Consider the following 57,250-nt stretch of genomic DNA (forward strand, 5'->3'; position numbering starts at 1 on the left):
ATCATCATGGACCACTTCGACCGCCGCCGAGGCGGTCTTTTTTGTGAGTTTGGCAGCTAGTTTTGCGTCTACCTCAACTGCCGTTATCGCCCTCCCCAAGTGGGCCATCGGGTGAGTGAGGGCACCGCTTCCTGGTCCGATCTCAATGATGGGGCCGGAGGTTTGTTTCACAAGGTCGATGATGGAGTTGATGATCTTGTGGTTGGTGAGAAAATTTTGGCCATGCTCGTGACGGCCGTGTCCGTATGCAGACATCAGGTGTGCTCCTTGGATTTGAAAGGGAGCCGGGCATGACAAATAGCCGCCCGGCTAAAGGACCGGAGCGGTTTTTGACCCGCGGGAGGGAGAAAACCGCCTTAGCGGTTGGTGAGCGGCCGCATGAAAACGGAACCTGAAATCAACATGGTTCTATCGTATCCAATTAATTTCGCAGGGTGCAATACGGTGAGAAAGAAGACAACCGCACCGCAACAGTGCAAGACCTCTCTGGATTGGAATTTGTCCTACCTTCGGGGCGTCATACAGACGCCACTGGCGTATTTTGTCTCTGGGCAACGAGGGGGAGTTACCCCCACCTCCGAATGTTTTTAAGGTGCACCCCTGATTACGCTGGGGTGCGGGAGTAATTCTGTCCGACCGATCGGACTGTCCAGCGAGGTCCCAGCAGATGATCGCGTCGATTTCGCCGCGTTCGAGGGATGCCACCATGGCGTCGTAGTTGGGGCGAGCCACATTCTTCTTTGACGCGGAAATGGACTGATCGACGTCGTTATGTCCTATGTCCAACGTGCAAGCCACGCTGCTTTGCAATGACTTCACAGTCCTGAGGCTGCAGGTCGATGGTGCGGCCATCCACGTCAGCGTCTCGTGAGATACGACGGCAAATAGGAGCGCGTGTTGTCAAACGCTATTAATAAGGCCTAGCTACACATTGAACTTAAATTCAACGCAGACGACATCCTCAGCCTGCTCGACCTCGCAGACCGCTAGCTCGCCAGCAGCCGCTTTGACACGAAGCTCCCACCGCCTACCGGGCGCGCAGTTCCACGGGCACAGCCTTAAAGTTTGCGGATACGCTCTGCATCAGCCACGAGGTTGTGCGTGAGCTTCTCAGCTTCAAGCCCACTCAAGTCACAGCTGTCAAAACGGGCCAGCCAGTCGGCCCGAACAGCGGGGGAGTCGAACCAGGTTGCGCGCTCAGTCTCAATATCCTCAATGCCGCTCAAGGTGCGGCCATCGCGGGTGCGGATCTCGAGGTCGTCGACAAGCGGCGCAATCGCTTGCAGCCCTGGCACGATGGCCTGAAAGCCCGACGTGTGGGAAACCTCATTGGTCCAGCGCGGGTAGCGGCTCACGCGCTGCGCCTCCAGGTAGCGCTGGACCACACCCAGTCGAGAAACCTCCTGAGCAACCGCCAGGCCCACGACCTTCACGCGGAAACCCGCAGACCGAAACTTGGCTATCTCACCCGCGATGAACTCCGGGTTGGACAGCGTGTTCTCAATGATGAGGGAGTGCCCGTGCTGACGGCCATACTCAATCAGCGAGGACATCCAATAGGGCACCGGCCCATTGGTGAGTACGTCCATGCGTAAGGGATCGCGCTCCACAATCTCGTCGAGGGCGGGGTGCAGCTTCCGAATCTCATCGGAATCAAGGACCGCGTGACCGTTCTTTACCGATTCAATGGCCGTTGATTTGCCTGACGCTGGCTGCCCCGCCACATAAATGACCTCTGGAACAGCCGGACCATGAGCATTCGATCGGCCGAAATAGCTGGCTTGCAGAGTCTTTAGCCGTTGCTCCATAACCTGCGGATCAACGGGGAAGTCAGCGGCAGAAAGCATAGGCTATGCCGCTTTGTGCTCGGAGGAGAGGGCTTCAAGCCGCTGCGCAAAGAGAGCCGCAGCGGATCGGATGGCTTCGATGTCAGTTGCATCAACCTCGCCAACCATGTCCTCTACCAGCCAGTTCTGGCGAATCCACCATTGCGATTCAACGTCGTTGCCTGCTTCAGCGGCCCTAGTGAGGTAGGCAGCTTTCAGCGAGGACGCAACCTCCTTCATGGCGTCGAAGGCTGCGTACTCGATCTCCGGGACTTTGGCGGTGCTCATGGCGCTAAGAATAGCAGCGCCACGGCGGTTTTAGCCGTTGATAATCTGCGGGTAGGCCAAGCCCTTGAGGCCCTCAGTGCCAAACTCCACGCCGTAGCCGGAGGACTTGATGCCGCCGAACGGCACGCGCGGATCTACGGCACCGTGGCTGTTGATCCACGTGGTGCCAGCCTCCAGCTGCGCGGCAACTTCCAGAGCGCGCTCACGGTTGGAGGACCACACGGAAGAGCCCAAGCCCACGTCAAGCTTGTTGGCCTGCTCGATGGCCCAATCCAGGTCTGTGTACTTCACAATCGGCAGTGCCGGGCCGAACTGCTCCTCGACGACCAGCGCGTTATCCGGGTCGATGTCCGCCACCAGGGTGGTGGGGTAGAAGTAGCCCGGCGCGTCGTAGTCCGGGTCACCGCCCAGCAGCACGCGGGCGCCGGAGTCCTTGGCGGCGTTGACGAGCTTGTCCACGATGTCGAACTGCTGCTTGTTCTGCAGCGGGCCGAGCACGTTCTCCTCTTCCAAGCCCACGCCCATCGGGGAGGCCTTGGCCACCTCGACGAGGGCCTCGCAAACGGCGTCGTACAGCGACTCCGGCACGTACACACGCTTCATCGCCGCACAGGTCTGGCCGGTGTTGATGAACGCGCCCCAGAAGAGGTCGCCGGCGATCTCCTTCGGGTCGGCATCATCCAGCACAATGCCCGCGTCATTGCCGCCGAGCTCCAGCGTGAGGCGGGTGAGGTTGTCGGCGCTGGCCTCCACGATCTTCTTGCCGGTGGCGGTGGACCCGGTGAACATGATCTTGTCGACGCCCTCGTGGGTGGTCAGCGCCGCGCCAACCTCACCGGCACCGCTGACGACCTGGAGAACACCCTCCGGCAGCACGGAGTTCACGACCTTAAGCAGGCCCAGTACGGAGAGCGGGGTGTACTCAGAGGGCTTGACGACGACCGCGTTGCCCATACGCAGCGCCGGCGCAATCTGCCAGATAGTAATCATCATCGGCCAGTTCCACGGACCAATAGCACCGACGACTCCGAGCGGGCGGTAGTTGACGGTGGCGGTGATGTCATCATCGACGGCGGTGTAGTTGGGGTGCTCGAAGGAGGCGGTAGCATTCAGCCAACCAGAGCAGGCACCGACCTCGAAGCGGGCGTTCGGGCCGTTGAGCGGCTTGCCCTGCTCACGGGAGAGCAGCTCAACGAGTGCCTCTGCATTAGCGTCGATGGCGGCGGCTGCCTTGGTGAGCAGCTCGCAACGTTCTTCGTCGCTGAGCTTGGCAAAGTCCTTCTGCGCTGCGCGTGCGGTCTCAACTGCAGCGTTGAGGTCCTCGACGGTGTTCTCTGGGGCGCGGCCAACAACCTCACCGGTGGCGGGATTGAGGATTTCACGGCCGTTTTCATCCGTGATGGCGTCGAGCAGATCAGCGTAGGTGGGGAACTGAGTCATGAGATCTCCTTGTGAAGCAGTCGAGGGCCCCGCGAACAAAGCCCAAAGAAACTTTTACCTAGGATGTTACCTGCACCACACCGACTCTATTGACTCTGAGTGCACACAATTTGTCCAAAAATGTGCCAGTTCTCACGATATGATGCCACTTATGTCTACTGCCGCTGTTGAGTACTTCGATATCGCGTCATGGCGCACCGCGTCATCCGAGTCTTTTGGACAACTCGACGTGGACACTGAGGACCCCTCTTCCTTTCACGCCACGCTGCGGTCAACGAAAGTGGGGGACATATCCCTCTTCGATATGTGCACCTCCCCGCACACCGTGAATCGCTTCAAGATAGCCGCCAGCGAGGCCCCCTTTTGCAAGCTCAGCCTGCAAATCACTGGATCCTCAACCATGAGCCAGGACGGGCGAACCTGTGAGCTACACCCTGGCGACCTAGCGCTGTATGTCACCCAACGGCCTTACACTCTGCGCTATCCGGAGGAGCAAAACACACTCATTGTGCATTTCCCGCAGAGCTTCCTCGATATTTCACCCGCACAGATCCAACGCCTCACCGCGAACCCCATCTCACGCTCGCATGGCCTGGGCGCGGTGGCGGTTCCCCTCTTTGAGCAGCTCGCGAAGAACCTCGATCTGCTCAAGGGCCCGCACGCCACGGCCTTGGTCCGCTCCGCGCTCACCATGTTGGTGTCGGTTCTCTCCTCCGACGTAGCCGGAGAACCCTCTGCAGGCACGCTCCTGTTCAACCAAGCCACCGCCTACATCGAGAAGAACTTGGGCGACCCCGACTTAGGCCCCAGCACCATCGCCCAAGCACTCTTTGTGTCCGTGCGCCACCTCCACGCCAAGTTCTCCGAACAGGGACTCTCCGTGAGTCACTACATCAGAACCCGACGTCTAGAACATATCCGCAGAGACCTCGTGGACCCGCGGTACTCCGAGGAATCAATCAGCCACATCAGCGCCCGCTATGGCCTGCACGATCCCTCGCACCTCTCGCGCATCTTTAAAGCGGAGTACCACAAGTCACCGAGTGCGTACCGCGCGGCGGCTAGCGGTTAACCACGCAGCTTGTTGATAACCTCGCGAGCGGTAGAGATTCCGGTTTCGATGGCTCCATCGACAACCACTCCACGCCAACCGGAAGCCCAATCTGCTCCAGCGAAGTGCAACGAGGAAGTCGAGCTGCGGAAGTGGTGCCAGCCCTCGGTGAACTGACCTCGACGCAACGTAGCCCAGGCCTGGCCTGAGTACTCATCTGCTACCCAGTCATGACCGGTGACACCAACAACCTCGAGATCTGGGCGCCACTGGTCGACAACCTTTTGAGCATCCTCAATGCTCTCCAAATCGATCTTCTCGTGATCGGAGCCAAAGACAACACAGATAGTCGTGTCATCGTCTTCGAAGTATTCAGAACGAAGCACGGATACGACTGCAGGCTGGGGCGCGTAACCGAAGATGTTGTGGTGGCCCTTGATCTTGATCCAAGCCTTGAAACCAGTCGAATTCCACTTCTGCTCGATAGTCTTCTGCGAGCCTTCAGGCAGACCCGGGGTGAATTTAATGTTCCCCAAAGCACCAACCGGAACCGTAACAATCACAGCATCCGCCGTCTCGGAGGTACCGTCCGCATACGTAACGGTGGCCGAATCTTCTCCGTGCTCAATCGCAGTCACCGCAGTATTCAAACGGATTTCTCCGGTTAGATCCTTTGCGATGTTGCCGTAGATACCCCGCATGCCATTGACAAGTTTAAATCGCAGCGTTTGCTCATCCACCAATGAAAGACGGTGATCACACAAGGCTGCCCACTGCTTGGCCATCAAAGAGGACCCCTGCTCTGGGTACCCGATGTATCCAGCCGACCAATACGCATTGCACAGATCCTTTTCTTCCTGGGTAAAGTCACCGTCCTCCAACGCATCGAGAACTCCAGCCTGATCTGCAGCCAGGAAAGCATCCTTCAATTCTTGAGATGCACCGAATTTCTCATCCAGCACAAGCAGCGGCTTGTGCGGTTCTGGGAAGAATTCGCGAGATTTCTCGAAGATCTTCTCCATCGGCCGCGCCAGTTTGGCATCCATTTCTGCTTCCGTTCCGGACTTCAGCTCACCACCGGCATACCAGTAGGCGGTATCTACAACGGGCGAAGCGATAATATCCTGGCCATAACGAGTGATTTCGGACCAGACATGCGGCTGATGCCAGTGCACCCATGTCGCGCCAATCTCCAGCGGGCGTCCGAGCCTATCGTCAGTCCAAGCACGGCCACCAATGCGGTCACGAGCCTCTACGATGTGATACCCAATTCCAGCGGTCTGCAACTCGCGTGCTGCCGTTAGACCTGCGAATCCCGCACCAACGACGATTACATGCTTCTTTTCCATGATTACCTTTCTGAGGTTTTAGATTCGATCAAGATTGTCTTGAAGACTTGCGTAAATATGCGGCCTAGCGTGCTTGAGGTATTCGCCCCACATCAGCCCAAGAATTCCGGAGGCGATAATGATCCCGGGCATGACCCACACGAGGGCATCCGAACCGGTGTCGCCAATCATGAGCGGGAAATTCATCAGCACCAAAATGAAGACAGCAACGAGTCCGCAAGCTGATACCAGCGGGGCAATGACCCGGCTGAAGAAGTTGTAGCCTTTTTCTTGCTTGTTGAGCCATACCATGATGGACACACTCACCACTGCGAGCAGGAAGACCAGGCCGAACGCCGCGGCGTTGGTCAACCACGTAAAGAGCGTCAGGACTGGGAATAATTCGCCCATGTCGCTGCCATTTCCCGCAATTGCAAAGCCACCTACTACTAGGAAAGCAATAGAAGTCTGAGTGAGCGACCCAGCTATAGGTGCTCCTTTGGACGATGACATCGCGAACTTCTCAGGAAGGACGCGTGAGCGCCCAAGGGAGAAGAAGTACCGCGCTGCGGCGTTATGGAACGCGACAAGGGCAGCAATAAGAGAAGTTACAAACAGGCAGTTCGCTATGTTGGCGGCAAACACTGAGTAATCGCCCAACCACACGAAGACCAGATCGGGACCAAGCTCAGTTGCCTTGTCGATGACGACGGACGGCCCCACTCCCTGCGCGAATGCCCACGCCGAAAAGGCGTAAAAAAGGGCAATCGTTCCCACGGCAATATAGGTAGCTTTCGGGACAGTCCGCTCTGGATCACGCGCTTCTTCTGAGTAGATTGCACCCGACTCAAACCCCATAAAGGCTGCAATTCCAAAGGCAAGGAGAACGCCTATACCATCAGTGAAGAATTGGCTCGGGCGTACCGTCTCCGCAGTAATGCCCTCTGGGGCAACGCCAAGAGAAAGAACTGAGACTGCAGCAACAACAACGAACTCGAGGGCTACCAATACGCCTAAGACTTTGGCGGAAAAATCAACATTGCTGACACCCATGACGGCCACCAAGAGCCAACCAGCCAAGGCGGCGACCCACCACGAGATAGTCGTTCCAAACCAACCGTTGATCAGATTGGCTAGAGAGAACCCGAAAATTCCATACAGCCCAACCTGCATCATATTGTAAGAAACCAAAGCCAGAATCGCGGCTGCGATTCCTTGGCGGTTTCCTAGTCCTTCGGACACGTAGGCATAGAACGCTCCAGAGTTCTGAATCTTTGAACTCATAATCCCGTAACCAACGGCGAAAAAGACAAGAATAATTCCAAGGACGAGGTATCCCCAGGGAACACCCAACAATCCAGATACTGCGAAGTTGGTCGGCACTCCTCCCGCAAGCACAGTAAGAGGTGCCGACGCCGCAATAATCATAAAGACTAGCGACGTTGTCCCTAGGCGCCCGGCGCCCAGGCCGCCCTTAAGTTCGGTGGGAGCCCGGTGCCCGGGCTGTACATTTCGAGCGGATAGCACAGGTGACTGCGTCGATGTGTCCACGCCAACTCCTCCTTACTAGCTATGTCGGCCCGACAATCCACCGGATAACCCCGGCAAATATCGGTGTGTAGCTAGTTATTGTGTCGTACCACACAGAGAGATGGTTGTTTGTGGGTGCTCACGATTTGACTATGAGTGCTGTCACACAACAGGGTTACGAATACTATGCAGAAAACAATAATGCTGACACCTCCCACCTAGGAGATGCCAGCATTGTCAGCGGCTAAATTAATGCACTAGTTATGCATTCGCGTACGGGTCACGCATAGCGATGTACTGCAGCGAGGTGTACTCGTCCAGGCCCTCAGCGCCGCCCTCGCGGCCCATGCCGGACTGCTTCACGCCACCGAATGGGGCAGCGGCGTTGGAGATGACACCAGCGTTGAAGCCCATGAGGCCGAACTCGAGGCCGTCACCGATGCGCCACATACGGTCGGAGTCCTCGGTGAACACATAGGAGGCCAGGCCGTACTCTGTGTCATTAGCAATCTCAATCGCTTCCTTCTCATCGGAAAAGGTCAGGATCGGAGCGATCGGGCCGAAGATCTCTTCCTGTGCCACGCGGGCATCACGAGGAACGTTGGTCAGAACGGTCGGGGCGTAGAAGTAGCCCTTGCCCTCACCCGGCTTGCCGCCGACGATGGCCTTGGCACCCTTCTCCACGGCGTCGTCGACAAGCGCGGTGATGTTATCCAGTGCCTTCTGCTCCACGAGCGGACCACAAGTGACACCCTCATCGAGGCCGTTGCCCACCTTGAGCTCACCGATGCGCTTAGCGAACTTCTCCGCGAACTCATCGGCGACGGACTCGTGGACGATGAAGCGGTTAGCCGCGGTGCAGGCCTCACCGATGTTGCGCATCTTGGCGCCCATTGCGCCCTCGACGGCCTGGTCGATGTCAGCGTCCTCAAAGACGATGAACGGAGCGTTGCCGCCCAGCTCCATCGAGGTGCGCAGGACGTTGTCGGCAGCGGCCTTGAGCAGGGTCTTGCCCACCGGGGTAGAGCCGGTGAAGGAAACCTTGCGCAGGCGGGAATCCGCCATGATCGGCTCGGAGATGGCCGAAGCAGACTTACCGGAGACCACGTTGACCACACCGGCAGGAACGCCGGCATCAATCATGGTCTGTGCGAAGTACTGAGTAGTCAGCGGCGTGAGCTTGGCGGGCTTGACCACCATGGTGCAACCAGCGGCAATGGCCGGGGCAATCTTGCGGGTAGCCATAGCTAGCGGGAAGTTCCACGGGGTGATGAGCAAGCACGGGCCCACCGGCTTGCGACGGGTCACCATGCGCAGGGTGCCCTCCGGCGCCGGCAGGGTACGGCCGTAGTCACGAACGGCCTCCTCGCTGAACCAGCGTAGGTACTCAGCGCCGTAAGTAACCTCACCATAGGACTCTGCCAGCGGCTTGCCCATCTCCAGGGTCATCAGCGCAGCGAACTCGTCCTTGCGCTCCTGCACCAGGTCAAAAGCACGGCGCAGCAGGTTGGAGCGCTCGCGGGTGGACGTGCGTGCCCACTCATCCTGCACGGCGCAGGCTGCATCCAAAGCCTTCTTCGCATCCTCAGAAGTAGCGGAAGCAAGGGTAGCGATAACCTCACCGGTTGCCGGGTTGTCCACGTCGAAAGTGGAGCCATCGGAGGCGTCTACCCACTCACCATTAATCAGCAAGCCAGTCGGAACCTTGGCCAGCAGCTCGTCAATATTGACCTTGTTGTTTTCACTCATGGTTCTTTTTTACCCTCCCAAATGGAATTTGTCTGCCAGTTGGCGTGCCGCACCCGAAAGAAGTTGAACATCCGCGCCAACCAGGGCAAATGATGCGCCAGAAGCCATGTATTTCTGGGCCTGCTCAAGGTTGAAGGCATTGACGCCTACCTTCTTTCCGGAAGCACGAACTGCTTCAAATGTGTGATTGACCGCCTCGAGCACATCCGGATGGGTCTGCTGACCCAACAGCCCCATCGAGGCCGCCAGGTCCGAGGGGCCGACGAAGATGTTGTCCACGCCTTCAACAGCCACGATCTCTTCCACGTTCTCCACCGCGGTCGCAGACTCAATCTGCACCGTGAGACTCACCGTGTCCGACGCGTTGGCGAGGTAGTTCTCCACGCCATTCCAGCGCGAAGAGCGGGCCAGAGCCGAGCCGACGCCGCGCACACCGCGGGGCGGGTAGTGCATGGCTGCAACGGCCGCTTCCGCTTCCTCGGCGTTATCAATCATGGGCACCATCAGATTCTGTACACCCAGGTCAAGGTACTGTTTGATCAGCGCCGTGTTATTCACAGGCACGCGAACCACACGCGTAAGACCATAGGCATCTGTGGCGCGGAGCAAGGAAAGAATGGTCTCCAGGCCATAAGGCGAATGCTCGCCGTCGATAAGCGTCCAGCTAAAACCAGCCGAGGCGATGATCTCCGCCGCGGCCTCCGAGCCGGAACAGATCCAGGCACCAACGAGCGGTTGCTCGGCCTTTTCTAGGACGTCTGCAAAGGTAGGCGGCAACTTTACTGGAATCGGCATGTGATGGACCCCAACTTTCCATAGTCTGCATGGACGGTATCGCCCGGTTCAACCCACATGGGCTTGGTGAAGGAACCGGCCAGAATAATGTCGCCGGCGGCAAGGTTATCGCCGTGCGCGTGAAGCTTGTTGGCAAGCCAAGCCACGCCCATTGCCGGGTGGTTCAGCACAGCCGCCGCCACACCCGTATCTTCGATGGACTCGTTGCGGTAGAGCAGTGCGGACACCCAGCGCAGATCGACGTCCGCGGGATCCACCGGGTTGCCGCCGTAGACCATGGCGCCGAGGGCTGCGTTATCCGAAATGGTGTCGACGATAGTGCGGCCTTCCATCTCGATGCGGGAGGAGAGGATCTCCAGAGCAGGGACGACGTACTCTGTTGCACGCAGCACGTCGAAGATGCTGCAATTCGGGCCCTTCAGCTCTTCCTTGAGCACGAAGGCCAGCTCGACCTCAATGCGAACATTGGAGAACTGCGCGTGCTCGATGGTGGAGCCGTTCTCATAGACCTGGTCTTCAAAGATGGCGCCGTAATCTGGCTCGGTGATTCCCGTGGCTTCCTGCATAACCTTGGAGGTCAGGCCAATCTTACGGCCGACGAGACGACGCCCGTCTTCAATGCCGCGGCGCACCCACTCGCGCTGCACTGCGTAGGAATCCTCGATGCTCATCTCCGGGAAACGGGCGGTCAGCAGCGGGACCATGGTGCGATCTTTTTCGGCTTGCGCCAGTTCATCTGCAATAGCGATGTGCTGTTTCTCATCCAGCATGTACTTCGCTCCTTAAGGGGTTGTAGAACGTATCTGTTCTGTTTAACAGGTTCGTTAAACCTGATGGTTTCACGTGAAACGACAACGCGGTCCCGCGATATGTGCGCTTTCTTCTCGACGCCGCGGGACCACGTTCATCAACCTGAGTGCTGAGGCCTGTTTAGAGCTGGTGTCCCAGCTTGTACTCGCCCTGCTTCCACTCCGGCATTTCTTCTGCATCTTCCTTACGGGTGTAGGAGAAGCCGTCTGCGCCAATGGTTGCCTCCAGCTCGGACTCGTCCTCGCGAGCCACCAGCGGCACTGGGTTGCCATCGAGGTCGAGGACGGTGGAGCCATCGCGGTACCAGGAAGGGACAACCGGGGTTCCCCACCAGTCACGGCGCTGGTTATCGTGGACATCCCAGGTCACGACCGGGTTATCCGGGTCGCCGGTGTAGTAATCCTGGGTGTAGATCTCCACGCGGTGGCCATCCGGATCACGCAGGTAGAGGTAGTAAGCGTTGGAGACACCGTGGCGGCCCGGGCCGCGCTCAATGCGGTCGGATTCGCGCAGTGCACCCAACTTGTCACAAATCGCGATGATGTTGTGCTTCTCGTGGGTAGCAAAAGCGATGTGGTGCATGCGCGGACCATCGCCACCGGTCATGGCGGTGTCGTGCACCGTCGGCTTGCGGCGCATCCATGCAGCGTAGACAGTTCCCTCCTCATCGCGAATGTCCTCGGTGGTACGGAATCCGAGCTCCTCCATGTACTTCACGGCGGCAGGAACGTCCGGGGTGATCTGGTTGAAGTGGTCGAGGCGAACAAGCGCGCCAGGGATGTGGGCATCGTATGCCCAAGCCAGACGCTCGACGTGCTCAACCTCGTAGAAGAACTCGTACGGGAATCCCAGCGGATCCTGCACACGCACGGAGTCACCGATGCCCTTAACGAAGCCATCCTTGTTACGGCGAACCTCGCAGCCACGTGCCTTGTAGAACTCCTCGGCGAGGTCCAGATCCTCCGGCGAACGAACCCGGAAGGAGAATGCAGCAACAGCAGCGACGGGGCCTTGGCGTAGCACGAGGTTGTGGTGGATGAACTCCTCGTAGGTGCGCAGGTAGATTTCGTTCTCGTTTTCCTCGGTCACGACGAGGCCGAGGGTGTCAACGTAGAACTTTCGAGATGCAGCGAGATCGGTAACGACGATCTCCATGTAGGCGCAACGCAGAATATCGGGGGCCTGAATGTCAGCCATGATGGCTCCTTAGATAGAAGTAGTGGTGGGGGAGAAGAGAGTGGACGTCTTAGTCCTGCTTGCCAAAGACCGGGTTGTGTACCTTGTCCAGGTTGATGTGGACGGCCTGCTGATCGGTGTAGAAGTCGATCGAACGGTAGCCGCCCTCGTGGCCCAGGCCGGAGGCCTTGACACCACCGAACGGGGTGCGCAGGTCACGGACGTTGTTCGAGTTGAGCCACACCATGCCGGCCTCAACGTTCTGGGCAAAGTTGTGGGCGCGCTTCAGATCCGAGGTCCAGACATAGGCGGCAAGGCCGTACTTCGTGTTGTTGGCCAGCTCGAGTGCTTCTTCGTCGGTATCGAACGGGGTGATAGCAACGACGGGGCCGAAAATCTCTTCCTGGAAGATTCGTGCATCCGGCTTGACGTCAACGAAGACGGTCGGCTGGACAAAGTTGCCTTCCTCGAAGCCTTCCGGGCGCTCACCGCCGGCGGCCAGGGTGGCCTCCTGCTTGCCGATCTCGATGTAGGAGGTGACCTTCTCGTAGTGCTCCGGGTGTACCAGGGCACCGACCTCGGTGGTCGGATCGGAGGGCAGGCCCACCTTCACGCGCTTAGCCTGGGCGGCGTAGCGCTCCACAAACTCATCGTAGATATCGCGCTGAACCAGGATGCGGGAGCCAGCGGTGCAACGCTCACCGTTGAGGGAAAAGACGCCGAAGATGCAGGCATCGATCGCGGTTTCGAGGTCGGCATCACTGAAGACGATGGCGGGGGACTTGCCGCCCAGCTCCATCGACAGGCCCTTGAGGTGAGGAGCTGCGTTGCCGAAAATGATCTGGCCGGTGCGAGACTCGCCGGTGAAGGAAATCAGAGGAACATCCGGGTGCTTAACCAGCGGGTCGCCTGCATAGCCTTCCTCACCGAAGCCGTTGACCAGGTTGAAGACACCCTTCGGCAGGCCGGCCTCCTCGAAGATGCCCGCCCACAGCTGTGCAGAGAGGGGAGTGAACTCAGCAGGCTTCAGGACGACGGAGTTACCGGTGGCGATGGCCGGGGCGAGCTTCCAGGACTCCAGCATGAACGGAGTGTTCCACGGGGTAATCAGGCCCGCCACGCCAATCGGCTTGCGGTTGACGTAGTTGATCTGGCGGCCCGGTACCTTGTAGGCGTCGTCAGCCTGGGCGACGATTAGGTCAGCAAAGAAGCGGAAGTTCTCCGCTGCACGCTTAGCCTGACCGTTGGCCTGAGTGATGGGCAGGCCGGAGTCGAAGGATTCCCACGCGGCAAGCTTGTCTGCGCGGCTCTCGACGATATCCGCAATCTTGTTGAGCACACGGGCGCGCTCACGCGGCAGTGCCTTGGACCACGGGCCGTTCTCGAAGGCCTCCTTCGCAGCAGCGACAGCCTTGTCAATGTCTTCCGGCTTGCCGGAGGCGGCCTTGATGTAGGTTTTATTGGTTACCGGATCCAAGACCTCGAATTCATCACCGTCGATCGACGGGACGAACTCGCCGTTGATGTAGTGAAGGATCTTCTCGGGGAGATCGGTGGGCTTAGCAGCATCGTTGTTGATAGCCATGGGTGATTTCGACTCCTTAGTCGTTTTTCTTGCGATAGGTGCTGAGAGTGGTCAGTCGGTGTTGCCTGGCCACTTTTTCTATGTAGGCGGGTTCCGCGCCAGCCTCGATGAGACTGAGCAATTGCTCGTGCTCGCGCGTTGACTCTTGAGCTCTTTCGGGCACATACCGAAAGGTAGAGACGCGGTGGTATTCCAATTGCTTCCACTGGTCCACCACCAAGTTCTTTAGCCTCTCGTTCGGGCACTTGGAGAAGAGAACGCTATGAAATTCTTTGTTGAGCTGGGTAAATTCTTCTGGATCGTGGTGGATATCGAGCTCCTGCATGCGCTGGTTGATCTCCTGCGCCCGGGCAATATCCTCCGCATCGAGATACGGTGCGGATTGGGCCGTGGCATTTGCTTCTAGCGTGGCCACGATGTCCATGGATTCGTAATAGGCCTCGCGATTGTAGGTGGTCACACTGGCACCGACGTTGCGCTCGTAGGTGACCATCCCTTCCGCTTCCAATTGCCGAATGGCTTCGCGGACGGGAACCACGCTGATACCCAGTTCCTCCGCGATTGTTGCTAACACGAGGCGATACCCGGGCTCATACTCGCGAGTACGAATCTTGTGACTTATCCAGTTATAGGCCTGTTGGGACTTGCTTTCCCCAGCTGATAGTGCAGGTTCCGTCATTGACCACCCGCCTTTCCATCACGGAACGCGATATAGGCTTCCTTATTCGCTCCGGTCGGCGGGAAGAGCCCATCCAAGCTGGCGCCTTCCTCCACTCGGGAAGCGACCCATTCGTCCTCGTGCTCCTTGGCCAGCGCAGCTTCGGCGACTTCCGCGGCGATGTCGCGAGGAATAACCACGACGCCATCGTCGTCACCAACGATGATGTCACCCGGAAGAACGGTGGCGTTGCCACAAGAAACAGCGATATCGCTGTCCCACGGGACATGCTTGCGGCCGAGCACGCAGGGGTGCGCGCCCTGGGTGAAGACGGGCAGGCCAATCTCCTTGACGGCCTCGTAGTCACGCACGCCGCCGTCGGTGACAACGCCGGCAGCACCGCGGACCTTCGCCCGCAGCGCCAAAATGTCACCGAGTGTTCCGGAACCGGATTCCTGGCGGGCCTCGATGACGATGACCTCACCCTCCTTGACGGTGTCGAAGACCTTCTTCTGCTCGTTGAGACCACCACCGTGGGACTTGAACAGGTCCTCGCGGCCGGCCACGAAGCGCAGGGTGCGGGCAACGCCCACCATCTTGGTTCCCTTCGCCTGCGGGTACACGCCTTCGATCACGGACTGGTTGATGCCGCGCTTGCGCAGCTGAGCGGACAAGCCGGCGGTCGGGGCCTTCTCCAGGGCCGCCTTGAGCTCTGGATCGAGGCCGACCTCACCCTTAGGAGGAAGGCCGGCGGATTCGCGGTCACCGTAGGCATCTTCGCGCTGCTTATCGTCCACGTAGGGCAGGTTGCCCAGCTGCGGATCGAAAGAGGCGGGGACCTCCTTCACGGTGGTCTTCAGCTTGCCGGAGCTCACGCCTCCTGGCACATCAACTTCGACCTCAACGACGTCACCAGGCTCGATGACGGAAGAGCCAGCAGGAGTGCCGGTGAGGATGATGTCACCGGTCTCCAGTGTCATGTGCTGGGAAAGGTCGGCCACAAACTGGGCGAGGGGGAAGATGAGGTCTTCGTCGGAGGACGTACCCTCTTGGACAACTTCTCCGTTGACCCACGTACGCAGGCGTAGGCCCTTGGGGTCGATCCCCTGGGCGTCGATAAGCTCCGGCCCAATGGGGGTGTATCCATCGCGGGACTTGGAACGGGTGTTGGAACCTTTGTCCTGCACCTTGTAGTCATACAGCCCAATGTCGTTCGACGCGGTCACGTAGGCAACGTGCTTCCACGCATCCTCAAGGGAGACATTGCGGGCCGGAGTGCCGATGATGAGTGCGATTTCGCCTTCGAAGGCCAGCAGTTCAGTTCCTTCGGGACGCTCGACAATCCCGTCCGACTCAGCCAGCGTGCTTGTCGCCTTGAGGAAGTAACTCGGGGTTTTGGGCCAGCGGCCGCGCTGTGCCGCGCGGGACTCAAAGGCCACATGGACGGCGATCATTTTGCCCGGTTTTACCGGCAAGAACTCAGGTACAGCCATGAAGAATCCTTAATTGTGAACAAATCCTTGCCCAGATCGTATATTATCCCTAGCACCACCGCAAGTGGTTCAACTCACACGCTTTTCCGTATATGGCACACCCCATGCCGAAAGGAATCACATCATGTCGCACACAGCTGTCACGCCGACAATTTCGACGGCCGAACGCCGCCGTGTCGTCGCCGCGACGACCATCGGTACCGCTATCGAGTGGTACGACTACTTCCTCTATGCAGCGGTGGCCGGACTCGTGTTCAACCACCTCATGTTCGGCCCGCTCGAAGGTGGCCTGGCCACCATCATCTCCTTCCTGACCGTTGGCTTGTCCTTCCTATTCCGCCCAGTTGGCGCGTTCCTAGCAGGGCACTTCGCCGACCGCTTCGGACGCCGCGTGGTCCTCATGGTCACGCTCATCGCCATGGGCGGTGCGACCACCCTGATTGGTGTTCTGCCAACCTATGAAACCGCCGGCATCTGGGCGCCGATTCTCCTCATCACCTTGCGCATCATCCAAGGCATCTCTGCTGGTGGCGAATGGGGTTCCGCGGTGCTCATGGCGGTGGAACACGCCCCGACTGACAAGCGCGGCCTTTACGGCGCAGGCCCCCAGATCGGCGTGCCCGCCGGCCTGCTGCTCTCCTCCGGCGTGCTGTCCATCATGAACACCATCGCGCCTGGCGACGCCTTCATGGACTGGGGCTGGCGCGTTCCCTTCCTCCTCTCCTTTGCCCTCGTCTTGGTGGGCTACCTCATCCGCATGGGCGTCGACGAGTCCCCAGTATTCGCGGAGATTGCGGAACGCGAAGAGGAAGAAGCCACCAACCCCATTGGCACGCTGTTTAAGAAGTTCACCCCGCTCGTCCTCGTCGCCGCCCTCGTCTTCGCGGGTAACGGCACCGTCGGATACATGACTACGGGCGGCTACATCCAGCGCTACGCCACCGACCCGGAGGGCCCCGTCGCACTCGACCGCGGTGATGTCCTCAACGCCGTGACCGTGTCTGCCTTCTCGTGGGCCTTGACCACCTTGTTCGCCGGCTTCATCTCGGACTACATCGGCCGCCGAAATACCTACCTCCTGGGATTCATCTTGCAGGGCATCGGCGCTGCCGCCCTCTTCCCGCTGGTCAATACCGGAAGCCTCGGTCTCCTCTACGGCGCACTCCTCTTCCTCACCGTGGGCCTGGGCCTGACCTACGGTGCGCAGTCCGCGATGTACGCCGAGCTTTTCCCCGCCTCTATTCGCGCCACCGGCGTCTCCATTACCTATGCCCTCGGCTCGGTCCTGGGCGGCGCCTTCGCCCCCATGATCGCCGCCGCGCTCGTCGAGGCAACTGGTACCACTTTTGCGGTGTCAGGCTACCTCGTATCCGCTTCGATCGTCGGCTTCATCTGCACCTTCATCCTGCGCGAACGCAAGGGGATAGCCCTCGGAGCAGAGCACGAGGCCGAGCAATCCCAGGGTCACTTCATCTTCAGCCCGCGCTAGACGACGCCCCTCCACCCATGCGCTCCCCTTTCTGCACAAGCCATTGTGCGCGGGGAACGCATCATATATGATTCTCATATACGACCCAGCTCACATCCTCTTGACGCCTTGAACTGAGTCACCAACTCAACGAGCGAAGCTCACATAGAAGTGGGGGAGCAGCCGCTACCCCCATCACTCTCTTTGTTCTCGTCAACTACAACCGCTAACTAAGGAGTCCACAGTGCAGTTCCACCACAACGGCTACGTTTCGGAAGATCCCCGCGTGCACGAGCCTGCCGGATACGGCATCGATCGCGTCGCTGAACTTCCGGATGAAATGGACGTTCTCATTGTGGGCTCCGGGCCAGCCGGCATGATCGCCGCAGCGCAGCTGGCCATGTTCCCGGACGTCAATACGCGGATCATCGAGCGCCGCCCACACCGCCTCGAGCTAGGCCAAGCCGATGGAATCCAGTCCCGTTCCGTGGAGACCTTCCAGGCCTTCGGCTTTGCCAAGGAAATTACAGAAGAGGCCTACGAGATCACGGAGATGTCTTTCTGGAACCCGGATCCGCAGGATCGGTCCAAGATCATCCGCGGCGCTCGCCCCATCGACGACGAGCAGGGCATCTCTGAATTCCCCCACCTCATTGTCAACCAGGCCCGCGTGCTGGACTACTTCGCTCGCTATGCGCACCGCGCCCCGGGCCGCATCACTCCGGACTACGGCTGGAACTTCGTCTCCCTTGAGGTAGGGGAGGGCGAATACCCGGTAACGGTCCACCTCGAGGATGTCGACGGCAACCCGCGCGACGTACGCGCCAAGTACGTCGTCGGCTGTGATGGTGCTAAGTCCCGCGTTCGCAAGTCCATCGGTCGCTCGCTCAAGGGCGACCAGGCTAACCACGCATGGGGTGTCATGGACGTTGTCGTTGACACCGACTTCCCGGACTGGCGCACCAAGTGCGCCATCCACTCCCAGGCCGGTTCTATCCTCCACATCCCGCGCGAGGGCGGCTACCTTTGCCGCGTGTACGTTGACCTCGGCGTGGTACCGGAGGACGATAACCACAAGGTTCGCAACACCCCGATTGAAAAGATCATCGAGAAGGCGAACGAAATCTACGCCCCCTATTTCGTTGACGTCAAAATGGTGGCGTGGCATTCCGTCTACGAAGTGGGCCACCGCCTCGTCGATGCCTTCGACGATAACGACGAGGACCCGCGTGTCTTCCTCACTGGCGACGCCTGCCACACCCACTCCGCCAAGGCCGGCCAAGGCATGAATGTCTCCATGCAGGATGGCTTCAATATCGGGTGGAAGCTCGGCCACGTTCTCGACGACCGCGCCCCGAAGGAACTCTTGACCACCTACCACGGCGAGCGTCAGCCAGCTGCTCAGAACCTCATCAACTTCGACCGCGAGTGGTCCACCCTCATGGCCACACCTACCGAAGAGCTCGATGATCCGGAGGCAGTGGAGAAGTACTACGTCGCCGCGGAGGAGTTCGCCGCTGGCATGATGACGCAGTACGAAGACAACCTGATTGTCGGTACAACACAGCACCAGGACCTTGCTACCGGCTTCCCGGTAGGCAAGCGCTTCAAGTCCTTTGAGGTCCTCCGCCGCTGCGATGCTTACCCTCAGCACCTGGGCCACCAGCACACCGCCGATGGCCGCTACCGCATCTACGCCTTTGCCGATGCCCCCAAGGCCGGCGAGAGCTCCACTCTGAGCGAGTGGGCCGAGAAGCTCGGTCCCATCCTGGCCGCGTTCACCCCGGAGGGAGCTGATGAAAATACCTACTTCGACGTGAAGGCTATCTACCAGCAGACCAACCATCACGACTATGAGATTCTTGACGCCCCACTGTTGTTCCGCCCGCGCAACGGCAAGTTCAACATTCCGAATTGGGAGAATGTCTTCAACGCTCTCCCTGGCGACAAGGACATCTTCGATGCCCGCGGAATTTCCCGCGACGGAGCGGTGGTCATCGTTCGCCCGGACCAGTACGTAGGCGCTGTTCTCCCTCTCGATGACCCATCAGCAGTCGAGGACTACTTCTCTTCCGCGCTCATCAAGCTCAAGTAAGCTCCACTCAAGTTCAACTAGCTTTACGCTTAGAGGGCCCAGCGTTGTGCTGGGCCCTCTTTTTATGTCACCGTCAAACCTTCACAAAGGTGCTAGACCCACGAACAGAAAGAAACCTAGGTGCTGCCAAACACAACACCTAGGTTTCACGTGAAACAACCACGGAGGATCGCTACTGCAAAAGGGTCCTATCGGACGTAGCGCCCTTAATCTTCGCAAACTCCGCCATGAGATCCTCCACCGTGAGCTTCGCCTTCTGCTCAGCGTCGGCGGAGTAAATGATCTCTCCCTCATGCATCATGATGAGGCGGTTTCCCACCTGCAGCGCCTGTGCCATATTGTGCGTCACCATCAGCGTGGTGAGCTGACCTTGTTCCACGATGCGCTGCGTCAAAGTGGTCACCAGCTCCGCGCGTTGCGGGTCGAGAGCAGCCGTGTGCTCATCAAGAAGCATCACCTTCGGGTTAGTAAAGCCGGCCATGAGCAATGACAGCGCCTGGCGTTGACCACCGGAGAGCAAGCCCACCTTCGTCCCAAGGCGCTCCTCCAAGCCCAGCTCGAGCGACTCTAGCTGATCCACAAAGACAGCCCGGCGCGCGGAATTGAGCCCCAGACCGAGTCCGCGCTTCTTGCCGCGCAGATAAGCGAGCGAGAGATTCTCCTCAATCGTCAGGTTCGGCGCTGTACCTGCCATAGGATCCTGAAAGACGCGCCCGACCTTCCTCGCACGCTTGTGCTCCGGCTGGCTGGTCACATCCTTGTTGTCGATCGAGATTTTCCCAGAATCCGGGGTGAGCCGGCCCGCAATCGAGTTCAGAAGAGTTGACTTTCCCGCACCGTTTGAACCGATAACCGTGACGAAGTCACCGGAGGCAAGCTCCAGGGAGACGTCGCGAAGCGCACGGCGTTCGTTGACTGTCCCCGGAAAGAAGGTCTTTGAGATCTTGTCTATGTTGAGCATGATTTAGGCCTTCCTTTTGCCGCGTACCCGCGTCATGCGAGGCACCAGGAGAGCAACAATAACCAGCAGCGCCGTGATGAGCTTCATGTCATTCGGGTTGAGGCCCACCTGGAGGGCGGCGAAAATAATGAGCCGGTAAATTACGGAGCCCAAGGCCACGGCCACCACGGCCAGCCACAGGCGCGACTGGGGGAGTACCGCCTGGCCCAGGATGACGGAAGCCAGACCAACCAGAATGAGTCCGATGCCCATCGAAATATCGGCGAAACCCTGGTACTGCGCGATGAGCGCACCGCACAGACCCACCAGGCCGTTGGACAGGGCCAAGGTCAGGATTTTGGTGAAATCGGTGGACACGCCAAAGGACGTGATCATCTGCTGATTGTCACCCGTCGCGCGCAACGAGAGTCCCAAGTCCGTGGACAGGAACCACACAATGAGCAAGCAGAGCAGCACCGAACCCACCGCAAGCAGACCCACTCCTGCCCAGGTTCCCATTACCGCGTCCAGAGGAGTAAATACCGAATCTTGCGAGAGCAACGGCACATTGGCGCTTCCCATGATGCGAAGGTTGATGGACCACAGGCCGATCATCGTGAGGATGCCAGCGAGCAGCCCGTCAATGCGGCCCTTCGTATGTAGAAGTCCTGTGATGCAACCCGCCACAAATCCCGTGGCGAAGCCAGCCAACGAGGCCACAAAGGGGTTGACCCCATTCGTAATGAGTACGCCTGCAGTGGCAGCGCCGGTAGTGAAGGAGCCGTCAACTGTCAGATCCGGGAAATCAAGCACACGGAACGTCAGGTAGACGCCCACGGCCATCACCGCATAAATGAGGCCTAGCTCGAGTGCACCAATCACAGCGTCTCAGCCTTATCGAGAATCTCCTTCGGCACCTCGACGCCCTGTGCCTTCACGGCATCCTCGTTAATGACGTAGGTGTACTCAGAGGCAGTTTCTACCGGGGTCTCGGCTGGGTCCTCGCCGTCCTGGAGGATGCGCAGCGCCATTTCACCGGTCTGGCGGCCCAGCTCCTTGTAGTCGATACCAATGGTGGCTGCAGCACCACCTTCGACGGCACCGGAGTCCGCAGCAATGACCGGGATGGTCTTGTCATTCGCCACCTTAATGAGCGAAGAGATACCAGAGACGACCATGTTGTCGGTCGGAATGTAGATGGCATCGACATCACCCAGTGCCTCCACGGCCTGGGGGATTTCCGTCACGGAGGTCACCGTCTGCGACTTCACTTCAATACCCTTCGGCTTGGCTGCTTCCGTCAGCTGCTCTACCTGCACCTTGGAATTCACCTCAGCGGAAGAGTAGACGACGCCCACAGATGTGGCGTCCGGCACCAGCTGGCTAATGAGCTCTACCTGCTCCTCGATGGGGGCGGCATCAGAAGTACCCGTGACGTTCTTGCCCGGCTTATCCAGCGCCTCCACGAGCTCCGCCTCGACGGGGTCCGTCACCGCGGTGAACAGAAGCGGCTTGTCCTTGATGGACTTGCTCATTGCCTGACCGGCTGGGGTAGCGATGGCCAGGTAGAGATCGTGGTTAGCGTTCGCCATCTGCTGAGAGATGGACACCGCGGTGCCTTGCTCGCCATTGGCGTTCTGAACATCCCAATCCACGTCCACGCCCGCCTCCTCGAAGGCTTCTTGGAAGCCTTCTGCGGCGGCGTCGAGGGAGGGGTGCTGAACCAGCTGATTAATTCCGATGGAGAAGGAGTCCCCACCTCCGGAATCCCCGCTGGCGCTTTCCGACGACGAGGAGCAGCCCACGAGGGCAACAGTGCTCAGAGCGATAGCTGAGAGAGCAGCAGCAGTTTTAGAGAACATAGTGGTCCTTTTCTACTCAAGAGTGACAGTAGTGACCGTTATTTAATCCTCTTTTCACCCTTTTAAGCAGCAGTTTTATGAATATTTTTCCCGCGCGGGGGTACTATTAGTCCTACAAAAGCTATAGGCCTACAGTTTTAGAGTGTTACATCACACTCTCTAGCTGCATGTTTCCTATATCACTTGCAGTTCCTTGGCCCCGTACCACCATGAGGCCACGGGGGTACCCGAATGACCTTTATCTGTACGGCAGAAGGTATCGGTGTTAGAGTCAATGATGTGAAGAACACATTTAACCTTTGGTGGTGGCGCGCGTAACCCGCGGGCCTCGTTCTTCTCCCATATTTAAGGCCCGCAGCTGCGGGCTTTTCGGCGTTTTGCTCTCTTGCGAAGCTCGCGGCAGCACTCACTATCGTTAAAGAAAGACACAGGATGCCGTATACAGCCCAACGCGAGGTCAGGTACATACCGGACGCCAGCGCGCTCTTTTATGCCCTCGCCACGCCGCAGGATTCCCTGCTCTTAGAATCCGCGGACATTGAATCCAAGAAGAACCTCACGTGCATTGCGATCACCAAGGCAGCGCTCAAGGTCGTATGCCGCGGCCAGGAAGTCACCGCAACGGCCTTAACTCCGTCCGGGCACCTACTCTTAGATGAACTTCGTCAGGACTTCCGCTCCAGGATGAGCCAGAACGGTGAGGGCAGCGCCACCTTTAGCTTCGAGCTCTCAACCGAGCACGATGAGCGCGCCCGCCTCCGCGCCACCTCAACTGCAGATATCCTGCGCACACTGCAGTTTAGCCAGCTCTATTCCGGCGAGTCGCTGCCTTTCCTTGGTGGGGGATTCGCCTTCGACTATGTCGATACCTTCGAGGCACTGCCGCCGGTTCCTGATGGCCCTAACGAATACCCCGACTATGAATTTCTGGTAGCCGAGCACGTCCTCACGGTGGACCACCTGACGCAGAAGGCAAGGATTGAGGGATGGGGCGTCGACAAGCACGCGCTCGAAGAAGAGCTGGACCGGGCCGTTGTCACCGTACCTATTACTCCAGAAGCCCCCGCGCCGCGTGAGAGCATCAGCGCACGCGCTTCCATTGATGACGCCGCTTTCCGCCGCCACGTCGAGCGCCTCCAAGACAACGTACATGCAGGCGATATCTATCAGGTCGTGCCCTCCCGCGCGTTCAGCCTCGACTGCCCGGATGCCTTTGCCGCCTACCGCACGCTGCGAGAGACCAACCCCTCGCCGTATATGTTCTACCTGCGCGGCACCGAGCACGAGCTCTTCGGCGCTTCCCCCGAATCCAACCTGAAGTACACGGCCGCTGACCGGCAGGTGCAGCTCTACCCGGTCGCCGGCACCCGCCCGCGCGGTGCGACCCACGAGCTGGACATCCGCAACGAACTCGAGATGCGCACCGACTCCAAAGAGGTCTCGGAGCACATCATGCTGGTTGACTTAGCCCGCAATGATCTCGCCCGCGTCGCTGTTCCCGGCACCCGACAGGTCGCTGATCTGCTCCAGGTGGACCGCTATTCCCGCGTGATGCACTTGGTCTCCCGCGTCGTCGCGACGCTGCACGAGGATTTCGACGCCCTCGACGCCTACCGAGCCTGCATGAACATGGGAACGCTGACCGGCGCACCGAAGCTGCGTGCCATGGAACTCATCCGTGAGACCGAAGGCACTCGCCGCGGATCCTTCGGGGGTGCTATCGGATACCTGCGCGGCGATGGATCCATGGACAACTGCATTGTCATCCGTTCCGCCTACGTCAAAGACGGCACGGCCGTTGTCCAGGCCGGCGCCGGAGTCGTGCGCGATTCCATCCCGCAATCCGAGGCCGACGAAACGGTCCACAAGGCCTACGCGGTGCTCAGTGCCATCGCCCAGGCACACAACGCTTCCCTGGAGGTCATCCGATGAACCCACACGTCGTCCTCATTGATAACCACGATTCCTTCGTCTACAACCTCGTCGACGCGCTCGCCGGCTACAACACCACCGTTTTCCGCAACACCGTACCGGTGGAGGAGGTCCTTGCCGCCCAGCCCGACATCATCATCCTTTCGCCCGGCCCCGGTCATCCCCGCGACGCCGGATCGATGATGCAGCTTGTCGACGCCTCCCTCGGCCGCATCCCCATCCTTGGCATCTGCCTGGGCTTCCAGGCGCTGCTCGAGCATTGCGGCGGCAGGGTTGAAGCCTGCGGTCCGGTGCACGGTTCCTCTGTTCCCATGACGCTGACCGACGCTGGCGCGAAGCACCCGCTCTTCCAAGGGCTCACTACTGATTCCGAGCCAGATAACCCGAACTACGTGGGCCGCCTGGTCCCCGTTGCGCGCTACCACTCCTTAGGCTGTGCGAACATTCCCGCCCAGATGCGCAGCCTCGCGGAGACCGAAACCAATATCGGCCCTGTCACCATGGCGGCGGAAACTCTCGACGGTATGGCCCTCGGCCTGCAGTTCCACCCAGAGTCTGTCCTCACGCCGACGGGACCCATCGTCATCGAACGCTGTATCAAACAACTTTCTTCTCTCCCCACTATGGAAGGAGCCAAGTAATGACTAATAACCACGCCCTCAAGACACTGCAGGAATTCCTCGACATTTCACATCCAACGCTCGAGCAAGCTATCGAGGTCTTTACCCCACTGACAGTAGGGGAGTACGACGACATTCATATCGCCGCTCTCCTTACCCACATCCGTACTCGCGGCGAAACCTTCGCCGATGTCGCCGGCGCGGCGCGCGCCTTCCTCAATGCCGGGCGTCCCTTCCCAGTCACCGGAAAGGGGCTCATGGACACCGCAGGGACCGGTGGCGATGGCGCTAACACCATCAACGTCACCACCGGCGCATCTCTCGTCGCCTCCGCCGGCGGGGTCAAGATGGTCAAGCACGGCAACCGTTCCGTATCTTCCAAGTCGGGTTCCGCCGACGTCCTTGAGGCCCTCGGCATCCCGCTCGACCTCGATCCGGACCGCGCGGTCCGCCAACTCGAAGCCTCGAATTTCACGTTCCTCTTCGCTCCTGCGTATAACCCGGCAGTTGCTCACGTGCAACCGGTACGCAAGGGACTCGGAATTTCAACCCTCTTCAACACCATGGGTCCGCTGCTCAGCCCGGGCCGCCCAGAGTTCCAGATCATGGGCATCGCCAATCCCGAGCAGGGCCAGCTCATCGCTGAAGTATTCAAGGATCTTGGCCGCACGCGCGCGCTCGTCGTCCACGGCGCGGGTACCGATGAGATTGCCGTCCACGGCACCACCCAGGTCTGGGAGCTTCGCGACGGCTCCATTAGCCACTACGAGCTCACCCCGGAGGACCTCGGCATCTCCCGCCACGAGCTCTCCGACCTCGCCGGCGGCAACGGTGAAGAAAACGCAAGGGCCCTCCGGGCGGTCTTCGCCGGTACCGGCAAGCCCGCCCACCACGACGCGATCGCCGCCACCGCCGGCGCAATGTTCTATCTCAATGGCACTACCGATTCCATCCACGAGGGCGTCGCGCATGCCGACCAACTCATTAAGGATGGAACCGTCGCCGCATGGCTGAAGAAGCACGAGGAGGCGAACTATGGCTCTGCCGACCGTGCTTGAAGGGATCGTCGCCAAGCGCCGCACGCATCTGCCCGCAATCCGTGAGCGCCTGGCACACGTTGATTTAGCTGCTCTCCCGCGCTCAGAACGTTCCTTCTACGATGCACTCAACGGCACTAACCGTTTCATCATGGAGTGCAAGTCCGCCTCGCCATCACTGGGGCTCATTCGGGAACACTATGAACCTGGGGCCATCGCTCGCGTGTATTCGCGCTACGCCTCAGCCATTTCGGTGCTGTGCGAACCGGATCGTTTTGGTGGCGACTACGACCATCTGCAGACTGTGGCGCTATCCACGCACCTGCCTGTCTTGTGCAAGGACTTCATCGTTGACCCCATTCAGGTCTACGCTGCGCGCTATTTTGGCGCCGACGCCATTTTGCTCATGATGTCGATCGTCGATGACGACACCTACGCAGAACTCAAGCAGCTCGCGGATTCCCTTGGGCTCGATGTCCTCACCGAGGCTATCACCGAGGAGGAAGTCGCCCGCGCCACTTCCTTTGGCATCGATGTCATCGGAATTAACAACCGCAACCTCCACGACCTCAGCATCGATCTCACACGCTCCGAGCGCCTTTCACACCACGTCCCGTCTGGCAAGGTCATCGTGTCGGAGTCCGGTATTCGCGATAACCAGACCGTTCGCCGCCTGGGTTCTCACGCCAATGCCTTCCTCGTTGGCTCCCAGCTCACCGGCACGCCCGATATCGACCGGGCCGCCCGTGAGCTGGTCTATGGCCAGAACAAGGTCTGCGGCCTCACGACATGGTCAGCGGCTCAGGCCGCCCGTGCCGCCGGTGCCGTCTACGGGGGATTCGTCTTCGAGGAGGCCTCCCCGCGCAATGTTTCACGTGAAACCGCGCTCGACATCATCGCCCACGAACCCGACCTAAGCTATGTCGCGGTCTCACGCCGCACTGCCGGTTGGGAGGAGTTGGCCATCGATGGCATCTCCGCCTTGCAGATCCACGCGCCTTACCAGGGGAGCACAGAGGCCGAGATCGAACTCATTGAGTCCGTCCGCGCAGTAGCAGGGGAGCGCCAGGTGTGGCGCGCCATCGACATGACCGCACCCCACGGCTCGGCCCTCGCCGCTGCGCTTGCCGACGCCGTCGACCTCCTCATTCTCGACTCCGGCACCGGCGGAACCGGTACCCCCTTCGACTGGACAACTGTCCCGGACGAGGTCAAAGCAAAGTCACTTCTTGCTGGGGGCCTGAATCCAGAGAACCTCACCCAGGCGCTTCGCGTCGGCACCGCCGGATTGGACATCAATTCAGGGGTCGAAGTGAACGGTCGAAAAGACAGTGCACTCATCGCTCAGGCCTTCCATATAATTCGTCACTTTACGTATTAATCCCCAACCCGAGCCCTAGCAACAGCCCGAGACAAAAGGACTATCATGACCAACGATCAGGACACCAGGGAGACCATTCTTCCCGCCTACTTCGGTGAGTTTGGCGGACAATTTGTTCCCGAATCACTCATCCCAGCACTCGACCAGCTCGAGCACGCCTTCGTCGACGCCCAGAATGACCCGGCCTTCCGCAAGGAACTTGCCGGCTACCTACGGGACTACCTGGGCCGCCCCACGCCGCTCACCGAAGCGACCAAACTTGGCGGAAAGGCACGCATCTTCCTCAAGCGTGAGGACCTCGTGCACGGTGGCGCTCACAAGACCAACCAGGTCATCGGCCAGGCGCTCCTAGCCAAGCGGATGGGAAAGACGCGCATCATTGCCGAAACCGGCGCGGGCCAACATGGCACCGCGACCGCTCTCGCCTGCGCTCTGCTCGACCTCGACTGTGTGATCTACATGGGTGCCAAGGACGTCGAGCGGCAGCAACCCAACGTCTACCGCATGGAACTCATGGGCGCCAAGGTGATTCCCGTGGATTCCGGCTCCGGAACCCTCAAGGATGCAGTCAACGAAGCTCTCCGCGACTGGACCGCCACCTTCCACGAATCCCATTACCTCCTCGGCACCGCAGCGGGACCGCATCCCTTCCCAACGATCGTCCGCGAGTTCCACAAAGTGATTTCCGAGGAAGCCAAGGCCCAGATGATCGAGCGCACCGGCGGGCTGCCAGATCTCGTCGTCGCGTGCGTCGGTGGCGGTTCCAACGCCATCGGCATGTTCGCGGACTTTATCGACGAAGAATCTGTCGAACTCGTCGGCGCTGAGCCTGGGGGAGAAGGACTCGATTCCGGGCACCATGGCGCCACTATCAATAACGGAACCATCGGAATTCTTCATGGCGCCCGCTCCTACCTCATGCGCAATGCCGACGGACAGGTAGAGGAATCCTATTCCATTTCGGCCGGACTCGACTACCCGGGCGTGGGCCCACAGCACGCCCACCTCGCACAGACCGGCCGAGCCACATATGTCGGCATCACCGACGCCGAAGCTCTCGAGGCCTTCCAGCTCCTCAGCCGCCGCGAGGGCATTATCCCCGCCCTCGAATCCTCGCACGCCCTGGCCTATGCGTTGAAACGCAAAGATGAAGACATCACCATTCTCGTTTCTCTTTCCGGGCGCGGTGACAAGGACATCGATCACGTCCGCCGCACCCTCGACGCGCACCCCGAATTCAAGATCACGGAGGACAAGTAATGAGCCGCTACGAGAAACTCTTCTCCAGTCTCGCTGCCCGCAATGAAGGGGCTTTTGTCCCTTTCATCATGCTGAGCGATCCCGGCCCAGAAACCGCCCTCACCATCGTTCGCGCGGCCGTCGCCGGTGGCGCTGACGCGCTCGAACTCGGCGTTCCCTTCTCAGATCCGGTCGCCGACGGTCCCACGATCCAGGCCTCACACATCCGCGCCCTCGCAGGCGGCGCGACGGTAGATTCTGCGATCGAGCAAATCCGCACAATTCGAAGCGAGTTCCCAGACCTGCCCATCGGCATGCTCATCTACGGCAACGTCCCCTTCACTCGGGGGCTAGAAACCTTCTATGCCGAGTTCCAAGAGGCCGGCGCCGATAGCATTTTGCTTCCCGACGTCCCCGTTCGCGAAGGCGCCCCCTTCGTCGACGCAGCCGACCGAGCAGGAATCGATCCCATCTTCATCGCACCCGCACAAGCCTCCGGGAAGACCCTCGAGGGCGTAGCGAAGTACTCCAAAGGCTACATCTACGCGATCTCGCGCGACGGCGTCACCGGCACCGAGAAGGAATCGGAGACGCGCGGGCTCGATGAAGTAGTGAGCAACGTGAAGCGTTTTGGTGGGGCACCGATTCTCCTCGGCTTCGGAATTTCGACTCCCCAACACGTCGCGGACGCTATCGACGCCGGTGCAGCCGGCGCGATTACAGGATCCGCGTTAACAAAGATCGTTGACGCACACCTTGACGAAGATAATCGACCCACCGAGATGCTCGCTGCTGCAGTTACCGACTTTGTCTCGAAGATGAAAGCTGCCACTAAGCCCACCGAGCCCTAGTCAGGCCTCATCTGCACTTTGCCGGGTAGCGTTTCGGGCAACGATAGCTAAAAGTGAGATGTCTAGCGACCTAGAGCAGTCCGCCTCCCGACGGCCTCTTTCATCACGCTGCGCGCCACCGCGCACCCCGATGGAAGGGGCCGTTTCACGTGAAACCGTGCCCTAACCGAGTGCACAGGCAGTGAGCCTATCGGTATCGAAATAAGCGACGGCCAATAAACCTCAGTCCACCTTCCCCATATGACTCCTTAATTCTCTGTGAGCTTCTCGATGCTTTCGCAGGCTAAGTGCTTAGAAGGGGATATCGTCGTACCCATTCGAGTAGCGTTCCGCAGGGTCCGTCTTGTCGAATATTTCGACCATCTCTCCGCCGTCCACCTCAACTTTCAAAGCTCGCGCCTCTTCGTGCATCTTGCGACGGTGCGCAACCACATCTTCCGCAATGGTCCGGGCCCACACCTTCGAGGCTGGTGCCAACGGGCCGGTTGCCTCAGTTACGGCCCAAGTTCCGTCCTCGTACAACCACACAACGTCACCAGTAACCGGGTCCAGGATGTAGAACGCCCGTCCATCTGTTTTCATGTTGTGGTGATGCTGGCAAAGAGCAACCAAGTTTGAGGCATGCGTTTGGCCGCCATCGGAATAGTTAATCCGGTGGTCCAGCTGACATGTCCATGCCGGACGATTACATCCGGGCGCACGACAGGTACCATCGCGCCCCTCGACATACTTTCGGGTAAATTCAGAAGGCTGATAGCCATCGCACGGTCCTGGAGCTTCACTAAAGTCCCGCGTCACTGTTTTCGACGCTGGAACCCCCTCGCCGGTCCACCCATGTCCCTGCACGTAGACTGGAGCCCCCTCCACGTCAGTAGCTTTGTATTCATGTACGACGACCTTTCCCGCCTCAGGCTGAATTTTGCCCGTAATGAGTAGAATCAAGGCATCCGCCATTGAAACGTCATGCTCTTTGGCGGCAAGCTTAATAGTCTCGTGGATTACGACGCCGACCTTGCTGTCCACCTCAAGCTCAATCGACGCACGCTCTCCCCGAGTAAGAAGCGAGTAGCGATTCTTTTTCCGCTTGTCCCGGAACTCGATTGAATCATCCAAGACTTTGGCGATGTCTCGCACTTTTCGCCGAATCTTTTCAGCACTGGGGAAGACCTGGTTCGGTTTAGTCGGCGTTAGCCACGCCGAAAGTTGACTGTCAATTTCGGCGACCACCGATGAGAGAGGGTTCCCGAGTTTTGTCATTACCTGATCGATAGCGACCAGGGCGTGCATATCGAGCAAGAACTCAGCATCTTGCAGAACCTTTACTCTCGGCAACTCACTGAGACGGATTAATCCCATGACATTCCGCGCCACATGCGCAGGAGACTTTCCTGTCTTTTGCCCTATACGCAAAAAGGCAGTATCTGAATCGGCATCGAGCGGCGGTTGGACACTAGACCAAAACTCGTACTCTATTCGCCGCATGAGTTGGCCCGCCATCCATTCTGGATCGTGCGGGTTTGAGTGAGAAAAGTACGCAGTAGGTACTGACGTTGAAGAGTTTGTTGTGGTTCCCACGGGTAGCTGCACCCCTAAACTAGCCGAACAATTACGTTCCCCACTCCCACCTATAGAATACATGTTCTATAGGTTTCCCGCAAGAGTTGCTTTACTTTTCACCGAGGCCTTTGATGGCAAAGTGCGCAATCGGTAGACCACGAAGTTTTCGCCAAAATAAACAAAATCCCCCTCCCAGAGCCAGAGTCCGAGTTAGCGATCTAGACCTATAGACCAGGGATAGAAAGCAGGCTAGGGAGGGGGAAACGTCCAGCGTTTCACGTGAAACTTATGCCGTTGCAGGCTCCTCGTCGGCAGCCGCAGCGTCTGACTCGGCCTCAAGGCCGTCAATCTTGTCCCGCGCGAAACGATCGACGATCATCGCAATGGCGCCATCACCAGTAACGTTTGCTGCAGTACCAACGGAGTCAATTGCAATATAGGCGGCAATCATCAATGCCACCATCGAATCATCAAAGCCCATATTGGCTTGCAACAACCCGACCGCGACCATAACGGCACCACCCGGAACGCCGGGGGCGGCGATCATCATGATGCCAAGCAACAGAATGAAGCCTAGGGCCTTACCCAAATCAGCCTCCATACCCTCAGCCATGAACACAATCGCGAATGCATACAGCGTCAACTTGATCATCGACCCGGAAAGGTGAATCGTCGCGCAAAGAGGAATAACAAAGCCCGCAACAGGCTTAGAAATGCCATTCTTCAAAGTCGCATCCAAGGAAACCGGGATCGTCGCCGCCGAAGAAGAGGTACCCAGCGCGGTGAAGTAGGCCGGTGCCATGTTCTTCAATGCGCTGAATGGATTCTTACCTGCAATGGCACCTGCAATGACGTACTGGAGCACAAGGTAAACCAAGGTCATAACGACTGCAAGCAGAAGAACCTTCGTGAAGGCGACCAACACCGTTCCGATATTCCCGTTCATACCTAGGGAAAGGAACATGCCAAAGATGTAGAACGGCAGAAGTGGGATAACGAAGCCCCAGATCACCTTGATGACAACGTGCTCGAATTCTTTGGCAAGCGCGTAGAGGTTGTCAGATTTCACGGTGGTCATGGCCACGCCGATACAGAAGGACAGCAATAGAGCTGTCATCACCTCAAAAGGTGCAGGCATTTCGACGGTGAAATAGGGTTCGAGAGCACCGGCATCAATGTCGGCGACGTCCGTATTAAGCGTTTGTCCACCCAGCAAAGTGGGGTAGAGGGCCTGGGTCAGGCCATAAGCGACAAGGCCCGCCACAATAGTTGAGCCATAAGCGATGCCTGCAGTAATACCCAGCCACTTACCGGCGCCCCGTCCAAGGCCTGCAATTGCAGGGGCAACAAGGGCGAGGATAAGAACGGGGATGAAGAAGCCAAGGAAGTTTGAAAACAGGCCGTTGTATGTGGCGAAGGCCCTTCCGAACCACTCCGGAGCAAACTGGCTAACGATGATGCCCAAAACTATCGCGACGATAATCTTGAACAACAGAGAGTTGAGAACACTCTTGAATGTCATGATTGAGTCTTTTCTATGGTTGCTACCATGTCGGTTTTCTCGCTCGATGATAAGTACATTAATATCTACCAAGCGACACGAAATGTATATTACAGCAGGATGCGAATAATTTGAACCGGCTTTCTCGCCAGCTAGGAAGCCGGATAGACTAAGAGGCATGCTCGTAGTCGGAATCATTTTCCTCATCTTGGCCGCGGTACTTATTGTCGTCGGTGGCCTTGCCACGCTCCGCAAGCTTCCTGGAAATAGCGTCGTTGGCTTACGTCTCGCGGAAATCCGCACATCTAGAGAAGCCTGGGATAATGCCCATGCTGTCGCGGGCCCGTTCTGGTTCTTGGGCGGCGTCGCTTTAGTATTCGGTGGCATCATCGCATTGCGCGCGGAGGGATGGATGTGGCTTATCCCCGCGCTCACCTTCGTCGTGGCAATCCTCGCGCTATCCATCGGTTCAAACATGGGTGCCCGTGCCTCGTACCTGTGGAACCAGGCGCACAAAGGGGACGAAGGCTGCGGTGATTCCTGCAATTGCGGCGATGGCGGGTGCGGGGGAGAAGCGCCGACTGTCGACGTCTCCGCGGCCCGCGCAGCTGCGGCACGCGCCGATAACGTGGACAAGAATTAACACCTACTTTAAAGCACAGTGGCGTAATCAATCGGTACAAATAACCACCACACACTTTTCGTCACATTCAAATAAATACATTGCTCCGCCAACCATGGAATCCCCCACCATTGGCGGAGCCCTTTTCTTTATCCTGTGCCAACACTGAGAAGTGTGCACCAACACCATGGGAGAGCGAGGCGGTGCCGTGACAAGACACGATCTTCGGCGCACCATGGATCCCATGAACAAAGTTACAAACATCCGCACGTTTCGAATCATCGCTGCCGCCGCGCTCAGCCTCAGCATTCTAGGGGCAGGGGCTACTTATGCGCTTTCTAGCGATAACCGCACCGGGCACACCATAGCCGGAACAATCTATAGCGATGTCGGCACAAACTACGGTTCCTATGATTTCAGCGGCAGTAGGGAAGACGAGCTCCCCGTGTGGGATGGCAAACTCAGCTAGCTGCCCACCATCCTCCAGAACACACTCCATCAATCAGATAGAGTAATCAGCATGACTACATGTTCACGCCGTCTCTTCCTGCTTGGTACCGCCACCACTTTTGCCGGGGCTTACCTCGCCGCTTGCGGCAAGGAGCCTTCCGCAGAGATCGCTGCGACAGAAATCCCCGTCGGCTCAGCCATCATTGTGGACAAAGTGATTTTCGCTCAACCCACTGAAGGGGAGTTCAAGGCATACTCGCAGACCTGCCCACACCAGGGCTCCCTCATTACGAAGATTGAAGGCATGACTGCCACCTGCACTAGCCACTACTCCAGCTTTGACCTCAGCAATGGTGAAGTTACCGGCGGACCCAGCCCCAAACCGCTTACAGAGTACGGCGTAGAAAACAACGGTGGAACAATCAAAAACGTCTCCGCCTAGAGGCTATCCCCGGGGACGCAGGGGCTTGAAAAGATGTTTCACGTGAAACCGTGAGGGGCGTCTAGACTCTCTTCTATGATTGAGCGCCTTAAAAGACTCGACCCCCTCATCATCCTCATCCTCTTCGCCGTCGCAATCGCTATCGTTTTTCCCGCACGCGGAAGCTTTGCAGACGGCTTCGATGTCCTCACGAATATCGCGATCGCCCTTCTCTTCTTTCTTTACGGCGCGCGGCTCTCAACGCGAGAAGCCATCAACGGTATCAAACACTGGAAGCTCCATCTCACCATCCTGGTGTTTACCTTCGTGGTCTACCCAATCATCGGCCTCGCACTCCGCCCACTCACCGCGTTCATTCCAAACGATCTTTACTTGGGAATCCTCTACCTCACGCTCGTACCGTCCACGGTGCAATCATCGGTAGCCTTTACCTCAATCGCCCGAGGAAATGTTCCTGGAGCAATCGTCTCTGCGTCTGCATCAAACCTCGCTGGAGTTCTGCTTACGCCATTGCTGGTCATGGCACTCATGGGCGCCGGAGACGGCATCCATATCGATAGCTCAGTTTTCCTTGAGATTTCTGTCCTTTTGCTCCTACCTTTCGTGCTCGGCCAGCTCACCAGAAAATGGGTAGGAGAACTCGCAGCGAGCAAGGCCACGAAAGTGGTGGACCGTGGCTCCATTGCCATGGTGGTGTATGCGGCCTTTTCGAAAGGAATGATCGACGGGATCTGGGCGTCGATTAGCATATGGCAAATTCTTTTTCAGATTGTATTCTCCACCGCATTCGTTTTCTTCATGCTGTGGTTGACCAAGGTCGTGAGTAAAAAGTTGGGATTCAGCAGGGAAGACATCATCGCTATCCAATTCTGTGGTTCGAAGAAATCCCTGGCCACAGGCCTTCCCATGGCCTCGGTTATTTTTGCCTCCGGTGGTACCTCCTTGGGACTGCTCATCCTCCCGCTCATGATCTACCACCAGGTGCAGTTGATGATCTGCGCGTCTATGGCGGCTCGCTATGCGCGGGTAGAGTGAGAGCACATGAAAAAGCTTTATGTTCGCACCACCATGACTGTTCCTGAGGTCGGCACTGCCATTCACATCGCGGAGCTGGAGGAAATTAACGGCGAGGCCTGCACCATGCTGCGCATGATTGCCCTCGCACCGAATGACGCCATCGTCGGTGCCGCCACGCCAACCGCCTCAGTGGGTGACGCCAACATCCCACAGAGCGTGGCCCCACACCCCGATACCTACGACAAGTACCCCGACATCGACGCCGAGCTTATCGACGCCTTCCAGTTCCACTCCCTGTGGACCGAGGCCATCGCCCTGTACGGGGACTTTTAAAGCACCAGGTTCACTAACACCATGTACACGGCCGTGCCACCGAAGATGGACAAGCCCGAGTTCCGGCGCCACAGGTGCAATACTGCGGTAACCGCTGCGCCGACGAGGGGAGGTATTAGGCTTCCCGTGTCCTGGATCTGACCAAACAAGGTATAGACCACAAGCACCGTCATCACACCCACGGGCATGGTGAATCCCAACATGCTGATGAACTGGCTTCCTTTAAGCGCTTTGACGAACCCGAAGGGCAGCCAACGCAAGAGGACGGTGACTATCCCGACGGGGATCAAAACGGCGAAAATGCTACCGAGGGTTACTCCGTCTGGCATGTCGGCTCCCTCCGCAGAATCAGCGCATTGTCGATACGCGGAGAAAGGTAACGCACCACCAAGAGCAAGAAATAAGCACTCAGCGCCACCATGAGCAGCTGACCGGGAAATAGAAAGCTGGCGAGGATTCCCAGGGCCGCCGCTGACAGGGGAAGGGAGTAATCCTTGTTGTTCTGAAAAGAATCAATCGCGAGCACAATAAACAGGGCAACTAGGGCAAACTCCAACCCCTTCACCGAAGGAGGAATGGCCTGGCCTGCCACCGCACCAATGATCCCGGAACCGACCCATAGGACTTGGCAGTACAGCTGCACGCTAAAAACAAACACGCCACTTGGACGCGAGTTACGGGGGAGGGCCGAGAGCACGGCATAGGATTCGTCGGTAAGCGCGTACGTCGAATAAGCGCGGCCGAGGCGGCTCGAAATCTCATCGCGCGGAAAGGTCAGCCCGTAGAAGATGTGCCGGAAGTTGACCATGAAACCCGTCAGCGCGGCTACGGCGGGCGTCACGCCGCCGGTCACCATGGAAATGGCGAGGAATTCCATCGAGCCAGCGTAAATAATGATGGAAAAGATAGGGGTCCACCACCAGTCAAAACCGGTCTGGACCATGAGCACGCCGAAGGCGAGGCCCAACGGCACCACCCCGACGGCGATGGGCATGCAGGTCCGTATTGCCTTGATGATCTCCGCACGCATGGCAGAGATGTTAGCGCAGAAGAAAAGGACGAGCGCTAATTATCTTCATCGATATAGCGCGGGAAAGTGGCGAACAACGGAAGGGGCATGGCCTGCCTGCGCATGACATCCGACCACGTATCCGTTGACCCCGAGGAGACCACGTCCTGGGGCAGGGCAGGGGCCACGTACCACTCACCGCGGTCAATTTCCTCATCCAATTCGCCAGGACCCCACTCGAAGTGACCGGCGAAAAGACGCATACCCTCTACTAATTCGGTGACGGCATCCGGACCGACCCGCAAATCTACGAGAGCCACGCGCGGGGCGAGGCGGCTCAGCGCCGGCTGCTCCTCAATGGTCACGCCCTGTTTCGTCAGCGCCACACCAATGGCCGCCTGCTGATTGTGCGGACCGCCGATGTAGAGGGCCTGCGGCTTAGCCACCACTGGTAGCCACTCCGGCATGACATTGAAAACAGCGACTTCGGAGCGCTTAGTCAGGTCCACACCATAGGTACGCCCGGCATGCTGCTCGGTGATAAGGATGACGGAGCGATTGTAATGGGGCGCGAGGACGTCGGGAGCCGCCACAAGGAGCTGGCCAGGGGCGGGATCGTTGCGCTCGAGGGCGTTGAAAAGTCTGTCTGCGTACATCCCTATCTAGAATTCCACCACTCGCGCAGCTTCGCAATAGCAACCTCGCGCTCCAGCGGGCCTTCCTCGAGGCGCAGCTCCTTGAGATAAGACCAGGCCTTGCCTACCTCGGGACCAGGTTCAAGGCCGAGGATCTCCATGATCTCGTTGCCATCGAGATCTGGGCGCACGCGCGCCAAGTCTTCCTTGGCCGCGATATCCGCGATGCGTTCCTCCAGCTGGTCATATGTGCGTTGGAGGCGGCGGGCCTTGCGCTCATTGCGGGTAGTGCAGTCTGCGCGCACAAGCTTGTGCAGACGCGGGAGTAGATCACCGGCATCGGTGACGTAGCGGCGCACAGCAGAATCGGTCCACTGGCCATCGCCGAAACCGTGGAAGCGCATGTGCAGGTAGACCAGCTGGCCGATGTCCTCGGTCGTAGCCTTGGGGAACTTCAGCTTGCGCAGGCGCTTGCGGGTGAGCTTCGCGCCCACTACCTCGTGATGGTGGAAGGTGACCTTGCCGTCGGTGGTGTCGCGGGTATCCGGCTTGCCAATGTCATGGAGCAGCGCCGCCCACCGCAGAATCAGGTCGGGGCCGTCCTCTTCCTGCTCCATGGCCTGGCGCAGTACTGTCAGCGAGTGCGCGTACACGTCCTTGTGCTGCGCGTGCTCGTCGGGGGCCATGCGCAACGCCGGGATCTCCGGAAAAATATAATCCGCAATACCGGAGTCAACGAGCAGGTCAATGCCCTTCCACGGCGCGACACCGCAGATGAGCTTATTGAGCTCCACCTGTACGCGCTCTACGGTGATGCGCTGGATTTCAGCAGCCATGTCGATCATGGCGCCGCGCACGCGCTGGGCGACGTCAAACTCCAACTGCGCCGCAAACCGCGCAGCACGAAGCATGCGCAGGGGATCATCGTGGAAAGAAATCTCCGGCGCATCCGGGGTATCGAGGATGCGGTTCGCTAGGTCCGCGAGTCCGCCCATCGGATCGTGGAATTCACGGGTGCCGTCCGGGCGCAGCTCGATGGCCATGGCGTTGACCTTGAAATCGCGGCGCACGAGATCGCCCTCGAGGGTATCGCCGTACATGACCTCGGGGTTTCGGGACTGCCCGTCATAACTATCGGAACGGAAGGTCGTGATCTCAATCTGCTGGCCCTTATAAGCCGCCGAGACCGTACCGAAGTCAATGCCGGTATCCCACACGGTCTCCGCCCACTCTTCAAGAATGGAATAGACCACGTCGGGCCGAGCCGGGGTGGTGAAGTCGAGATCGTTGCCCAAACGGCCAAGTAAGGCATCGCGGACGGAGCCGCCGACGAGATAGAGGGGGGCGTCGTGAAGCGCAAAGCGCTCCACCAGGCCGCTTAAGAGGCCACTGAGCCGGCTGACGGTAGCGTCAGCGCGGGCAAGAACGCCGATTAGCTGAGTGTCCTGAAAATTCACGGATCGAAGTCTACTACGATTAGCAGGGATGACTAAGAACACGCCAGGGTCCAAACGCCGCCGCCGGCGGGGCGCGGGCCACCGGAACCACCGCACGGGACGCCCCCAGCGCACGTCCACCAACCGCATGACCACGCGGGATGAGACCTCCGCCGGCGGACTTGTCGTGTCCGGATTGGCGGAAGCCGTCGACGAAAACGGCAACGTGGACCTGTCCCAGATCTATGTGGCACTCATCGGCAGGTTGGACCGCCGCGGGCGCCTGCTGTGGTCCATGCCGAAGGGGCATGTGGAAAATGGCGAAGCCAAAGAGCTCACCGCTGAGCGCGAGGTCTGGGAAGAAACAGGAATCCACGGTAAGGTCTTCGCGGACCTCGGCATGATTGATTATTGGTTCGTCTCCGATGGGGTGCGCATTCACAAAACAGTGCACCACCACCTTTTGCGTTTTGTGGACGGCATCATGAATGACGAAGACCCGGAGGTCACAGAAGTGTCCTGGATCCCAGTCTCCGAGCTCATCGAGCACTTGGCCTATGCGGACGAGCGCAAGCTGGCTCGCATTGCCCACGACCTCCTCCCGGATCTCGCGCGAAAGGAAGCTGCCGCAGGAAAGGCGACCCCACGGTGAGGTGGCGCGCAGCGGCGGCCATCGCGGCGCTGGCGGTGGGCTGCACCGTCCCCGTGGCCCAGGCACAAACTCCCGACACTGGGATTACTGACTCCCACTATTGGCTCGGCTCCCGCGGTCCCGACGAGCTGGAGCTCAGCCTACTTAGCGCAACGGAGGCGCGGGTAGGGGAGACGCTCGAGCTACAATTGCGCATCCATAACCCAACCGAGAGCGCCGTTGATGATTTGCAGATAACCTCCCGGCGCAGCACTGCCGTGAACTCCACCACCCAGGCACGCCAAGAGCTCGCTGCGGGATCCTTTCCTTATTATGGGGCGACACTCGGCGCGGGAAAGCTTGAACCGGGGGAGAGCCGCGAGCTGACCGTGGAGGTTCCCACCGCATTGGGCAAAGACTCCACGCTGGCCATCACGGAACCTGGCGCCTACCCGCTCCTGTTCACGCTCACCGGCACCCGCGACGGCCAGGCGGCCAGTTTCGCGGAGGAGCGGACAATCCTGGATTTCCAAGGAGAAGAATCGGCTCCCGAAGACGAGAGCGAGCATTCCTTTTCGCTGGTCTATCCTGTCACCGCCGAGGTAGACGTGGTGCCGGGGGATACCGGTGGCGAGGAGCTCATCTTAGAAAGCGAGCAGCTAGCTGGACAGCTCTCCCCGGGCGGGCGGCTCGATCAACTGCTCGACGCCTACCTGCAGCATGATCTGCACGGTTCCGGCTGCATGGCTTTGGACCCCGCGCTTGTCGACGCCGCCGACCGCATGTCCGCCGGCTACACCGTCAACGAGACGCGCCCCTCTACCGCCAAACACCCCACTCGCCTGCGTGATTCCTGGTTTAACAGCGCCGATTCCGATCGCGGCACGCCCGGCGCGGGTTCCCGGGACGCCGCCGCATGGCTGCAGAAGCTCACACAGGTCGACTGCCGCATGCTCATGCCGTGGGCCAACGCAGACACCGATGCGGTGGCCAAAGTGGGCAATGAGTGGCTCACCCACGAGGCCGTAGAGCAGGGCGCAGACACCATCGAGCGCATCCTCGGCGTCCCGCTCAGCACGCAGCTCACCGCGCCGGCCTCTGGGACGAGCGAGCATGCGATGTCCGTTCCGCTGTTGGTGGCGGATAATTCCGAGTGGGTAGGCAAGGCCGCCACTTTTGATGCCTCCCTCGGCGCACTCTTGGCCCAAACCGGATCGAAGCCGCAGACCACCGGGTACTCCAACCCGGAGCTGCGCTACGACTTTTCGATCGATTCGGAACAGGCGAGGGCACTGACGGCGGGGGCGTCGATAAGCGTGGCGTCTGCGCAAGAGGAGACCGTGGCCAAGCTGCCGAATTACCAGGACCCTGCCGCCGCACGTGCGGTGATGGAAGCAGCGCAGCGGCTCCTCGATTCTGGGCGCCTCGAACCCCGCCCCGTTACCGCGCTAGAGGTGGAGGAGGGCGGTGGGAGTCCCGGCAGCCCCTACCCGGACCCTTCAGCCTTTCACGACGCCGAGATCACACAGGTAACACAGCAGGCGCGCTATACCGACGAGTTGATGTCCATCATGGTCAACGACCCCGGTATTGCCATGACGCGCTACGACTTCACGGCACCTTTGCGCCACGATCTGCTCACGGCGCTCAGCGCGACCGGCCGCTCCAGCCTGCACGGCTTTCCGACTTCGGTGAAGCAAAGCCGCTCCCGCCTAGAGAAGAACGCGGATATGCTTCGCGAGCTGCGCGCCTCCGTATCCCTCATCCCACCGGGCAACGTGTATACCCGCGTCTCAGAGTCATCGCCGCTGCTCATCGTGGCGGAAAACGGCCTGCCACTGCCTGTCGACGCACACCTGGCTTATGACGCCCCCGACGGCGCCACGTTGAACACGCAGAACATGATTCACATCCCGGCCAAGGGATCCATTACCGTGTCCATGACCGCTGACCTGCCTAGCAACGCTGACCAGACGTCGCTGCGCCTGTGGCTTGCAACACCATCTGAGCACCTCATTTCGGATCCCATCGACATCACGGTGCAGACGCGTGCCGGTATCGTTAGCGTCTATGGAGTCGGCGCGATCGCCGCGCTCGCCCTCGTCCTAGCTGCCCTGTTCCGTCTGGGTAAGCGGAAGAAAAAGAAGTCTCACGGATAGTTTTCTCTATGACACATGAACCTATGTCTGGTGCCCGTCGCCGCATTGTCACGCCCTCGCCGCCGGCACCGGTCCCGGAAAAGCGCGCGCCGAGCGGCGTCGTTGCTGTCGACGACGAACTCGAGGACCGTTCGGGACTGAAGGGCAAGTCTGCCTCGGCCCCGAGTGAGTCCGGCGGCGAAAAGAACTCCGACGGCGCCGTCGTCCGCGCCACCGGTTCCATGGCTATCGCCACGTTGATTTCCCGCATCACGGGATTCATTCGCAACGTGCTCATCGGCTCGTCGCTTGGCCCGGCGATTTCCTCCGCCTTTACCACGGCGAACCAGCTGCCCAACCTCATCACGGAGATTGTGCTGGGTGCGGTGCTGACCTCACTCGTGGTTCCGGTGCTGGTGCGCGCGGAAAAGGAAGATGCCGACCGCGGCGAGGACTTTGTCCGGCGCCTCTTCACACTGGCCTTCTCCCTGTTGGCCACGATCACGGTGCTTTCCTGTATTTTTGCCCCGCAGTTAACGCGCATGATGCTGCCGGAAGACGGCGAGGTCAATGCCGTGCAGGCGACCTCCTTTGCCTACTTGCTGCTGCCACAGATCTTCTTCTACGGACTCTTCGCGCTCTTCCAAGCGGTGCTCAACACCAAGAATATTTTTGGGCCGGGCGCGTGGGCACCGGTGGTCAATAACATCATCTCGATTTCGGTGCTCGTGGCCTACCAGCTGGTACCGGGCAGTCTGCATCCCGATGCACCCTCGCCGATCACGGACAGGCACGTGCTGCTCCTAGCCCTAGGCACCACGGCGGGCGTGGTCGTGCAATGCCTCATCCTCTTCCCTTATCTCAAGAAGGCAGGCATTAACCTCAAGCCGCTGTGGGGCCTGGATGACCGCCTCAAGCAATTCGGTGGGATGGCCATGGCAATTGTGGCCTATGTGGCGATTTCCCAGTTGGGTTACGTCATCACCTCCCGCGTGGCGGCGCATGCGGATGAAGGCGCGCCCTTTACCTACCAGCAGGCCTGGCTGCTTCTGCAGGTGCCCTATGGCGTCATCGGCGTCACGCTACTCACCGCAATTATGCCGCGTCTGTCCCGCAACGCCGCGGACGGTGACGTCAAGGCCGTGGTTCGGGATCTCACGCTCGGCACGAAGCTGACGTTTATCGCCCTGATTCCGATCGTCATCTTCATGACGGGCTTCGGTATCCCGATTGCCCGCGGCCTCTTCCAGTACGGAGCCTTCGACGCCGACGCGGCCGAGCTGCTCGGCCTCACGCTGAGCTTCTCCGCCTTTACCCTCATCCCCTACGCCCTCGTGTTGCTGCACCTGCGCGTGTTCTACGCCCGCGAGGAAGCGTGGACACCCACCTTCATCATCGCCGGCATCACGCTAACCAAGGTGGTGCTCTCCCTGTTGGCCCCACACGTTGCGGACTCCCCGGAGCGCGTGGTCATCCTGCTGGGTACTGCCAACGGCTTCGGCTTCGTGGCCGGCGCGGTGATCGGCGGCTTCCTGCTCAAGCGCAAGCTGGGTAGCCTGGGCGGCCGCGCGGTTATCGCGACCACCGTGTGGTCGGTGCTGGCCTCCATCGTTGGCCTAGTCGTTGCTTACGCCTTCAACTACGGCATCAACTTCGTGCTCCCGGCCGAGGTTCCGCCGTTTGTGTACCTGCTCAAGCTCGCCGTCGTGGGCCTGGTCTTCGTGATCGTGACCGGCATCGTGCTCTCGCGTTCGGGCCTGCCGGAAGTCATCAACCTGGGCCGCCAGCTGCAGCGCATTCCGGGCATGTCCCGCTTCATCAAGATCGAGCATGCAGAGGCTATCGAGGTCGAAGCCCCGGAGCAGCTGGAGTTCCAGCCCATCTTCAGCGTGGACGCCTTCAACTCTTCGCCGGTGCCGCCGCCGATGTCTGCCGGTATCGTCCGTGGTCCGCGCCTGGTGCCGGGTGCGCCGGTCTCCGATGGCCGCTTCCGCCTCCTCAAAGACTATGGCTCTGCCGCGGGTACCCGCTTCTGGAAGGCGCGCGAGCAGGCCACCGGCCGCGTGGTGTCGCTGACCTTCGTGGACACCACAGGCGAAGCCCCGATGGCGCCGGCGACCCCGGCCGTGGCCGCCCGCCGCTCCGCCGAGGTCTCCCGCGCCACGCGCCGCCTAGCGGAGATGGAACTGGATGCCGTGGCGGAGAACATCGATATCCTGTCCTACCGCCAGGGCTGCCTCGTCGTGGCGGACTGGGTAGAGGGCACCTCGTTGAAGACAGTGTCGGAGGATGAGGACCTCGATCCGCGCGCCGTGGCCCACGCCTTGGTACCGCTGGTGCGCACCACAGCCGCGGCCCATGCGGCGGACCTCGTGCTGGGCATTGAAAACCGCAACCGCATCCGCATCTCTACCGAAGGTATTGCCACGCTGGCCTTCCCCGCGGTGCTGCACAGCAACGATGAGGAAACTGACCGCTCGGCGCTGGCCTCCGCAATCTCTCTCCTGGTGGACTCCACTAGCCCAACACCGGAGGTGCTACAGGAGATCGCTGCCGACGCCGAAGAGGGCAAGGACTCCGACCTCGAGGACATCGCCCACCGCTTGGCGGTCTTCGCCGGCGATGGCGAGGACGGCGAGGAAACCCTCCAGGTACCGGTGGAGGAGACCCCGCGCAAGGAGGACCCGAGCCCTGCACCGGGCTTCGGCGGCCGCGGTTATTCTGGCTCCGGGATCATCGTGCTCGGTGTGCTGGCTACCCTCTTCGTCGTGGCGATGGCCGCACTCAGCGTGTGGATTCTCTCCCAGGTGGGTAATGAGAAAACTTCCCCCGTGGTGACGAAGAGCGAATCCACGACGGAAACGACCTTCCCCAACGTGCCGCCGGTGATCCTGAAAGACGTAAAGACCACCTCCGTTCCGGAGGGCAAGGAAGTATCTGGTTCATGGTCCACGAAAAAGGCAGACACTGGACTCCTGCTCAGCGTTGACAAGCCCACGCAACTCCGCGCGCTACCGCTTCAGCAGAGCAAGTCCACGGGCGCCAAGTACGAGGTCTATGGCGTTAATACCAAGGATTTTGACCCCACGGATCCTGACTCCGGCAAGCTGACCGAGCTCGCACACGGCACCTTGACGAGCGCACGCCAAGACATCGAGCTCAAGGAGAAGCCCGTGGCCTTCGACGGCGCCCTCATCGTTTTCACCGACATGCCCAAGTCCGGCTCCGTCACACTGAAGGAGGCCACCCTGGTGGGTATCCCGACTAACTAACCCACCACCTCACGCATTCCCCCAGACCTCGATCCCGAAACTCCCTGCTCGCTGACTCAGACGCACCACGCGCTTGACGACGCCCACCTGCAGGTTTCGGGTTCTAGGTCTGGGGCTTTATTGTTCTTGCGATTTCTTCCCTTTACAGATCAGACACGGAGCGTATAATTATTGTTGTTACATCAACAATCTAGAGAAACCTAGAAGAAACGAGGAACCCATGACTATCACCGCAGGAACCTACACACTGGACGCAGCACACACCACCATCGGCTTCGTCGCCCGCCACGCCATGATCACCAAGGTGCGTGGCAACTTCACCGAGTTCGAGGGCACCCTGAAGGTGGGAGAGAACATTAACGAGTCCGCAGCTACCGCCACGGTGAAGACCGCGTCCATCGATACCAACAACGCCGACCGCGATGCGCACGTGAAGAACGAGGACTTTTTCGACGTTGAGAAGTTCCCGGAGATGACCTTCACCGCAACCAAGTTCGACGTGAACGAGGCAGGCGAGGGCATGGTCACCGGTGACCTCACCATCAAGGGCACCACCAAGTCCGTTGACTTCAAGGTAGAGGAGACGGGCGTGGCCGAGGATCCCTTCGGTAACACCCGCCTGGGCTTCGCGGCTAAGACCTCCATTAACCGCCTCGACTTCGACATCGACTTCAACGCTCCGCTGAAGACCGGCGGCGTGCTGGTCTCCGAGGAGATCAAGATTGAGCTCGAGGTCTCTGCCATCAAGCAGTAAGCCATCAAGCGCGAAACCTCGCCGTAGGAAGTAGTTCTAAGTTGTTGCCCGTAGTGCCCATTCCGGTACTGCGGGCAACAACTTTTTAACAACTAAAGGCCCAAAACCGAGTAATAAACAACTCTGAAACAACTCCCAAACAACTTGAACAACGCTCTGGACTGCATGTTCTAGATTAATTCTGAGTCAGAAGCTGCCATATTAGCCAATAGTTGTTTATTAGTTGTTGCGGAGTTGTTTGAAACAACTCTGCTACACTACGGGACCATGAGAGAGGACGAACTCGAATTCATCATCCAGGCACTGCGCTCGATTGAAGCCGGCGCAACCGCCGATAGCCTGGAATCCGAAATTCTCGATTTTAAAGAGGATCCCGCCGTCCACCCTCGAAATCGCAATCCAGACGCGTCCCTTGTTGAATTCCTCATCGATGAAGCCGTGTGCTTTTCCAATGCCGATAACGGGAACGCTTTCATTGTGCTTGGAGTCGCAGACAAGAAATCTGGACCAGAGGCATTTACAGGCACCCAACGGGAATTGGACTGGCTCATAAGAAAGATCTTTGAAGGAACACAGCCCAACATCCACATCGAAGCAGAGGAGCTGGAGTGGTGCGGAGCCCGGCTCATCGTCTTACGCGTTCCCCGTGGCATCACGCTGTATCAACGCCCAAAGGGACAGGCGAGCAAGCGAGTTGACACTCGCTGCGTACCACTCACCGAGCATCAACGCCGCGCACTCTTCTTTGAACGCGCCAACCCGGATTACACTGCTCACCCCTCCCGGCGAGGGCTTGAGGAACTCGATATGACGGCCGTCGATCAGGCCCGACACCTCCTAGCCCAAGCGAGGGCAATGTCCGGTTCCCAGGAGCCTGTTCCCGCGACGGCCCGCGAACTCTTGGGAGAATTAGGACTGCTGGATGGCTCACTAAAGCCCACATACGCGGCCGAAATCCTTTTCATGCCTCCGGTATCCCAGCAGGTTACAGTTCGGCACCTCCTCCGTCTTGTCCCTGGCGGTGAGCCGAGAACAACAGAAATCTCTGCGCCCCTCATCACCACATACTTGCGGTTGAAAGAGCTAATTCGAGTCAATGCCCAGCAAGAAGTGGAGCGGATCGCCCTTGCCACGGGTCAAGAAGTATCGATCAAGGCTTTCCCAGACACCGCTGTCGACGAGCTTGTCTCTAATGCCTTAGCCCATCGCGACTGGGACGCATCGGCTGCAGTAGTCATCGACCAATCTCCCATAGCCTTCTCTGTATGGTCTCCCGGTGGTCTTCCCACAGGTGTACAACGCGATCGGGTTCTCACAACACAATCAATTCCCCGAAATCCCCGCCTTATGACGGCGTTAAGGATGCTGGGGTTAGCAGAGGAATCCTCCCGTGGATTCGACCGCATGTGGGCATCCATGCTGTCGAGTGGTCGCCATATTCCGGAACTTCGCGCCGAGGAATCCTTCGTCGAAGTTACTTTGTCCTCTGGGCGCGTTGACACCGCGTTCGTTAAGTCCTTGACCGAACTCAAAGGTGCTTTCGGCGCTGAGCCTTTCGACAGCGTCAATGGTCTCATCATTGCCCGTCACCTTATGGACAACCAGATCCTGCTGTGTCACACTGCTGCCCAACTCATGCAAGTCAGCGAAGATCAGGCTGCAGACACCCTACGGTGGTATGAGAGCCTCGGTTTCGTAGAACAACTACGTGAAGCGCGAGAGTGGATACTTACCACCAAGGCACGATCACTGATGGGGCTTCACATAGAGGGACACATTGCAGCAACGTCCGTTCAGGATTGGATCCTGGCTCAACTCAAAGAAGGAGCTGCGCTGAATACGCGTAAAGTCGCCGAAGAACTGGGAGTAGACCGGGCAATTGTCACAGGAATACTGCGCCACCTAAGAACTATAGGCCAAGCGCGCATCGATCCTGATGGCCCACAGCGCGGCCCCAACACGCGGTGGATTCTTTCATGACCACCCTGTGATACACACCGCAGCGAGGTTTAAGATGTAGCGCATGACTACCGCAAACCTCACCCATGCAGAAGCTTCCGCCCGCAGCGCCGCGCTGCGTTTGAGCACCTACGAGCTGCACCTCGACGTCACGAGTGCGCCAACCGACGCCGACTCTTACGAGGTCACCTCGCGCATTACGTTCACCACCACCGAGCACGAGACCTTCGTGGATTACTTGGGCAAGGCCGTGCATACAGTGCACGTCAACGGCGAGGAGGTGGAGAACACCTTCGACGGCGGACGGGTTTACCTGAGCAACCTTCCAGTGGGGGAGGAGCTCACCGTGGAGATCACCGGCTCCTCCTATTACTCCCGCACTGGCCAGGGTCTGCACCGCATGCACGACCAGGCCGATGACACCACCTACCTCTACTCGCACCTCGAGCCATCTGATGCCCGCCGCATCTTCCCCTGCTTTGACCAACCGGACCTCAAGGCCAGCTACGAGGTGCACCTCACCGGCCCGGAAGGCTGGCAGCTGCTCAGTAACCAACCGGAGGTCAGCCGCGAGAAGACCGAGGGTGGGGAAGTAGCGCACTTTGCCCCGACCCCGCTGCTGTCGACGTACTTGACGGCGTTTTCGGCGGGGCCGTACGTCGAAAAGCACAGCACCTGGACCGCACCCGATGGATCCCTCAGCGTGGAACTGCGCGCCTTCGCCCGCGCCTCCATGGCGGAGTACCTGGATGATGAAATCCTGCAGGTCACCGCACAAGGCATGGACTTCTTCCACAACAACTTTGGCTATCCCTACCCGTGGGGCAAGTATGATTCCATCTTCGTTCCGGAGTACAACCTGGGTGCCATGGAGAACCCCGGCCTCGTAACCTTTACGGAGCATTACCTCTTCCGTTCCGCCGCCACCCGCGCGCAGCATGCCGGGCGCACGAATACGATCCTGCACGAGATGTCGCACATGTGGTTCGGTGACCTAGTCACCCCGCAGTGGTGGGATGACCTGTGGCTCAAGGAGTCCTTCGCGGAGTTCATGGGCGCGGATTCCTCGGTGCACGCCACCGAGTACACCGAGGCGTGGGTCAACTTTGCCGGCCAGCGCAAGAACTGGGCCTACCTGCAGGATCAGCTGCCCACCACGCACCCGATCAAGGCCGAGATCCCGGACGTGGATGCCGCGCGTCAGAACTTCGACGGCATTACGTATGCCAAGGGTGCTGCAGTGCTCAAGCAGCTGGTGCACTACGTGGGCCGGGAGAATTTCTATGCCGGCGCGCGTGACTACTTCCAGGAGCACGCCTTTGCTGCCGCCACCTTCGAGGATCTCCTTAAGGCCCTGAAGAAGCACACCGACCGCGACCTCGACGCTTGGTCCACAGCCTGGCTGCGCACGTGGGGCCCGGATACGCTGACCCCGGAGTTACACGCGGACGGCGATAGGATTCACGAGTTAGCTATCGCTGTCGAGGCGGAGGACACCACGCGCCCGCACCGCCTCAACGTGGCGCTGTTCGATAACTCCCTGAAGAAGTACGCCACCCTCGACGTCGATCTGGAGGGCGAGCGCACTATCCTCGACGAGGCTTCTGGGCTTCAGGCACCGGCGTTGTTGCTGCTGAACGACGGCGACCACACCTACGCCAAGGTCCGCTTCGATGAGACCTCCTTGAAGACCATTCGCGCGCGCTTGTCTGAAGTTCCGGATGAGCTCTCCCGAGCGGTCATCTGGACCTCCCTGTGGAACCTCACCCGCGATGGCGAGTGGCCGGTGCGCTCCTACCTCGACACCGTGCTGAAGCACGCTCCGGCGGAGTCCAACCCGACGCTTCTGACCACGGCCTTTGCCAATGCCCGCTATGCCATCGACCACTTCGTTAGCCAGGAAGAACGCGAGGAGATTCGCTCCGATTATGCCGAGCGGCTGTGGGAGGTGCTGCAAGACGCCCCGGCTGGTTCCGACGCGCAGCTCACCTTCGCCCGAGCCGCCATTCAGGCGCTCGCGGCCACCCCGGAGGAATCCGGCACGCAGCGCCTGCGTGCGCTTTACGACGGATCCCTCGACGGCCTCGCCCTCGACCCGGATATTCGCTGGGCCATCCTCCGCGCCTTGGCCGCCCGCGATGCCATCAGCACCGAGGAGCTGGAGGCTGAGAAGGAGCGCGATAACACGCTCACCGGTGCCGCCGCCTACCTAGGCGCCTCCCACGCCTTCCCATCTGCCGAGCTCAAGCGCGAAGTCTTTGACCTCGTGCGCACGCCGGGCACGTACTCCAACGCGGAGGTGGATTCCCTGCTCGCAGCGTTCAACGCACCGCGCTCAGCCCACCTCACCGAAGCCTTTGCCCAGGAGTATTTCGATTCTCTGGCGAAGCTCTGGACGGAGCATCCCATCGAGATTGCCAACCGCCTCGTGCGCGGTCTTTACCCAGATCTCGCGATGGCCGACGCCGCCACCAGCGAATTCCTGAGCAAAGATCGTCCGCGCGCGCTGCGCCGCGTGCTGCTGGAATGCCAGGATGCACTGCGTCGTGCGTACCGTGTCCGTGCCGTGCAGTAAGCACGGCACATTAAACGCGGCACGTGAGACGCTTCGCGTAGCGGATAGCAGAATCTTCCCGTAAACTCGCAACCACATCAACGGGGGGACAATCACAAACCATCGGCTTCGGCCGGGGACTGTGTTGACCCACTTGTCATTGCTCAAGTTTCCGGGGGGATTCTTAGTGTCAGCACAGCCGACCGATCGTGAACTCGTCGACGCCTTCATTGGTGGAGATACCAAGGCCTTTTCGGCAATCGTCGAAAAGCACCGCGCGCGCCTGACCGCCATGGCGCGACGCTATACGCGCAACGATGATGATGCGCAGGACATTGTGCAGGAGGCCCTGCTCAAGGCCAGCTGCAACATGGCCTCCTACCGGCACGATGCCACCCTGAGCACGTGGCTGCACCGGCTGGTAATGAACTCCGGCTATGACTTCCTCAACCATCGCTCCAACCGGGAAAACGCCTCCCTCGATGCAGAGATCATTGAGGATGACCGCAATTATGCGCTCGCGCACAACCCCAGCGAAAACCTGGCGGAACGCATCACGGTGGCCCAAGCGATGGAAACCTTGCGCCAGGACCAGCGCGAGGCGCTGTACCTCACCGACGTGGCTGGTTATCCCATCGATACCGTGGCCAAGGTGCAGGGTGTTGCGCCGGGCACGGTGAAGTCGCGCCGAGCCCGGGCTCGGCAAGTGTTGCGTGCGGCGATAGACTGAGGGCGAGTAGAATCTGAGTCTTACTTAAAAAGAATCGTTTCAAGGGAGTTTTTAGTGACTATCCACGATGTCGCCATCGTCGGCTCCGGCCCCGCCGGCTACACCGCAGCGCTCTACGCAGCACGCGCCGAACTCAATCCCATCGTCTTCGAGGGCTTTGAATACGGTGGCGAACTCATGAACACCACCGAGGTCGAGAACTACCCAGGCTTCCAGAAGGGAATCATGGGCCCTGAGCTTATGGAAGAGATGCGCGCTCAAGCCATCCGCTTCGGTGCCGACCTTCGCATGGAAGTTGTAGATTCCATCGAGCTCGAAGGCGAGGTGAAGAAGCTACACGTGGGCGACGAGGTTTATGAAGCCCGCGCTGTCATCCTCGCTACCGGTGCCGCTCCGCGCTACCTGGGTATTCCGGGCGAATCTGAGCTGACCGGCCGCGGCGTGTCGGCGTGTGCCACCTGCGATGGCTTCTTCTTCAAGGACCACAACATCGCCGTCGTCGGCGGTGGCGATTCCGCCATGGAAGAGGCCACCTTCCTCACCAAGTTCGCCGAGACCGTCACCATTATTCACCGCTCGGAGAACTTCCGCGCCTCCAAGATCATGCTGGAGCGCGCCAAGGAGAACCCAAAGATCAAGTGGCTGACCAACACCACCGTCGAGCGCGTCCTGGAGAAGGACGGCAAGGTCGGTGCCCTCGAAGTCAAGAACGTGCTGACCGGTGAGACCAGCGAGCTGGATTTGACCGCCATGTTCGTAGCCATTGGCCACGACCCGCGCTCCGGCTTCCTCAACGGCCAGGTAGAGACCGATGAGGCTGGCTACGTGGTGGTACAGCAGCCCTCCACTAAGACCTCGCTGCCAGGTGTCTTTGCCTGTGGTGACTTGGTGGATGACCACTACCAGCAGGCCATCACCGCTGCGGGCTCCGGCTGCCGCGCGGCCATTGATGCGGAACATTTCCTGGCTGAGAACCGTTAGTAATCACATGAGCAACATTAAAAACGTCACTACTGATTCCTTCCGCGCTGACGTCGTAGAGGCAGGCAAGCCAGTCGTCGTGGACTTCTGGGCCGAATGGTGTGGTCCGTGTAAGAAGCTGTCCCCGATCCTTGAGGAGGTCGCCGAAGAACTCGGTGAGGACGTCTCCGTAGTCAAGGTCAACGTGGATGAAGAACGCACTTTGGGTGCCATGTTCCAGATCATGTCCATCCCATCTGTGCTGATTTTCAAGGACGGCGAGAAGGTCGATGAGTTCGTTGGCTTGCGTTCCAAGGCCGACATCGTGGCGCAGGTAAAGAAACAGCTCTAACTGGTATTCTTTAACTCGTTGTTGGCGCACTGTAGTGCGCCTCCTTGATCACGAAAGGGGTAGGTGTGAACCGCGTTTTACGTGTAGGTGACCAGAGCGTTCGGGTCGCCGAAGCACGCGCAACCCTTGCCCGCCTCGGCCTGATGACTGACTACCAGGGGACGTTGTCCGACTGGAAGAAGCAAAAGTACTCCGAAGCCGATAAGCACTTTGATAGCGAGCTAGCGGAAGTACTTAAGGCCTTCCAGCAATCACGCGGCATTGTGCCCAGCGGCGATATCGATGAACTCACTTTGCGTGAACTGCGCCAAGCCTCCTACACCTTGGGTGCGCGCGTGCTGGCCTATGAGCCTGGCAACGTGCAGGTGGGCGACGATGTCTCCCAGTTGCAGCAACAGCTCCAGGAGCTCGGCTTCTACCAGGAGCGCATCGACGGCAATTTCGGTGCCCGCACCTATGCAGCGCTGGCGGAATACCAATTGAACTCTGGACTGCGCAGTGACGGAATTTGTGGCCCGGAGACCATCAACGCGCTCAACCTACTGGGTCGGCGCATCACCGGCGGATCAGCGCACAACATCCAAGAGCGCGAGCGCGTCCGCAACGCAGGGCCCCAATTGGCCGGCAAGCGCGTTGTCATCGATCCCAGCCTGGGCGGTTTCAACAAGGGCCGTACGGTCAAGGGCCGCTTTGGTGACATCACTGAGGAAGAGATCCTCTGGGATTTGGCCGAGCGAGTTGCTGGCCGCATGATTGCCGCCGGCATGGAGACCATCATCTCCCGCCCGCGTACCGATGATCCCTCTATTCATGATCGCGCCGACATTGCCAATGCCTTTGGCGCTGACTTGGTCATTTCGCTCGCCTGCGACGAGTACCCCACAGAGAAGGCCAATGGCGTAGCCACCTTCTACTTCGGTTCTGAGTCCGGTAACTCCTCGCTCATTGGTGAAACGCTCTCCGGCTTCATCCAGCGAGAGATCGTTGCCCGCACCGAGCTGGGCAACTGCCGCAACCACGGCCGCACCTGGGCGCTGCTGCGCCTGACCCAGATGCCGGTGGTGCAGGTCGTGCTGGGCTACCTAACCAGCCCCAAGGACGTGACTATTCTGGCCAACCCAGATCGCCGCGATGACATCGCCGAGGCCATCGTCGTCTCCGTCAAGCGCCTGTACCTTCTTGACGATGACACTGCCGTCACCGGCACCTACCGCTTCGACGAGCTGCTGCGCGCGGAGCGCTCTTCCTAACGGGCTTAGGGGGAACCATCCTGTATCTAGGCTAGGGCGCGGGCGAGGAGGTCCTCCACGGCGGCAGCCGTCAGCAGATCGAAAGCTGGGGGCAGCTCGAGTCGCAGGCGCGGGGTAATGGGGTGATCACGCTCCACCCTGAAACCGGCGGATTCCAGCGTTTCCACCGGTAATAGGCCAATACGGCCGGGCTTAGCCCGCAGGAGATTCTCGGCGGCGCGAGCATCGCGGTAACCAAAGGCCTCAACGGCGCTAGCTTCGCGGGAGGTGAGGTGCATGATGGTGGCATCGAGAAGCACCGCCTCCAGGCCCTTCGCCGCGCGGTGCGATTTCACGAAAAGCGAGGACACCAGCACCGCGTCCTCCGAGACGGGGGAGGTGGGTAGCTTCGCGGCACCGGGGGCAAGATCGGGCGGGCAAAAGAACACTGTGGCCTCATCACCCACGGTAAAACCGCACTCACCACAGCGCAGCAGCGTGGCACTGATCCATGCTTCCTTCTCGAAAACAGGATCAGCGACCGTGGTCTTCAGCTCCCAGAAGATGGATCGAGCCGCCAAGGGGTTGATGGCAACACCTTCCTTGACGGCCTGAACGAGCATGGTCAGCTAGCTGCTTTCCTTACCCTCAATGAGGGCCAGAATACGCTCGAAATCTTCCTGGTCGCCGAATTCGACGACCATCTTGCCTTTGCGCTTGCCCATGGTGACGGTGACCTTGGTGTCGAAGCGATCGGCCAAGCGCTCAGCGGAATCAGTAAAGAATTGCGGCTGCGGGGCGGCAGGTTTCTTGGTTGGCTTGGCCGGCTTACCGTCCCGCTTATACAGGGTGACGGCTTCCTCCGTAGCGCGCACGGACAGGCCCTCGGCCACAATGCGGTTGGCAATGAGCTCCATGGCTTCAGCATCCGGCAGGCCCAGTAGCGCGCGGGCATGGCCACCGGACAAGGTGCCAGCGGCAACGCGCTTCTGCACATTGACCGGCAGCTTGAGCAAGCGGATCATGTTGGTGACTTGAGGGCGGGAGCGGCCGATGCGATCAGCCAGCTCGTTCTGGGTCACGCCGAATTCTTCCAGCAGCTGCTGGTAGGCGTGAGCCTCTTCCAGCGGGTTGAGCTGTACGCGGTGGATATTCTCCAAAAGCGCGTCCCGCAGGAGGTCATCATCCTTGGTATCGCGCACAATGGCCGGGATGGTGGCCAGGCCCGCCTTGGAGGAGGCACGCCAGCGGCGCTCACCCATGATGAGCTCGAAGCCACCCTCCTCAGCGGGGCGCACAACGACCGGTTGCAGCAGGCCAAACTCCTTGATGGAGTGGACCAGCTCCGCCAGCTCATCCTCGTCGAAGACAGTACGTGGCTGCTTCGGGTTGGGCATGATATCCCCGACGGAGATCTCGCGGTACGTCGCACCAATCACCGAAGGCTTGGCCTGCCGCTTCTTCGAGCCAGAAGACTGCTGGATGGTGGGCGCTCCCTGCACCTTTTTCGGCGCAGATCCGTGAGCCCCGCCTGTCGAAGCGCCAAGGATAATGTCGGCCGCCGAATCCCCCAGGCGTGGTTTACGGGAGGGCGCACCCGGGCCGGACGGAATGAGCGCGGCCAGGCCCTTGCCTAGGCCGCCCTGGCGCTGCTCCGGCTTCTGCTCTGCCTTCTTATCTGCCACGGTGTCCTATCCTTCCAATTCCGCGAAAATCTCTGGGCTCACGCCAATGGCACCCGTGGTGGGGTGCGGTGTGTAGTCTCCGCGCTTATCCAACTCGCGCGCGGCGGCGGAGTAGGCGCGAGCACCCGTCGACGACGGGTCATAAGCGATAACTGTCTTACCATAGCCCGGCGCCTCCGAAACGCGAACGGAGCGCGGGATAACGTTGCCCAAAACGACGGCGCCGAATTGCTCGCGCACCTCATTGGCCACCTGTTCAGCCAGCTTGGTGCGGGCATCGAACATAGTCAGCAGCACGCCGGAAATGTGAAGGTCCTCGTTGAGGTGCTCCCGAATCATGGAAATATTGCCCAGCAGCTGGCCCACGCCCTCCAAGGCGTAGTACTCACACTGGATGGGAATAATAACTTCTTCTGCACACGTCATCGCATTGATGGTGAGCAGGCCTAGGGAAGGTGGGCAGTCGATAAAGACGTACTCAAAGCCGTGCTCCTCAAGGAAGCCGTTGTGCAGAGCGTCATAGAGGCGGAACTCGCGGCGAACCAGGGAGACCATTTCGATCTCTGCACCGGCGAGGTCGATGGTGGCTGGGATGCAGTAAAGGTTCTCATCGTCGGGAGAGTGCTGCATCGCATCCTCCGCGCTGCAGTCCCCCAACAAAACCTCATAGCTGGATTTAGTGCCGGAGGTGTGCTCCGCTCCTACTGCGGTGGAGGCATTGCCCTGCGGGTCCAAGTCGATCACCAGGACCTTCTTGCCGGCCTCAGCGAGCGCGGCGGCAAGGTTGACGGCGGAGGTGGTTTTACCCACGCCACCTTTCTGGTTCGCGATGGTGATAAGACGAGGATGAGTCATGCCGTCTACTTTAGTTCACGCGCGGGACACGGATAATCGTGGTGCCGTGGATGGTCATGACCTCGGCTTTTCCGCCGCCGGCGCGCTTGATATCAGCAGCATCGCGCTCCAGTTCCTCGTAGACAGAGGAACCCTTCAACGCGATCATCTCCCCGCCCTTGCGCACCAGCGGCAGGGACCACTTGGCCAGTTTGCCCAGCGGGGCCACGGCGCGGGAGGTGACGATGTCGGCACCCTTAACGGCCTTCTTGACCGGGCCCTCCTCGGCGCGGCCGCGAATGACGGTGACGTTATCCAGCCCCAGTAGGTCGACGACCTCGTTGAGGTAGGTCGAGCGTTTGAGCAACGGTTCGATGAGGGTGATCTTCAGATCAGGGCGCGCGATCGCGAGCGGGATGCCGGGCAGGCCGGCGCCACTGCCGACGTCGATAAGCGTGGCGCCCTGCGGCATGACTTCGGCGACCACGGCGCAGTTGATGAGATGGCGCTCCCAGAGGCGCGGGACCTCGCGGGGGCCTATAAAACCACGGGTGGACCCGTCCGTAGCCAGCGAATCGTGGTATTTCTGCGCGAGCGGCAGACGCGATCCGAAGACGTCAGACGGGTCCAGTGGCACAGTGTCGGACACAGATTCAGTCACTGTGAAAACTCCTGGGTTAAGTTCTAGTTGTTCTTGCGGCGCTGCTTCTTGGAGCGATTGTCCTTCTTGCGTGCGCCCGGCTTCGGAGCAGAGGTGCGCTTGAGCTCAGCCTTAGCGGCTGCCTCCTCTTCTTCCTCGCGGTCCATCTTGGCGTAGACGATGCGGGTCTGGAAGAAGGTCCACACGGTGTTGGCCAACATGTAGAAGAGAAGGCCGATGGGCCAGATGAAACCGGAGAACACCAGCATTGCCGGCATAAACCACAGCATCATCTTGTTCATCATGGCCATCTGCTGCTGCATCATCTCCGCATTCTGACCCTGTGGGGTAGCAGTCTTGCCGGCGGCGCGGCGAGCCTCCTGGCGGTTCAACGTCATGCGAGCGTTAAAGTGCGTCAGCGTCGCAATGATGGCGATGAGCGGCACGATGATGACGGCCGCCTGGGCGGTGGTGGTTTCCTTAACAATTTCCAGCCCCGAGTTGAGGCGCAGGTTGGCCACCAGCGGTACGCCAAAGATCTTCGCGTCCACGAACTGCTTCACCAGCTCGGGCTTGAAAATGTAGTTCGCAATGGAGGCGTTCATCTCCTCCGACATGGCGTCACCCGCCGGGTGGCCAATGCCACCGGCGACAGCAACAGTGCGGTCGAAGGAGCGCAGCACGTGGAACAGACCAATGAACATCGGGATCTGCGCGAACATAGGCAAGCAGCCCGCCACCGGGCGCACGCCAGATTCCTTGTAGATGCGCTGCATCTCCTGCGCCGCCTTGGTCTGGTCATTGGCGTACTTGGTGCGCAGTTCCTGGATTTGCGGCTGGATCTCCTGCATCTTGCGGGAGGAGCGCAGCTGCGTGATGGTCGGCTTGACCATGATGGCCTTAAGCGTCCACGTCAGAAGAACGATGGCAATGATCCAGGTTCCGCCCCATGCGGAATCAAGAACGAAGCTCAAGAGCCAATGCCAGAACCACAAGACGGCTGAAATTGGCCAATAGATGAAATTAAGCACGAGAGTTGTTTACCTCAGTTGTTGTTTGGTCGGTACCGGATCAAACCCGCCCGGGTGCCAGGGACCGCACTTGCATAACCTGGCAAGCGCCATGCCCGTCCCCTTGAAGGCTCCATGGATGGAAATGGCTTCGAGGGCATAGGCACTGCACGTCGGTTCAAAACGACAGGTGGAGACCATCTTAAGGCCTGACAAGTGCTTTTGGTAGAAGCGCACCCCGTGAACTAGGACTCTTCCGAAGCCGCGGGCTTCGGGAATCTCCTCACCTTGGGAGTTCAGATATCCCATGTGCGTAGCGCTTTGCGGATATCACGCTCAAGGCGCT

General features: G+C 59.6%; 54 protein-coding genes (1 of these 54 cut by a window edge). 24 read left to right on the forward strand and 30 right to left on the reverse strand.

The genetic code is table 11. The features are described 5' to 3' along the window. From HMPREF2996_RS11165 to HMPREF2996_RS11180, 5 genes are all read right to left on the reverse strand, one after another. Positions 1 to 255: rRNA adenine N-6-methyltransferase family protein (locus HMPREF2996_RS11165; protein ID WP_305764459.1), on the reverse strand; the 255-nt coding region annotated here is incomplete at its 3' end. 153 nt (positions 256 to 408) lie between these two features. Then, complete coding sequence (locus HMPREF2996_RS13045) at positions 409 to 852, reverse strand: recombinase family protein (RefSeq protein WP_223845690.1); 444 nt, start codon at positions 850 to 852, stop codon at positions 409 to 411. Between the two features lie 206 nt (positions 853 to 1,058). Beyond that, on the reverse strand, positions 1,059 to 1,847 hold the full coding sequence (locus HMPREF2996_RS11170; protein ID WP_070731399.1) for a zeta toxin family protein: 789 nt from the start codon (positions 1,845 to 1,847) through the stop codon (positions 1,059 to 1,061). A gap of 3 nt (positions 1,848 to 1,850) precedes the next feature. Then, a complete protein-coding gene (locus HMPREF2996_RS11175; protein ID WP_070444618.1) occupies positions 1,851 to 2,114 on the reverse strand; it encodes a hypothetical protein in 264 nt (87 codons plus the stop codon). Between the two features lie 30 nt (positions 2,115 to 2,144). Beyond that, a complete protein-coding gene (locus HMPREF2996_RS11180; protein ID WP_070731402.1) occupies positions 2,145 to 3,554 on the reverse strand; it encodes an aldehyde dehydrogenase family protein in 1,410 nt (469 codons plus the stop codon). A gap of 151 nt (positions 3,555 to 3,705) precedes the next feature. Here HMPREF2996_RS11180 and HMPREF2996_RS11185 point away from each other — a divergent pair, with 151 nt between their 5' ends. Continuing rightward, positions 3,706 to 4,626: an AraC-like ligand-binding domain-containing protein gene (locus HMPREF2996_RS11185; protein ID WP_070645216.1), complete on the forward strand. Its 921-nt coding sequence runs from the start codon at positions 3,706 to 3,708 to the stop codon at positions 4,624 to 4,626. Here HMPREF2996_RS11185 and HMPREF2996_RS11190 read toward each other — a convergent pair. From HMPREF2996_RS11190 to HMPREF2996_RS11230, 9 genes are all read right to left on the reverse strand, one after another. Continuing rightward, on the reverse strand, positions 4,623 to 5,954 hold the full coding sequence (locus HMPREF2996_RS11190; RefSeq protein WP_049155561.1) for a flavin monoamine oxidase family protein: 1,332 nt from the start codon (positions 5,952 to 5,954) through the stop codon (positions 4,623 to 4,625). The genes HMPREF2996_RS11185 and HMPREF2996_RS11190 overlap by 4 nt on opposite strands. A gap of 18 nt (positions 5,955 to 5,972) precedes the next feature. Then, positions 5,973 to 7,484 (reverse strand): APC family permease, encoded by a 1,512-nt coding sequence (locus tag HMPREF2996_RS11195; RefSeq protein ID WP_049155564.1) that lies wholly within the window; start codon positions 7,482 to 7,484, stop codon positions 5,973 to 5,975. A 240-nt stretch (positions 7,485 to 7,724) separates the two neighbouring features. Continuing rightward, positions 7,725 to 9,212, reverse strand: coding sequence for an NAD-dependent succinate-semialdehyde dehydrogenase (locus tag HMPREF2996_RS11200; RefSeq protein ID WP_070444607.1), 1,488 nt, complete (start codon positions 9,210 to 9,212; stop codon positions 7,725 to 7,727). Positions 9,213 to 9,221: 9 nt separating this feature from the next. Then, positions 9,222 to 10,007 (reverse strand): HpcH/HpaI aldolase family protein, encoded by a 786-nt coding sequence (locus HMPREF2996_RS11205; protein ID WP_070645208.1) that lies wholly within the window; start codon positions 10,005 to 10,007, stop codon positions 9,222 to 9,224. Next, a complete protein-coding gene (gene hpaH, locus HMPREF2996_RS11210) occupies positions 9,992 to 10,777 on the reverse strand; it encodes a 2-oxo-hept-4-ene-1,7-dioate hydratase (RefSeq protein WP_070444603.1) in 786 nt (261 codons plus the stop codon). The genes HMPREF2996_RS11205 and hpaH overlap by 16 nt, the downstream gene beginning before the upstream one ends. 160 nt (positions 10,778 to 10,937) lie before the next feature. Then, a complete protein-coding gene (gene hpaD / locus HMPREF2996_RS11215; RefSeq protein ID WP_070444601.1) occupies positions 10,938 to 12,014 on the reverse strand; it encodes a 3,4-dihydroxyphenylacetate 2,3-dioxygenase in 1,077 nt (358 codons plus the stop codon). A gap of 49 nt (positions 12,015 to 12,063) precedes the next feature. Then, positions 12,064 to 13,578 (reverse strand): 5-carboxymethyl-2-hydroxymuconate semialdehyde dehydrogenase, encoded by a 1,515-nt coding sequence (hpaE, locus tag HMPREF2996_RS11220; RefSeq protein ID WP_070444599.1) that lies wholly within the window; start codon positions 13,576 to 13,578, stop codon positions 12,064 to 12,066. 16 nt (positions 13,579 to 13,594) lie between these two features. Then, positions 13,595 to 14,257: a GntR family transcriptional regulator gene (locus HMPREF2996_RS11225; RefSeq protein WP_070444597.1), complete on the reverse strand. Its 663-nt coding sequence runs from the start codon at positions 14,255 to 14,257 to the stop codon at positions 13,595 to 13,597. Beyond that, positions 14,254 to 15,729 carry a fumarylacetoacetate hydrolase family protein gene (locus HMPREF2996_RS11230; RefSeq protein WP_070444595.1) on the reverse strand — a complete coding sequence of 492 codons (1,476 nt, stop codon included), beginning with the start codon at positions 15,727 to 15,729 and terminating at the stop codon, positions 14,254 to 14,256. Before HMPREF2996_RS11230 ends, HMPREF2996_RS11225 begins: the two co-directional genes overlap by 4 nt. Positions 15,730 to 15,853: 124 nt before the next feature. On the opposite strand from HMPREF2996_RS11230, the gene HMPREF2996_RS11235 reads away from it, so the two are divergent. Together HMPREF2996_RS11235 and HMPREF2996_RS11240 are read left to right on the forward strand one after the other, a co-directional pair. Then, positions 15,854 to 17,218, forward strand: coding sequence for an MFS transporter (locus HMPREF2996_RS11235; RefSeq protein ID WP_070444593.1), 1,365 nt, complete (start codon positions 15,854 to 15,856; stop codon positions 17,216 to 17,218). Positions 17,219 to 17,441: 223 nt separating this feature from the next. Beyond that, a complete protein-coding gene (locus HMPREF2996_RS11240; RefSeq protein WP_070731403.1) occupies positions 17,442 to 19,292 on the forward strand; it encodes an FAD-binding monooxygenase in 1,851 nt (616 codons plus the stop codon). Between the two features lie 172 nt (positions 19,293 to 19,464). Here the strand turns inward: HMPREF2996_RS11240 and HMPREF2996_RS11245 are convergent, their stop codons facing one another. The 3 genes from HMPREF2996_RS11245 to HMPREF2996_RS11255 are packed head-to-tail and all read right to left on the reverse strand — an operon-like array spanning position 19,465 to position 22,094. Further along, the gene (locus HMPREF2996_RS11245) at positions 19,465 to 20,253 is read right to left on the reverse strand and encodes an ABC transporter ATP-binding protein (RefSeq protein WP_070731405.1); all 789 of its coding nucleotides are present in this window, start codon (positions 20,251 to 20,253) and stop codon (positions 19,465 to 19,467) included. 3 nt (positions 20,254 to 20,256) lie between these two features. Further along, positions 20,257 to 21,114 (reverse strand): ABC transporter permease, encoded by an 858-nt coding sequence (locus HMPREF2996_RS11250; protein ID WP_070711367.1) that lies wholly within the window; start codon positions 21,112 to 21,114, stop codon positions 20,257 to 20,259. After that, positions 21,111 to 22,094, reverse strand: a complete 984-nt coding sequence (locus HMPREF2996_RS11255) for an ABC transporter substrate-binding protein (protein WP_070731406.1) — start codon at positions 22,092 to 22,094, stop codon at positions 21,111 to 21,113. The genes HMPREF2996_RS11250 and HMPREF2996_RS11255 overlap by 4 nt, the downstream gene beginning before the upstream one ends. A 432-nt stretch (positions 22,095 to 22,526) precedes the next feature. On the opposite strand from HMPREF2996_RS11255, the gene HMPREF2996_RS11260 reads away from it, so the two are divergent. From HMPREF2996_RS11260 to trpA, 6 genes are read left to right on the forward strand one after another with little or no spacing between them, the layout of a single operon-like run. After that, positions 22,527 to 24,026: an anthranilate synthase component 1 gene (locus tag HMPREF2996_RS11260; protein WP_070716818.1), complete on the forward strand. Its 1,500-nt coding sequence runs from the start codon at positions 22,527 to 22,529 to the stop codon at positions 24,024 to 24,026. Continuing rightward, positions 24,023 to 24,667: an anthranilate synthase component II gene (locus HMPREF2996_RS11265; RefSeq protein WP_070716815.1), complete on the forward strand. Its 645-nt coding sequence runs from the start codon at positions 24,023 to 24,025 to the stop codon at positions 24,665 to 24,667. Before HMPREF2996_RS11260 ends, HMPREF2996_RS11265 begins: the two co-directional genes overlap by 4 nt. Then, complete coding sequence (gene trpD / locus HMPREF2996_RS11270) at positions 24,667 to 25,704, forward strand: anthranilate phosphoribosyltransferase (RefSeq protein ID WP_070444579.1); 1,038 nt, start codon at positions 24,667 to 24,669, stop codon at positions 25,702 to 25,704. The genes HMPREF2996_RS11265 and trpD overlap by 1 nt, the downstream gene beginning before the upstream one ends. Then, positions 25,682 to 27,064 (forward strand): bifunctional indole-3-glycerol-phosphate synthase TrpC/phosphoribosylanthranilate isomerase TrpF, encoded by a 1,383-nt coding sequence (gene trpCF, locus HMPREF2996_RS11275; protein WP_070731408.1) that lies wholly within the window; start codon positions 25,682 to 25,684, stop codon positions 27,062 to 27,064. Before trpD ends, trpCF begins: the two co-directional genes overlap by 23 nt. Positions 27,065 to 27,109: 45 nt before the next feature. After that, on the forward strand, positions 27,110 to 28,324 hold the full coding sequence (gene trpB, locus HMPREF2996_RS11280; protein ID WP_070444575.1) for a tryptophan synthase subunit beta: 1,215 nt from the start codon (positions 27,110 to 27,112) through the stop codon (positions 28,322 to 28,324). Beyond that, positions 28,324 to 29,154 carry a tryptophan synthase subunit alpha gene (trpA, locus tag HMPREF2996_RS11285; RefSeq protein WP_070731411.1) on the forward strand — a complete coding sequence of 277 codons (831 nt, stop codon included), beginning with the start codon at positions 28,324 to 28,326 and terminating at the stop codon, positions 29,152 to 29,154. Before trpB ends, trpA begins: the two co-directional genes overlap by 1 nt. A 291-nt stretch (positions 29,155 to 29,445) precedes the next feature. Here the strand turns inward: trpA and HMPREF2996_RS11290 are convergent, their stop codons facing one another. Continuing rightward, positions 29,446 to 30,651 carry an HNH endonuclease signature motif containing protein gene (locus tag HMPREF2996_RS11290; protein ID WP_246823037.1) on the reverse strand — a complete coding sequence of 402 codons (1,206 nt, stop codon included), beginning with the start codon at positions 30,649 to 30,651 and terminating at the stop codon, positions 29,446 to 29,448. Between the two features lie 346 nt (positions 30,652 to 30,997). Further along, positions 30,998 to 32,233, reverse strand: coding sequence for a dicarboxylate/amino acid:cation symporter (locus HMPREF2996_RS11295; RefSeq protein ID WP_070444571.1), 1,236 nt, complete (start codon positions 32,231 to 32,233; stop codon positions 30,998 to 31,000). A gap of 157 nt (positions 32,234 to 32,390) precedes the next feature. Here HMPREF2996_RS11295 and HMPREF2996_RS11300 point away from each other — a divergent pair, with 157 nt between their 5' ends. The 5 genes from HMPREF2996_RS11300 to HMPREF2996_RS11320 all read left to right on the forward strand — a co-directional run bounded on the left by HMPREF2996_RS11300 (position 32,391) and on the right by HMPREF2996_RS11320 (position 35,076). Beyond that, positions 32,391 to 32,855: an SdpI family protein gene (locus HMPREF2996_RS11300; protein ID WP_070444569.1), complete on the forward strand. Its 465-nt coding sequence runs from the start codon at positions 32,391 to 32,393 to the stop codon at positions 32,853 to 32,855. 223 nt (positions 32,856 to 33,078) lie between these two features. After that, positions 33,079 to 33,303, forward strand: coding sequence for a hypothetical protein (locus tag HMPREF2996_RS11305; RefSeq protein ID WP_070444567.1), 225 nt, complete (start codon positions 33,079 to 33,081; stop codon positions 33,301 to 33,303). A gap of 51 nt (positions 33,304 to 33,354) precedes the next feature. After that, complete coding sequence (locus tag HMPREF2996_RS11310) at positions 33,355 to 33,726, forward strand: Rieske (2Fe-2S) protein (RefSeq protein WP_070444565.1); 372 nt, start codon at positions 33,355 to 33,357, stop codon at positions 33,724 to 33,726. 75 nt (positions 33,727 to 33,801) lie between these two features. After that, positions 33,802 to 34,761, forward strand: a complete 960-nt coding sequence (locus HMPREF2996_RS11315) for a bile acid:sodium symporter family protein (RefSeq protein WP_070731413.1) — start codon at positions 33,802 to 33,804, stop codon at positions 34,759 to 34,761. Positions 34,762 to 34,767: 6 nt separating this feature from the next. Beyond that, entirely contained in the window at positions 34,768 to 35,076 is a 309-nt protein-coding gene (locus HMPREF2996_RS11320; RefSeq protein WP_070731414.1) for a hypothetical protein, read from the forward strand. On the opposite strand, the gene HMPREF2996_RS11325 is transcribed toward HMPREF2996_RS11320, so the two are convergent. The 4 genes from HMPREF2996_RS11325 to HMPREF2996_RS11340 are packed head-to-tail and all read right to left on the reverse strand — an operon-like array spanning position 35,073 to position 38,177. After that, positions 35,073 to 35,405, reverse strand: coding sequence for a branched-chain amino acid transporter permease (locus tag HMPREF2996_RS11325; protein ID WP_070444559.1), 333 nt, complete (start codon positions 35,403 to 35,405; stop codon positions 35,073 to 35,075). The genes HMPREF2996_RS11320 and HMPREF2996_RS11325 overlap by 4 nt on opposite strands. Beyond that, positions 35,390 to 36,106: an AzlC family ABC transporter permease gene (locus HMPREF2996_RS11330; RefSeq protein ID WP_070731415.1), complete on the reverse strand. Its 717-nt coding sequence runs from the start codon at positions 36,104 to 36,106 to the stop codon at positions 35,390 to 35,392. The genes HMPREF2996_RS11325 and HMPREF2996_RS11330 overlap by 16 nt, the downstream gene beginning before the upstream one ends. Before the next feature lie 35 nt (positions 36,107 to 36,141). Then, positions 36,142 to 36,741, reverse strand: coding sequence for a YqgE/AlgH family protein (locus HMPREF2996_RS11335; RefSeq protein WP_070444555.1), 600 nt, complete (start codon positions 36,739 to 36,741; stop codon positions 36,142 to 36,144). A gap of 2 nt (positions 36,742 to 36,743) precedes the next feature. After that, complete coding sequence (locus HMPREF2996_RS11340; protein ID WP_070731416.1) at positions 36,744 to 38,177, reverse strand: CCA tRNA nucleotidyltransferase; 1,434 nt, start codon at positions 38,175 to 38,177, stop codon at positions 36,744 to 36,746. 28 nt (positions 38,178 to 38,205) lie between these two features. On the opposite strand from HMPREF2996_RS11340, the gene HMPREF2996_RS11345 reads away from it, so the two are divergent. From HMPREF2996_RS11345 to HMPREF2996_RS11390, 10 genes are all read left to right on the forward strand, one after another. Further along, complete coding sequence (locus tag HMPREF2996_RS11345) at positions 38,206 to 38,808, forward strand: NUDIX hydrolase (protein WP_070645164.1); 603 nt, start codon at positions 38,206 to 38,208, stop codon at positions 38,806 to 38,808. Beyond that, positions 38,805 to 40,946: a DUF6049 family protein gene (locus tag HMPREF2996_RS11350; RefSeq protein WP_070731417.1), complete on the forward strand. Its 2,142-nt coding sequence runs from the start codon at positions 38,805 to 38,807 to the stop codon at positions 40,944 to 40,946. Before HMPREF2996_RS11345 ends, HMPREF2996_RS11350 begins: the two co-directional genes overlap by 4 nt. 8 nt (positions 40,947 to 40,954) lie before the next feature. After that, positions 40,955 to 44,197 carry a murein biosynthesis integral membrane protein MurJ gene (gene murJ / locus HMPREF2996_RS11355; protein WP_070444549.1) on the forward strand — a complete coding sequence of 1,081 codons (3,243 nt, stop codon included), beginning with the start codon at positions 40,955 to 40,957 and terminating at the stop codon, positions 44,195 to 44,197. A 220-nt stretch (positions 44,198 to 44,417) separates the two neighbouring features. Continuing rightward, positions 44,418 to 44,951 carry a YceI family protein gene (locus HMPREF2996_RS11360; RefSeq protein ID WP_070444547.1) on the forward strand — a complete coding sequence of 178 codons (534 nt, stop codon included), beginning with the start codon at positions 44,418 to 44,420 and terminating at the stop codon, positions 44,949 to 44,951. Positions 44,952 to 45,218: 267 nt separating this feature from the next. Next, on the forward strand, positions 45,219 to 46,931 hold the full coding sequence (locus HMPREF2996_RS11365; RefSeq protein ID WP_070731418.1) for an ATP-binding protein: 1,713 nt from the start codon (positions 45,219 to 45,221) through the stop codon (positions 46,929 to 46,931). 43 nt (positions 46,932 to 46,974) lie between these two features. Further along, positions 46,975 to 49,485: an aminopeptidase N gene (gene pepN / locus HMPREF2996_RS11370; RefSeq protein ID WP_070731419.1), complete on the forward strand. Its 2,511-nt coding sequence runs from the start codon at positions 46,975 to 46,977 to the stop codon at positions 49,483 to 49,485. A 166-nt stretch (positions 49,486 to 49,651) separates the two neighbouring features. Continuing rightward, a complete protein-coding gene (locus HMPREF2996_RS11375; RefSeq protein WP_010188059.1) occupies positions 49,652 to 50,194 on the forward strand; it encodes a sigma-70 family RNA polymerase sigma factor in 543 nt (180 codons plus the stop codon). A gap of 54 nt (positions 50,195 to 50,248) precedes the next feature. Beyond that, positions 50,249 to 51,175 (forward strand): thioredoxin-disulfide reductase, encoded by a 927-nt coding sequence (trxB, locus tag HMPREF2996_RS11380; protein ID WP_070444543.1) that lies wholly within the window; start codon positions 50,249 to 50,251, stop codon positions 51,173 to 51,175. Positions 51,176 to 51,182: 7 nt separating this feature from the next. After that, positions 51,183 to 51,506, forward strand: a complete 324-nt coding sequence (gene trxA / locus HMPREF2996_RS11385) for a thioredoxin (protein ID WP_070444541.1) — start codon at positions 51,183 to 51,185, stop codon at positions 51,504 to 51,506. A gap of 65 nt (positions 51,507 to 51,571) precedes the next feature. Then, the gene (locus tag HMPREF2996_RS11390) at positions 51,572 to 52,756 is read left to right on the forward strand and encodes an N-acetylmuramoyl-L-alanine amidase (protein WP_070444539.1); all 1,185 of its coding nucleotides are present in this window, start codon (positions 51,572 to 51,574) and stop codon (positions 52,754 to 52,756) included. 26 nt (positions 52,757 to 52,782) lie between these two features. Here the strand turns inward: HMPREF2996_RS11390 and HMPREF2996_RS11395 are convergent, their stop codons facing one another. The 7 genes in view from HMPREF2996_RS11395 to rnpA are tightly spaced (at most 23 nt apart) and all read right to left on the reverse strand, a layout consistent with a single transcriptional unit that may run on beyond the window. Then, a complete protein-coding gene (locus HMPREF2996_RS11395) occupies positions 52,783 to 53,358 on the reverse strand; it encodes a hypothetical protein (RefSeq protein WP_070444537.1) in 576 nt (191 codons plus the stop codon). Between the two features lie 6 nt (positions 53,359 to 53,364). Beyond that, entirely contained in the window at positions 53,365 to 54,420 is a 1,056-nt protein-coding gene (locus tag HMPREF2996_RS11400) for a ParB/RepB/Spo0J family partition protein (RefSeq protein ID WP_070731420.1), read from the reverse strand. Positions 54,421 to 54,426: 6 nt separating this feature from the next. Continuing rightward, positions 54,427 to 55,275 carry a ParA family protein gene (locus HMPREF2996_RS11405; protein ID WP_070444533.1) on the reverse strand — a complete coding sequence of 283 codons (849 nt, stop codon included), beginning with the start codon at positions 55,273 to 55,275 and terminating at the stop codon, positions 54,427 to 54,429. A 10-nt stretch (positions 55,276 to 55,285) separates the two neighbouring features. Continuing rightward, the gene (gene rsmG / locus HMPREF2996_RS11410; protein WP_070444530.1) at positions 55,286 to 55,915 is read right to left on the reverse strand and encodes a 16S rRNA (guanine(527)-N(7))-methyltransferase RsmG; all 630 of its coding nucleotides are present in this window, start codon (positions 55,913 to 55,915) and stop codon (positions 55,286 to 55,288) included. Positions 55,916 to 55,938: 23 nt separating this feature from the next. Further along, a complete protein-coding gene (gene yidC, locus HMPREF2996_RS11415; RefSeq protein ID WP_070444528.1) occupies positions 55,939 to 56,925 on the reverse strand; it encodes a membrane protein insertase YidC in 987 nt (328 codons plus the stop codon). 9 nt (positions 56,926 to 56,934) lie between these two features. Beyond that, positions 56,935 to 57,213 (reverse strand): membrane protein insertion efficiency factor YidD, encoded by a 279-nt coding sequence (gene yidD / locus HMPREF2996_RS11420; RefSeq protein WP_070444526.1) that lies wholly within the window; start codon positions 57,211 to 57,213, stop codon positions 56,935 to 56,937. Continuing rightward, positions 57,201 to 57,250: the 3' portion of a ribonuclease P protein component gene (gene rnpA, locus HMPREF2996_RS11425; RefSeq protein WP_070444524.1), read on the reverse strand. Its footprint extends 319 nt past the window's final position; the window shows 50 of its 369 coding nt (coding positions 320-369); the start codon falls outside the window, past its right edge — the gene reads right to left on this strand; its stop codon occupies positions 57,201 to 57,203. The genes yidD and rnpA overlap by 13 nt, the downstream gene beginning before the upstream one ends.

The organism is Corynebacterium sp. HMSC066C02, assembly GCF_001814945.1.
GTDB classification, from domain to species: Bacteria; Actinomycetota; Actinomycetes; order Mycobacteriales; family Mycobacteriaceae; genus Corynebacterium; species Corynebacterium aurimucosum.

Excerpts from the sequence above, each read along its gene's own strand:
- hpaD (WP_070444601.1), bottom strand. The coding sequence starts at position 12,014 with ATGGCTGACATTCAGGCCCCCGATATTCTGCGTTGCGCCTACATGGAG.
- HMPREF2996_RS11290 (WP_246823037.1), bottom strand. The coding sequence starts at position 30,651 with ATGGCGGGCCAACTCATGCGGCGAATAGAGTACGAGTTTTGGTCTAGT.
- HMPREF2996_RS11405 (WP_070444533.1), bottom strand. The coding sequence starts at position 55,275 with ATGACTCATCCTCGTCTTATCACCATCGCGAACCAGAAAGGTGGCGTG.
- trpCF (WP_070731408.1), top strand. The coding sequence starts at position 25,682 with ATGGCTCTGCCGACCGTGCTTGAAGGGATCGTCGCCAAGCGCCGCACG.
- HMPREF2996_RS11315 (WP_070731413.1), top strand. The coding sequence starts at position 33,802 with ATGATTGAGCGCCTTAAAAGACTCGACCCCCTCATCATCCTCATCCTC.
- HMPREF2996_RS11330 (WP_070731415.1), bottom strand. The coding sequence starts at position 36,106 with ATGCGTGCGGAGATCATCAAGGCAATACGGACCTGCATGCCCATCGCC.
- HMPREF2996_RS11305 (WP_070444567.1), top strand. The coding sequence starts at position 33,079 with ATGAACAAAGTTACAAACATCCGCACGTTTCGAATCATCGCTGCCGCC.
- trpD (WP_070444579.1), top strand. The coding sequence starts at position 24,667 with ATGACTAATAACCACGCCCTCAAGACACTGCAGGAATTCCTCGACATT.
- HMPREF2996_RS11230 (WP_070444595.1), bottom strand. The coding sequence starts at position 15,729 with ATGGCTGTACCTGAGTTCTTGCCGGTAAAACCGGGCAAAATGATCGCC.
- HMPREF2996_RS11365 (WP_070731418.1), top strand. The coding sequence starts at position 45,219 with ATGAGAGAGGACGAACTCGAATTCATCATCCAGGCACTGCGCTCGATT.
- HMPREF2996_RS11395 (WP_070444537.1), bottom strand. The coding sequence starts at position 53,358 with ATGCTCGTTCAGGCCGTCAAGGAAGGTGTTGCCATCAACCCCTTGGCG.
- pepN (WP_070731419.1), top strand. The coding sequence starts at position 46,975 with ATGACTACCGCAAACCTCACCCATGCAGAAGCTTCCGCCCGCAGCGCC.
- HMPREF2996_RS11265 (WP_070716815.1), top strand. The coding sequence starts at position 24,023 with ATGAACCCACACGTCGTCCTCATTGATAACCACGATTCCTTCGTCTAC.
- HMPREF2996_RS11180 (WP_070731402.1), bottom strand. The coding sequence starts at position 3,554 with ATGACTCAGTTCCCCACCTACGCTGATCTGCTCGACGCCATCACGGAT.
- HMPREF2996_RS11170 (WP_070731399.1), bottom strand. The coding sequence starts at position 1,847 with ATGCTTTCTGCCGCTGACTTCCCCGTTGATCCGCAGGTTATGGAGCAA.
- HMPREF2996_RS11325 (WP_070444559.1), bottom strand. The coding sequence starts at position 35,405 with ATGCCAGACGGAGTAACCCTCGGTAGCATTTTCGCCGTTTTGATCCCC.
- HMPREF2996_RS11205 (WP_070645208.1), bottom strand. The coding sequence starts at position 10,007 with ATGCCGATTCCAGTAAAGTTGCCGCCTACCTTTGCAGACGTCCTAGAA.
- HMPREF2996_RS11185 (WP_070645216.1), top strand. The coding sequence starts at position 3,706 with ATGTCTACTGCCGCTGTTGAGTACTTCGATATCGCGTCATGGCGCACC.
- trxA (WP_070444541.1), top strand. The coding sequence starts at position 51,183 with ATGAGCAACATTAAAAACGTCACTACTGATTCCTTCCGCGCTGACGTC.
- HMPREF2996_RS11320 (WP_070731414.1), top strand. The coding sequence starts at position 34,768 with ATGAAAAAGCTTTATGTTCGCACCACCATGACTGTTCCTGAGGTCGGC.
- hpaE (WP_070444599.1), bottom strand. The coding sequence starts at position 13,578 with ATGGCTATCAACAACGATGCTGCTAAGCCCACCGATCTCCCCGAGAAG.
- trpB (WP_070444575.1), top strand. The coding sequence starts at position 27,110 with ATGACCAACGATCAGGACACCAGGGAGACCATTCTTCCCGCCTACTTC.
- trpA (WP_070731411.1), top strand. The coding sequence starts at position 28,324 with ATGAGCCGCTACGAGAAACTCTTCTCCAGTCTCGCTGCCCGCAATGAA.
- HMPREF2996_RS11245 (WP_070731405.1), bottom strand. The coding sequence starts at position 20,253 with ATGCTCAACATAGACAAGATCTCAAAGACCTTCTTTCCGGGGACAGTC.
- hpaH (WP_070444603.1), bottom strand. The coding sequence starts at position 10,777 with ATGCTGGATGAGAAACAGCACATCGCTATTGCAGATGAACTGGCGCAA.
- HMPREF2996_RS11300 (WP_070444569.1), top strand. The coding sequence starts at position 32,391 with ATGCTCGTAGTCGGAATCATTTTCCTCATCTTGGCCGCGGTACTTATT.
- HMPREF2996_RS11360 (WP_070444547.1), top strand. The coding sequence starts at position 44,418 with ATGACTATCACCGCAGGAACCTACACACTGGACGCAGCACACACCACC.
- HMPREF2996_RS11260 (WP_070716818.1), top strand. The coding sequence starts at position 22,527 with ATGCCGTATACAGCCCAACGCGAGGTCAGGTACATACCGGACGCCAGC.
- HMPREF2996_RS11310 (WP_070444565.1), top strand. The coding sequence starts at position 33,355 with ATGACTACATGTTCACGCCGTCTCTTCCTGCTTGGTACCGCCACCACT.
- HMPREF2996_RS11255 (WP_070731406.1), bottom strand. The coding sequence starts at position 22,094 with ATGTTCTCTAAAACTGCTGCTGCTCTCTCAGCTATCGCTCTGAGCACT.
- yidD (WP_070444526.1), bottom strand. The coding sequence starts at position 57,213 with ATGGGATATCTGAACTCCCAAGGTGAGGAGATTCCCGAAGCCCGCGGC.
- HMPREF2996_RS13045 (WP_223845690.1), bottom strand. The coding sequence starts at position 852 with ATGGCCGCACCATCGACCTGCAGCCTCAGGACTGTGAAGTCATTGCAA.
- HMPREF2996_RS11345 (WP_070645164.1), top strand. The coding sequence starts at position 38,206 with ATGACTAAGAACACGCCAGGGTCCAAACGCCGCCGCCGGCGGGGCGCG.
- HMPREF2996_RS11235 (WP_070444593.1), top strand. The coding sequence starts at position 15,854 with ATGTCGCACACAGCTGTCACGCCGACAATTTCGACGGCCGAACGCCGC.
- HMPREF2996_RS11175 (WP_070444618.1), bottom strand. The coding sequence starts at position 2,114 with ATGAGCACCGCCAAAGTCCCGGAGATCGAGTACGCAGCCTTCGACGCC.
- HMPREF2996_RS11190 (WP_049155561.1), bottom strand. The coding sequence starts at position 5,954 with ATGGAAAAGAAGCATGTAATCGTCGTTGGTGCGGGATTCGCAGGTCTA.
- HMPREF2996_RS11225 (WP_070444597.1), bottom strand. The coding sequence starts at position 14,257 with ATGACGGAACCTGCACTATCAGCTGGGGAAAGCAAGTCCCAACAGGCC.
- HMPREF2996_RS11200 (WP_070444607.1), bottom strand. The coding sequence starts at position 9,212 with ATGAGTGAAAACAACAAGGTCAATATTGACGAGCTGCTGGCCAAGGTT.
- HMPREF2996_RS11335 (WP_070444555.1), bottom strand. The coding sequence starts at position 36,741 with ATGTACGCAGACAGACTTTTCAACGCCCTCGAGCGCAACGATCCCGCC.
- murJ (WP_070444549.1), top strand. The coding sequence starts at position 40,955 with ATGACACATGAACCTATGTCTGGTGCCCGTCGCCGCATTGTCACGCCC.
- HMPREF2996_RS11295 (WP_070444571.1), bottom strand. The coding sequence starts at position 32,233 with ATGACATTCAAGAGTGTTCTCAACTCTCTGTTGTTCAAGATTATCGTC.